Here is a 57,671-nt window from a genome sequence, read left to right on the forward strand (position 1 = left end):
TATGCCCATGATACTGATCAGCGGGTCTACAGGCGAATTTATAGCCACCCTGCCGGTAACTGTGGCCATAGCGCTGATCGCTTCCTATTTTGTAGCGTTGTTTCTGACACCGTTGTTGTGTTATACATTCATCAAAAAGGGGCTGCACTCACATGCACCGGCAGCACATAAGCGCAAGTCGCTGCTTACCTACATGCAGGATGGATATAATGTTGTGCTGGATTGGTGTATTAAACATCCCAGGCTTACTGTAATCAGCAGCTTTTTCTCCCTCGTGCTAATGGCCCTGTTATTGCAATTTGGCGTGCGGGAACTGTTCTTTCCACCGGCAGAACGTAACCAGTTTATCGTGGAACTGTGGATGCCAACAGGTACCAGGCTTGAAAAAACAAACGAAACCATACTAAAAGCAGAAAACCTTGTGAAAGGGGATAAGCGGGTAGTATCTTATGCCACCTTCACAGGTACTTCGGCCCCCAGGTTCTATTACAATTTTACACCTGAATTTCCTACCAGCAACTATGCACTCCTGTTGGTGAACACCACCTCCGGGAAAACAACCGAAGAACTGGCGGAAGAGCTGACGCACAAGGTCGGGAAACTCGCTGCTGATGGTACCTTCTTCGTAAAGCTGATGCAGCAGGGATCTTCTATGAGTGCACCTGTGGAGGTCAGGATCATTGGAGAGGATATATCTACATTAAAGCATATCAGGGATACTATCAGTAGTATCATAAAAAAGACGCGGGGCAGCCAGTTTGTAAGAGACGATTTTTCGGAAGATTATTACGGCGTTGGCCTGCAACTGAAAGAAGAAGCAAAACGCATGGGCCTTACAACTACCAGTGTGGCACAATCGGTATACACAGGTTTCACCGGTGCGCCTATCTCTACCATGTACGAGGGTAGCACGCCTGTTAACATTGTGCTAAGGTTAAATGAAGCCAACAGGAAAGATTTCTCCGATCTGGAAAATATTTACCTCACCTCGCCGGTAACCGGTGCCCAGGTGCCTCTGCGGCAGATTGCAGACCTTGTGCCTCAGTGGCAGACGGGTAAGATCATGCACCGCAATGGGGTTAGAACATTGACTGTACAGAGTGAAACAGCTGCCGGCGTATTGCCCGCAGAGCTGCTGGAAGCAGTGAAACCGCAAATAGAAAAGCTGCAACTACCTGCAGGCTACCGTATTGAATATGGTGGGGAAGAAGCTAATAAAGATGAGGTGTTTGTAGAAATGGTAACGGCACTGCTTATTAGTCTTGCACTCATATTTTTCATCCTCCTTTTCCAGTTCAGGAATATAAAAGAAACGGTGGTGGTGATGCTCACCATACCACTCAGTCTTTTCGGAGCCATCCTGGGACTTGTAGTTACCGGTAACAATTTCAGCTTTACTGCTTTCATTGGCCTCATCGCCTTGTCAGGTATCGTTGTGAGAAATGCTATCATCCTGGTAGATCATACAAATGTGTTGCTGAAGCAGGGCATGGATATTAAAACAGCGGCAATAGAAGCGGCAAAAAGAAGATTGCGTCCTATTTTCCTTACGGCCATGGCAGCTGCTATTGGTGTATTGCCTATGATCATTTCCGGCTCAGGTATGTGGGCACCGCTGGCCAGTGTATTGGCCTTTGGAGTAGTATGGAGCATGATCATGGCATTGCTCACCGTGCCCATTATGTATATAGCTATGATCAGGGAAAAGGATTTATTGAAAAACCAACACAACACTGTTACAAATGAGGCTTGATATAAAACGTTGCCTGCTGTTAGCTGTCCCGCTCATAAGCGGATCATTCCTGCAGGCACAGGACAGGAAGTATTCTTTACAACAGTTAACAGATTCGGCTATTTCCAACAGCCACCTGGTAGCTGTCAAAAACTGGCAGATAGAGGAGAAAATGAGGAAGTTAAAAGAAGACGGGATTAAAAGATATCCTGCTTCAACTTTATCTGGCAACTATCAGTATAACTTTTCCCTGCCTGATATAACTATACCGGCAGGAACCATCTCTGGTGGTACACAGGTACTACCTGCTACAGACATTAAATTACCGGTGGGACAGCGTTCCACATACAGTATTGAACTGTCAGCCTATCAGCCCATCCTGGAACAGGCTAAGATTAAGACAGGACTAGACATAGACAGGAAGGAGATAGCGTTGTCCGAAAAGGAAAAAAACAAATTGATCCAGGACCTGAGGCTGGCAGTTCAAAAGTTATATTATGGCATACTGATCGCGCAGCAACAGCAGGTAGAGGCTTCGGCCAGGCTGGAACTGGCAAAAGCTAAACTTGCGGATGCAGCAACTGCGCTGGAAGCCGGGAAGACCATCAGTGTAAGTATTGCAGGTCTGCGGGCCAGTGTAGCTGAGGAACAGCAAAATGTGCTTAAACAGGGCATCCAGGTGCAGGATTATAAAAGTGAACTGTTGAACATCACCAATATCAATGGCGGGGACATTGATGTTGAACCTATTGATGTTTCCATTAAACCGCTTGCAACATTAGATGCCTATCATGCAGGTATTTCAACTAACCCGGATATGCAAATTGCAATGCTTAACAGGGAAAAGGCAATGCTGGGAATAAAAGCTGCTAAACAGGGTTATCTGCCAAATATAGGTTTGATAGGTGGATACTATTATCAGCAAGGTAATCCGCTTTTGCCTTCCAGCAATCCTTATATCGGTATTAACCTGAAATGGGATATACAGGCTCTTTTCTCCAATCAACAGGTATTACGGCAGCGGGAAGCGCAGTTAAGGCAATCAGAACATTATATAGCTTATCAGCAGCAACAGCTCAGTACAGATATTGACAAAGCTTACCGGAAAATAAACCAGGCCTCGACGCTGATGGATGTAGCAGGGCAGGCGGTACACTATCGTAGAGAGGAACTGCAGTTGCAGCAGGATAAACATACCTCCGGGCTTGATGTGAAAACAGACATGGTGGAGGTAAAAGCCAACCTGGCCAGGGCAGAAGCTGATTACTATGCTGCCCGTTTAGCTTACCTGATAGCAGTTGCAGAACTGGAAAAACTGTCAGGTCAATGATCCTTATTCACTATCGTATAAAGCCGCATTTATGATTAAGCATTGGGTACTTATTGCATTTTCTCTGGTAGTATCATTGTCGTCCAGGGCACAGTTTGATTATAAAGAAAAAAAACTGTTGTTTTATTTCAATGGGGGAGTGGGATACTATCTCCCCCTTACCGCACAGACTACGCTTAGCGAAAGAGGTTCTGCCTCGTCATTTCAGTTCCAGGTAGATTATAAAGCACACTTGTTTGGTCGTTTTTATTTTGACCAGTATAGTATTGCCTTCCATACGAAGTATACACAGAATGGTTTTAATACACAGTTGGATGGAAAGGTACCCACTACAGCAATAGGGCTGGATGTTGGTTATGGCTGGCATTTTCACCGTTTTTCTGCTTACACTTATACTGGTGCGGGGTTAGCAATGACAGATATTCCTGTTCTCAGGAGTGAGGCTGGTTCAAGCGATGCGTATCTGAGTAGTTCATCCCGATCTTCGATGGCGTTGCGTGTGGGGTGTGGTGTTAATTTTAAAATAAACAGGTATTTCATACCTTATTTCGAGGCGCAGTATATGAGTTTTCCTGTGAGGACGCAGGTGTATAATGGTGATTTGGATGGGATTAGTTTGCAGGTGGGGTTTAAGACGCCGTTGCAATAAGGAGGGGAGTGTTAATTTCACCGGATATATCGCATTATCATTTTCTTAACAATATGAAGGTTATCTTTAGGGTATTACTTCACTGGAATACGCTTCTTATTTTCATCTATCTAACAGCATATTTGAGATTTATTATCGCGTTCTACAAGAAATCTCTAATATGGTTATTTTCATTTTTTTTATTTCAATCTGGTATCTCTCCTTGTTTTCGCAAACTTTTTTTCAGCATAGATATGCTGCACATGGTGCATTTATGATGAGTAAAGGTTGGGAACGGTTCTTTTTTATTTTAACGTATATCACGCAGGGATCCTCATACATGAGTCCCAAAGCATATGGTATAATGCACAGGCTGCATCACGCACATACTGATACACCGCTTGATCCGCATTCTCCGTCAAATTCGTCTAACATCTTTTCCATGATGTGGCATACAAGGACCGTGTATCAGAATATATTACATCGTAAAATAGCAATAGAAGAAAGGTATAGCAAAAATCTTCCGTCCTGGGATAGTTTCGATCGTTTTGCTAATGGCGGATTTTCAAGATTATTATGGGTGGCACTATATATCCTGTTTTTCGTGGCATTTGCGACAAGTCCATGGCAGTATCTGCTGTTGCCAATTGTAATTTCAATGGGGGCTTTTCATGGAGCGATTGTGAACTGGTTTGCACACAAGTATGGGTACATCAATTTCAAATTGAAAAATACATCTATGAATTTACTGTTTGTGGATGTACTGATGTTGGGAGAGTCTTATCACAATAATCACCATAAGCATCCGGCTGCTGTTAATTTTGGGCGTCGGTGGTATGAAATTGATCCTGTATATTACGTGATCCGTTTATTATCATATATTAAGATCATCAGGATCGTGAAAGGTAGCAACGTCTATATTTAAACGTATCGTACACGTTGTAAAAATTCCTGCAGATGTAGCCTGATCATGTACATCAATTTTTTCTGGAACCAGTCAATGGTGGGCAGATCTCTGTTTCTGGAGAGATATTCGAATGCTTTGCTTTCAAGGCTTTGCTTTAAACTGTCTGTATATTGCCCTACCCATAATTGAACGGTATTTTCATTTTTCCGTCTGTCAATATGTTTAATCGAAGAGCAAAATTGTGTATAAAACGAGTTGACAGAAACATATGCGGTTTCATCAAAATTGCTCAGGAGGGTTTCAGTATTGTTATGCATAGACTTTGTTTTATTTATATTGGTACATAAGTAAAAAGGAAACGAAAAACGGGAAAACGGTTCCTTTTTACTTATGTACTTTATATGTTTACCAGCGATTATTAAAGCCTGACCTGGCTGGTCTTTCCTCTTTTGGTCTGGCTTTATTGGCTGTGATTGCCTTGCCGTTTATAGAGGATCCATTCATTTCCTGAATGGCTTTTTCTGCCTCTGCATCATTGGGCATGGTGACAAATCCAAATCCTTTACTGCGATTTGTGAATTTATCCATAATTACATTTGCTGAGGTCACCACTCCGAATTTAGAGAAGTGGTTAGTTAGGTCCTCATTAACAACATAAGGACTCAGATTGGACACATAAATATCCATTTTATATAATTTTTATTGTGAAAAATGTCCGATTGAGGTAACGTAGTGGGTAAAAAAGAAGGCTGTAAGGAAAACTAACTTACTAATTCCGTAAACTCAAACTATGATCCTGATAAAGATATGTATTATCTAATCCTTTACCTAATTTATTATTTTATAATCATACGTTATTGATGAGGATGATAGCCAACATGGTCCGGACCGGTAATATATATGTGTTTCAAATGATTTTCTATTTGTACCTTACATAGATGGTATATAATGAACACGAAGAAAAAGTCATATTTGAGAGATGTATAACTTTCCTTAACAGTATAGGTATTCAGACAATATTTCGAATTATAGGCGATGATAGTTTTCTGCCAGGTTTTCTGATTGAAAATGGTACAGTCATTATTGATAAAGATACTGTGCAGTATCCGGGAGATATTTTGCATGAAGCCGGTCATATTGCAATTGTGTCTTCCGCAGATCGTGCGCAGCTGACAGAAAAGGCCATTATTAAACGAAAAGACAGAGAGGCAGAAGAGGTAATGGCCATAGCGTGGTCTTATGCAGCCTGTATGCATCTGGAAATAGATCCTGCTTTTGTTTTTCATAATGAGGGTTACAGAGGTGGTAGCAGGAGTATTATAGAGAGTTGTGATAAGAACGAATATATTGGCTTGTTTATGTTGCAGAGTATTGGTATGGCTATAGGTGGAAGTCAGGTTGTATCTAAAACGATGCCCTTTCCTTTTATGATCAGGTGGTTGCGGAATTGATTAAAGCACATTTTGGAAATTTTTTAATTAAACGACTGCCGAAACTCTAACGGCGATAATTGCGTTTTTAATTTAAATAACTTATTAAACGATTGAGGATGCTCAAAGCCCAGTTCGTAAGCAATTTCGCCTACTGAAAGATCTGTAGTTGACAACTTTTCCTTAGCTTTCTCTATCACTTTATCCTGTATGTGTTGTTGCGTACTTTGTCCTGTCAGGCTTTTTAGAACCCCACTTAAATAACCCGGCGAGATATTTAATTTTTCAGCCACATACTGAACCGTCGGCAGCCCATTCGTTACAATATCAGCGCTGTTGAAATAATCTGAAAGCACCTGTTCCAAACGGTCTAGAGTTTTATGGTTCGTTATCTTTCTTGTAATAAACTGACGCTGATAATATCTGTCTGCGTAATTGAGTAATGTTTCAATCTGAGATATAATGATATCCTGTGTAAAGCGGTCAATACTTGAGTGATATTCCTGCTGAATATTTTGCACGATGTTCTCAATGGTAGCTTCTTCTTTTTCAGAAAGAAATAATGCTTCATTAGCAGAATAGTGGAAATATTCGTACCGTTTTATATTTTTGGCCATCGGTGTGTTCCAGAAAAAATCCGGGTGGATAAGTAATACCCAGCCTTCGGGGCCAGCCGTTAAAACCTGTTCCTTTTTAATTCTCAATACCTGATTAGGTGCAAAAAAGAGCATCACACCTTCATCAAAATCATATTCCTGCTGGCCATAAATCAATTTGAATCCGACATTTCTTTTGATGGAGATAAAATAGCATCCACAAACCACACTTGTAGGAATTGATTCAGGTTTAGCCTTTGAAAAATCAATGATACTTATCAATGGATGCGCTGGCTTTGGTAATCCCCACATTTTATGAAATGCTGCTACCGTGTTAGCATTTATCTGACCTGACTGTTCCATATGATTTAATTTTTTACTTATTTACGGAAGTTACAAACGCATTTCCGGTTTTATCTCAAATTTTTGATATTCCCGGCACCGGGCAAACTATCTCCCTATATATTTTGTTTCACCTTCCTGAAGCGTAATAAATCTATCCTGAGAAATTTTCATCTTTTCCAAAGCTGCTTTCAGCTCCTTTTGAGGTTGATCATATTCTTCGGATGCAAGTTGAAAAGTTCCGAAATGCATTCCAATTCCCAGCTTTGCATCTAAATCCATATAGGCGGCCACGGCTTCTGCAGGATTCATATGCATAGGCTTCATGAACCAGTTCGGTTCGTAAACACCAATTCCTAATAGCGCAAATTCAGGGGCTCCAAGACGTTTCTTTATTTCTTTATAGTGTGTAGAATAACCTGCATCCCCGCCAAAGTAAACACTATGTTTGTTACTTTGAATAAAGTAGCTACCCCATAGGCTTCGATCTTTATCTAATAACCCACGTCTTGAGGAATGTTGTGCCGGGGTAAATGTAATTCTGGTGTCCGGATTCAATTGCACACTTTCCCACCAATCTAACTCCTGTACATCCTTAATACCAACCGATTCAACCAACGCTTTATCACCTACCGGAACCAGCACTTTGGGAGAAAAACGCTTCCCGAGCTTTTTTAAGGTTTCCAGGTCCAGGTGATCATAATGATTATGACTGATGATCACTAAATGGATGACCGGGAGTTCCTCCATTTTAATACCTGGCGTTCTTACGCGCATAGGACCAAACCAGCTTACGGGGCTGACTCTTTTTGCCCAGACAGGATCTGTAAGAATATTGATACCGGGAAGCTGGATTAAAAAAGTGGCATGGTTCACAAACGTTAGTGATATACCGTCAGTTCCCAGATCTTCATCAAGCTTATGAATTCCGTTAGTCGCCACCTTCTCTGGCCATTTAGGTCTGCCTTCCCTCATCATCCTGATTATGTCAGAGAGACCTGGCGAGAATTGTTTAGCCAATGTGGGGTTGTAAAACTTTTTACCATCATAGTGATCAGAAACTATTTGCTTGTGAACAGGGGCACAGTTATAGAATGGAAATAGACAGGTAGCCAAAAACACTATTACTCTCGTCATACCTCTTTTTTTATACCCACCATCCACTCACTTTCCCGCCACAGCATCTCCTGGGCATCACCATCCTGTGCCAGCGCTGAAGGATCTGGCCAGGTTGCTTTGCTCCTGACCAGTGAAACGTACATCCGACCTTCAGGAGGTGTAATATCCCCCATTGCTATTTCGGCCAGCGCTTTACCTGCCCGATCTGGTTTCCCCATCACGTATTCAGGACGAAACAATCCGACCAGTCGGAAAACAGTATGTATCAGCACTGTAACGATCATACGGCTGAAAGGGGAGCTATCACGCCCCAGAGATGTACCACCCGTAAAACCAGGATTGAAAGCAATGATGGTAAGATGATGGTCTGCCACTTCTTTTAACTTGCTAAGGTACTGGGCAGTCATCAGGTTACAGAGCTTCGAAGCAGCGTATGCCCTTATCCCGGTACCGAAACCCGTTTTGGTAGGATGCGCCAGCTCCTGCAAAGCAAGTTCTTTCGGAGCGATAGGAGCTATGGCGGGGTCATGTGTATCACTAGTGGTTATCACAACCCTGCCATAGTCTGCCATGCATGGCAGCAGTAATCTGACCAACAGGTAGTGTGCAAGATGGTTGACGGCAAATGTAAGCTCATAGCCGTCTTCACTTTTACGCTCATTGTTGCCATATTGCATGCCGGCATTTAATATCAGCATATCAATACGGATAGTGCCAAGCCACCGTTTTACCATTTCTGCAAATGCCCGGACACTGGCCAGCGAGGCGAGATCGAGTGGAAGTACTTCCACCCCGGAGGGTACTGTTCTTCCGCTTCCCCGGGCACCGACGATCATCTTCATATCTGACTGTGTGGCGAGATAATTCAGCGCATGTGCGCCTAACCCCGCTGTGCCGCCAGTCATCACAACAACACGCTTCCCGGTTTCAAAATCTATTGTCTGCTCGTTTCTTCTTTCCATTTTTACACGTTTGATATATCAAAGACGTTGACACAGCCAGTCGAAAATATATTCAGTCGCTGTAGCATAACCTCCTATCTGGCAATGTGACTGAGCGGTAGTGGCTTCGTCAAAAATCATATAGTGTTTAGGACAATTTAAAGCGTCATAGAACTTCTTTGCCCCATCTCTCAGCATTTCTTCCGTTCCGTCCAGCACCAGCATATTACAGGTAATTTTGTCTAAAACTGAAGTGTTATTATATGCCTGCAGGGCATTAATTACGTCTTCTATTGTATTCGGTACATTATGTTTCCAGGCATAATCTTTTACCAAATTGCGCACTTCTGCAGGCAGCGATATGGATGGCAGGGTGCTGAATTTTTTTAAAGCATTAATGATTCCTTCTCCCCAGCTAATATTGCCGGGATCTGCAATACATATTTTGATCCGCTTATCAAAGGCGGCCGCCCGTGGTACCAGGAAACCGCCAAAACTCAATCCCATCAGTGCAATTCCTGAAGGGTCTATGCCCTCAAGCGTCAGTGCAAAATCGATAACCGGTGTCACCACCTTTTCCCAATCAGGACGAAATGCCAGGTTGTTTAGCCTCAATGCAAAGCCCTGACCGGGGCCGTCATATATCAAACAATGGATGCCCCGGCGAAGGGCCCCATCATATACCCAACGGGTATCTTCTGCCCAGGTATCCCTACCGGGAGTGATGATGAGCAGGGGCGCAATCCCTTTCGCAACAGGCGATCTGTAGAAATGTCCCGGAAGAAAGCTGTTTTCATAAGGGATCTCAACATACTGACCGGGATAGCCAGACAATGCGAGGTAACGTTCGTAACACTTTGAGCTGGCATATGCATAGTTGCGCATACGCGGATCGCCTGCATCACTGAAATACATCAGCGCTGCACGCCAGTATGTGGAAGCACGCAGGTATGCAGTGGATGCTGTTACAAGGTTATTTAAACCTTCAGCAGCTGCAGCGCGGTTCTGCAGGCGTTGTGCCATAGCGCCCCAGGTGCTGACCCAGCTTTCTTCATTGTTTGGTTCAAGCTGCCCTACAACTTCGAGCACTTCTCCCAGGTCAGACATGCCGTATGTCATCAGGCTGAGAAGATGTTTGACCAAAGCATCATGCAATATATTCCTGCTATATTTTGTAGTGGTCCAATGTGTTCCTGTCGTTATACTTTCGGCAACGGAAATCTTCGCGTTATTTTCATCTTTTTCCATATGTCAGATTATTTGTGATTGCATCAATAAATTAGCATGGGTGTCTGCCCAATGAACTGAGGTGATTTGGCCTGGTTGAGTATAAAATCAGCAACATCTGAACGTGAAATCCTGCCTCCATGAATGCCATTCAGATCAATGAGTGCCCGGTAACAGCCTGTTCGCGGCCCATTATTTAAGAAACCAGGACGAACGATAATCCAGCGATTCAGCTGATTTTGGATGATGCTTTCTTCAATATCCTTATCGGCATAGATTCTTTTCAGCACAACCGGAAGAAAAAAACGGTCATATAGAATGCCACAATGGCCTTTGCTGTCGCCTGCTCCCAGACCTGTAACCGCAATCAGTAATTGTTCCGCTTTAAGCGTCCTGGACAGGTTTTCCGCACACCGGGAAAACATTGTTATTTTCTTCATTACATCGGTAGTGCCCAGGCAGCTGCACACGACATCCTGCCCCTCCACCACCTTAAAGACAGCTTTCCAATCCAGCGCATTGCCCTGAATAATGCGGAGATGGTTATCGGCAATTGGCATGCGGTCCGGATCGCGCGCAAGTATTGTTACTTCGTGTCCTTCTGCTAATGCTATCTTTACAAGTTCCAAACCGATTCCCCGGGTTGCACCAATAACTGCTATTTTCATGAGAACAATTTTTAACTATTCCACTATTTGTGTTCGTGTTTGCGTGGTATATGCGGAGAAAATGCCGAGGGCATAGTCGCCTGTTATATTATTAGGGGGATTAGTGGGTGTAGTGCCCCCACCGGGTCCTCCATCTGCAATTTGAGAAAGGGTGTAGAAATAAGTATAGCTGGGTAGATCAATGCAGCGCATTTCCAACTTAACAGAATCCTTTAGTTTTATATCTGTGTCTTGTGTGAAAAGCGATCTTTTATTGACCAATCCATTTCCTATATTGTCATTATCTACGAAGTAGGAATCATCCAGCTTTCCGTTAATAGTTAGCAGGTACCGGTAATTATTTCCCAATGTGGGGGGATCGGTAAATACCGGTAAGATTGAATACAGATCCTCTTCTCCTGGTACAGACGTGGGACTGAATTTGAGAGAGTCTAAATTGACTTTCAGCGGCATAGTAGAGGTGGCATAATATTCTTTATCTTCTATGCTAACACTTAAGGAGTAAGTATTCCCAGGAGTGCCGATTATTGTACTGGTCTGATAAATGCCTGGCGAAGTTTCAGTCAGCGTATCAGTGATTCCATTGTTATCTGAAATGATCACGGTTGCACCGCTGACACCTGGATAAACATTACTTTCACTATAATTGACGGTCTTTGTTATCCTGACATAATACGGTCCCGCGGCGTCTGTAATACTTCCATCTATTACAATTTGTGGCTCGGAAGAATTAAGGTCAACATGAATTTCCTTTTCGCAGGATGAAAGGATAAATGATGTTGAGAGAATTGACAGTATCTTTTTCATACCACTTAAAATTTAAAATTATAGGTTGCAGATGGCACCCAGCGAAATAGCGATGTTTGCAACGCTCTTGTACGTGTAGGATCATTAGGATTGTCTTCAAATGTTATAGTAAAGGCATTTTCTCTGCCATAGGCATTATACAGACTGAAGTTCCAGGATGATTCATATTTCTTGTTTTTATGTGGCCTGGTATAAGTAGCCCCTAAGTCAAGGCGATGATATGCTGGCATACGATATCCGTTCCGTTCGGTATAATAAAAAACCGTATTCCCTTCCACATTGTATTTGCCGCTTGGAAAGGTGACGGCATTTCCTGTATTGTAAACAAACAAGGCAGATAATGACCACCGGCTGTTAAGTTCATACATAGTGACAACAGACAAATCATGTGGCCTGTCCTGACGGGCTGCATACCATTTGTTGCCATTAATGCCATCAATTTTTCGTTCAGTACGGGAGAGGGTATAGCCTATCCATCCAGTGAATTTGCCAGTGTTTTTCTTCAGGAGAAACTCTGCCCCGTAGGCCCTTCCTTTTCCATACAGCAACTCGCTTTCAACATCCTGGGCAGAGATCAGGTCCGCACCATCCTTGTAATCAACCTGATTTTGCAGGTTTTTGTAATAAACTTCCACACTCATCTGGTATTTCCGGTCTTTCAAATTACGGAAGTACCCTATGCTGACCTGGTCGCTTATTTCGGGTTTTATGTTGTATGAATCACCAATCCATTGGTCCGTGGGACTTGAGCTTGTACTATTGCTCAGTAGGTGTAAGTGTTGCGTATTCCGGGCATAACCACCTTTGATACTGCTGATCTCATTGATCAGATAACTGAACTGGAAACGGGGTTCAATCCTGTAATAGGTTTTGCCAAAACTGTTTGAAGATAATACCACGCTGTCTTTTAATGTGCCATGGTCATATATATTATAAGTGTCACCACCTAGAATGCTGTAGGAAGAGAATCGTAATCCATAGTCGATTGTAAAGCGGTTGTTTAATTCGGTGGTGTTATTGAAAAAGACAGCATTTTCCAGTCCTGACCGGCTTTGCTTGGGAGCCTGCACCACACTGTCTCCGCGGAAGCGGGTAGGTGTAATGGTGTGATAAATACTGTTGAAACCAAAACGTATTGTGTTTTTTGTATCGGGTGCGTATTGAAACTCCTGCTTGAGGTTCCAGTCCCGGATTGTTGAATTTACATTAAAGTCAGAACCATCTGCATCAATGTTGATGTTAAAGTCATAATTGCTATAAATGACAGATGTATTAGAGAACAATTTTGGAGAGATGATACTATTCCAGCGTAGTGTGCCGGTAGTGTTTCCCCAGTTAGTTCCAAAAAGATCGCCAAACTGAAGCACATCTTTTCCAAAATACCCGGACAGGAAAAGCCTGTTCCTGTCATTGATCCAGATGTTCGCTTTGGCATTAAGGTCGTAGAAGTAGAGGGAATTATCTTTAAAATCTTCGGATGCTCTTAGAAATAAATCCGCATAGGTTCTTCTTCCGGAAATAATAAAAGAGGATTTATCTTTCTGGATAGGACCTTCTATACTCAGGCGGCTACTGATCAGACCAAGACCTCCTGACGCACTGTATTTTTGATTGTTCCCTTCTTTCATTTTTGCATCTAGTACGGATGATAAGCGACCGCCATATTGCGCAGGATTATTTCCTTTGATGATGGATACGTCTTTTAAAGCATCGCTATTAAAAGTGGAGAAAAAACCAAACAAATGTGAGGCGTTGTAAACAGGGGCTTCATCCAGCAGTATCAGGTTCTGATCAGCACTGCCACCGCGCACAAAAAAACCGCTATTGCCTTCTCCTGCTGCTTTTACTCCGGGTAAGAGCTGGATGGTTTTTAATATATCTTTTTCTCCGAAAATGACAGGAAGTTTTTCAATTGTTTTGATCTCTAATTTCTCGACTCCAATATTTGTAGTCCTGATATTGTCTTCCTTTTTATTTGCCCGTACTACGACTTCGTTCAGGTCTGCAGTATTTTCCTGTAAGGTATGGTCAAGTTTTATATTAGACTTCAGGTTTACAAGTACGGTATCAGTTTTATATCCCATAAAGCTAAATACTAAATGATATTGGCCTTCAGGGATGGTGAGTGAATAGAAGCCATATGTATTACAAGTAGTACCTGTTCCTTTTAGTTCTTTCACATTAATAGTTACTCCTATCATAGTTTCACCTGTCGCTTTTTCTTTCATCGTTCCGCTGATAGTAAATCGCTGTTGCGCTAATAAAAGGTCTGTAGTAAAGAGGAAAATAATATTTGTCAGGAATATTTTCTTCATTGTTGTTTTTGAATTTAAAGGTGCAAACTTGATATTAGAATGTTGCGTTATGAATCAATGTGATGCTGCGTTGTGCAGTATTTTTGGAGGCATACTTTGACTGGCTTGTTTCATTTTTTCTGATTTTGTTCCTGCAAATGTCTCAAACGGTCAAATAGGGGATGTATCTCAATCTGCTTTTGTTGTAGCTGGATGTGAAGTTGATCATTAGGTAGGTGGTTCAAATAGGATAAAAAAGAGTTCATACCTAATAAATTGGCCCAGGGTGGAGCCAGCGGCCCTAAAACAAAAAATAGGATGTGTTCAGATATGGGGTACTTAAAAATGGATTAATTTACAAAAAATACCATTTTGTGGTAATTTTTGTGAATTAGTCGTATATTTGTGTCTATACTTCTCGATATTATGCTTATAGAATTCAAATTTCGGAACTTATTTTCCTTTAAGGATGAGGCCAGATTCCTGATGACTCCAGTTAAATCTTTTAAGGAAATGGTACGAACCAATATTATTAAAACCAGTAAGGATTTAAACCTTTTAAAAGTAGCTGCAATCTATGGTGCTAACGGAAGTGGCAAAAGTAACTTTATTAAAGCTTTCGGTTATTTCAGTAACGTTATTTATAGTTCGTTCCGCGAGTCATTAAATAAAGAAACAGAACGCAGAGTTCGTACCAACCACTTCAGATTAAGCACCGAATCAGAAACTGAAACAACCATGTTTGAAGTTTCTTTCTTAATAGGACAACATATTTATCGGTATGGCTACGAACTATTAGGCAATACAATAAAGAAAGAATGGCTGTACCGAAAATTGGAGAGAGAGATTAATTTGTTTGATCGCAAAGACCAGACTTTTGAAATCAATAAAGAATCTTTTGCTGAAGGCTTAAAATACCACGAAGAGGTAAACCAAAATGTACTGTTCCTCAGTCACCTGGCTCAATACAATCAGCCTGTGACAAAGGAAGTATTCGGTTGGTTTTATCAGGCAAATGCAATTGATGGAATTGACGGTGATCTTTATTCAAGGTACACTGCAGACTTACTGAAAGAAAATAGCACATTCAAAGAATGGGCAACTACTGTACTCAAATACTTAGAAATTGCCAATATAGAAGCAGGGGAAAAAGACGGGGAAATAATAACATATCATAGAAAATATGATGAGAATAAAATAATAATTGATGCTGTACCATTTAAGCCTTATATGGAGTCTGATGGCACACGAAAGTTAATCCAGCTCCTGGGGCCAATTTATTCCACACTGGTAAGTGGTGGGGTGTTGTTCATTGATGAATTTGATTGTAAACTGCATCCCAATTTATCGAAAAAGCTACTGGCCTTATTTCAAAAGTATAACAAACGCAACGCCCAGTTTATTTTCACTGCCCAGGACACCAGTTTACTGGATAGAAAGTTGCTTAGACGTGATCAAATTTGGTTTACCAACAAAGATCAATATGGAGCGTCTTCACTTTATTCCCTGTCAGAATTCAATGCGAAGGCTGTAAGAAATACTTCAGATTTTGCTAAAAAATATTTAGATAATACATTTGGAGCCGCCGATACTTTCGTGATTACAGATAAACTTACGAATCTTTTATATGGCGGGCAGGAATAAGAAGGAAAAGGCAGGTCCGGCTTATCTTAGGGAACAGGGAAACCGGGGACCTCAAAAACCGAAGAAGCGCAAACTTACATTCTCATTAGAATATCTGCTTGATAAAACAGAAGGTCAAACATTGGCGGAATGGCAGGAATTGGGGCATCTGGCAGCAATGAATGAAATGATGCGGCATTTATGTAAATATACCTGTGAAGAGGCACTGCAGGATGGAAGTATTAAGCAATATCAAAAATGGCCTGATCATTCTAAATTCACTGAACCCAAACACTTACCGGGGGTGACATGGGGATCAATGCACATTACCAAAAAGAGCAAACAGGTTGTTGCCGGATTCTTTGATGAGAATGTATTCAATATAGTATTTCTTGACAAAGACCATTTATTCTATCCGATGGCTGAAAAATAGTTTAACTGCAGGCATCGTAAGTCTTCATATAAATTAGCCTCCTTGTAGCGGGCGATGCCCTTTCTTACGTGGAGGTTTGAAATCCGTTAATTCTCTTAAAGCATCTCCTGCTATCCATTTTGCAGTTTTATTATCCTGTAGTAAAATACGCTCTGCACATTGTATGGCTAAAGGTAACAAGGTTTGGTTACGCTTGCCAATTTGCCGTAATGCCCAGTTAACCGCTTTCTTTACAAAGTTACGTTTGTCCCATGCCTCACGTTCTATGACAGGGAAGAATTGAATAAACATCTTGTTATCGGCTTTTTTATCATGTACTGCTAATCCGGCCATCAGTACAAAACCAGCACGTTTAACAAATTCTCCATCATGTTGGCTAAGTTCCAGTGCCTTTTCAATAGCGAAGGGGGTACGGTCAAACAGGTTTCCGCATGCGTGGTCGCAAATGTCCCAGCTTGTAAAATCCTTTGCCCAGCTGTCAATTAATTGAGGCGTAACCAGCTTTGGGTCGGCAACTAATGTTGCCAGAATACGGGCCTCGTGTATGTCGGTGTCCCATAGTCGCAGGGCCAGTTCATGGTCTTTTCTTATTATTTTGGCCAGTTTCCTGACCTCGGGTATTTTAACTCCCAATGCTTTTTCATTATCAATACCGAAGCGCAGCATACCTGCGTGGTACCTGGTATTTGCTTTTTCTTTAAGCAGGTCTGTTATTTCGGAAACGTCCATAAGTTTATTAAGTGTAAAGATAAGCGAGCAGAATCAAAAAGGATGAATAAAGCCCGCCTCATTATTTTTTCCCCCGCATTGAACTATTTATTCGAGTAATCGTTATTACTGAAACATAAAATCAGTTCCCTCAACTGATTTAAACCCCCATGTGGATATTATGAAAAACTGCAATTAGTAACCCTCATCTTAATGTCTCATATATGCGCAAATCAATCTTGTGGTTTATTGCTTCATTGGCAATAGTATTCCTATTGCTGGTAACCCTATTTTTTACAGGCTTCCGCATTCACCGGCAGAGCGCCCATCGCCTTCTCAAAGCCACAGACACACTACTGATAGAAGATCCGTCTGCTCATTTAATGGACTCCGCATTGTTTACACTGAATGACGCAGAGAATAACTTCCGGCTTTATACTGTATTGTATGACCGGAAGTACCTGCAAACTTTTTCTACCGAACTGGGCGATGTATTATCCATGGTGGATACTATCAGCCATACGCTGGATGGCCCGGAGAAAAGGAAAAAATTCGGCGCACTGATAAAAGAGAAAGAAGACATAGCCGGTCGGATAGCACAGTTGAAGAAAACAACTGATTCCATGCTGACGGGTTCTCTCAGCAACGATATTATTGACAAGCTGTTGAACAGTATTCCGGCTTATAAGGTAAGCCAGATCAAAAAAGAAAAGGTAACTATTGATACGGTGGATAATGTGCAGGCGCCGGAACAAAAGAAAGCCGGGTTCTTTAAGCGATTGGGGAAGGCATGGGCCAACAAAAAGGATACTTTAAAAGCACAGATAAGTATCCTGGTGAGAACAAAGGACGGAAAGGTAATTGACAAGGAGAAATATGATGCTATGCAGTTGAAAAAAGTAGTGACCGATGTAAATGGGTACTACAAAAATCTGCTGAAGCAGCAGCTTACCAACCGCCTGAAACTGAATGCAGACGAATCGGGCATGGCAGGCACCAACCTGGCCATGATGGAGGAACTGAAAGGGCTGCTGATAGCTTTGCGCGAACATGCAACAGCGGAGGGTAGGGCAAAGAAGCAGTCTGCAAGCGCGGAAGTAAATCGCAATACCTACAAGATGATCAGCATTGTGCTAATGGGCCTGATTTCGCTGATCGCGTGTCTGGTGGCGATTGCAGCTGCCATCTGGCTGGTGCGTAAAAATAGCGCACTGCTTAGGCAACAGAAACTGCTGGCCGAAGAGAATACGCGCATCCGCACGGATTGGATGAATAATATGAGTCACGAAATGCGCACACCGCTCAACTCTGTGGCCGGCTTTACTGAACAGCTTTCCTTTACACCGCTGAGCCCGGGTCAGAAAACGCTGGTAGAATCCATTGATTCGGCTACCAATATGCTGATCCAGGTAGTGAACGATGTACTGGATTTTTCCCGGCTGGAAAAGGATTATATCTCCCTGAGTCCGCAGCCGTTTGTGCTTTACCAGGTGTTTATTGAGGTGATCAATATTATGAGGGTGCAGGCAGAGAAGAAGAAACTGGAATTTAACGTAAGCTTTGAAGGCGATAAAAACGGCCAGGTAAACGGCGATATTTTCAGATTCAGGCAAATACTACTCAACCTGCTAAGTAACGCCATAAAATACACCGATAAAGGCGGTATAACGGTAACGGCTTCACTCACACCAGAAGGTGAAAATAGGAATATGTTCCATTTTTCAGTGACCGATACCGGAGAAGGTATTAGTCCTGAAGCGCAGCAACGACTGTTTGAACGCTTTTACCAGGCTACTAAAAACAAATCACGCGGCACCGGACTGGGGCTGGCCATCACCCGGAGATTGCTCCTGTTGCAGGGGGGCGATATCTCCTTTAGCAGTGAGTTGCATAAAGGCTCCACCTTCGCCTGCTTTATTCCCTACGAAAGGGTAACAGCACCGCTGATGATCACCAATAGTCCACAGGATGTGGAGGATGCCACCGGCACATTTATGGAAGGATGCTACGTATTGGTAGTGGACGATCAGGAAATGAACCTGCTGGTGCTGAAAATGATCCTCACCAGGTGGAAATGCCGTTTTGATATGGTGGCAGACGGCGAAAGTGCATTGGAAATGTTTCGCAGTCATACTTACGACCTGGTGTTGCTCGATCAGCACCTGCCTGGCATCAGCGGTGTTGAGGTGATGGAACAGATCAGGGCTGATAAGAACCCGGAAAAGGCCGGTGTAACAGCGCTGGTGCTGACAGCTGCCATCACAGCCGAAGACGAGGCTGCTTTCAGAAAGGCCGGCTTCAATGGCTGGCTGCTGAAGCCTTTCAGGGAAAGAGATATTTACCAGGCGATTATGAAGGAGAAGGCGTCAAATCGGTCAATGGCGGTTTCCTGAACCTAAAATACACGTGAACTTAAAATACACGGCGGTTAGTCCCACGACTAACCGCTTTTTTTTCTGAAAATTCCCTCTTTCACGAATTATCCCACCCGCGCCCTCATTTTTTTTCGAACGGTAATAAGGTTTTATATAAATTTGAATAAGATCCTTTTACGAACTGATATTACATAGTTTTCCGTTGATTATAATTTCCACGTTTAAATGATCAACTTACGTACAGATAATATTCCTTCTGACGAGGAACGGCTTTTGCGCATCGCGGAAGGCGATGAGAAAGCGTTTTATTCGTTTTATAAAGAATTTGCGCCCAGGCTTCGCGCTTATGTATGGAAATCAACCCGGTCAGACGCCGATACGGAAGAGATCCTGCAGGCAACCTTTATGCGTATCTGGCTATCAAGAGACAAGATTCCCGCCATTAACAATATACAGGCATGGATGTATACCATTACTGCCAATACCTGTCTGCAACATTTTCGTAAGCAAAGAAATGACCGGAAAAAGCTGGAACAGCTGGCCCTGTCAGGAAAAAGAGACCATGATGTGAGTACTCCCATTGACCTGGTGCAGCTGGAAGAAATAAAGAGAGCCATAGGAACAGCCCTGCAGAAAATGTCTCCCCGCCGAAAACTCATCTATCGTATGAACAGGGAAGAAGGAAAAAAGCCTGCCGAGATAGCGCAGGTGCTTTCTATACCTGTGGGTACCGTAAAAAACCATCTATCCGCCTCAAATAAAGAGATCCGTGAGCTGCTCATCGCCGCCGGATACAGGGCTTTTATCCTGATTTGTGTCTTATTGAACTTTTATTGAAAAAAAAATCACTTTTACCCGTGACGTTTTCCATTTTGCAGGATCATATAATAAATGACTATTCCTGGAAAGGTGAAAAACGGGTAAGTGCAGGAATAATGTTTTATGAAACAACAACGGATATATTATTTACTGGAACGGGAACTTGACGGTACGATTACCGCCGATGAATCCATGGAACTGGAAGAATTGAAGTCCCGGGAAGGTTACGAGCCCGTGGAAAGGGCCATTGCTGCGCTGATAGAGCGGGAAGCAGGGACGCCCATGTATATAGACCCTGTTGTGGAGGATGCCGGCTTTGAAAAGATCATAAGTGTTGACGTACCAAAAGGAGATGACAACATTGTTTATTTGAAAACATACCGTAACTGGTGGCGTGCCGCTGTTGCTGTCATTTTGATCTTATGCACTGGTACTTATTTGTTGTTCCGGTGGAGCAACAAGCCGGGAGCGGAGATGGCGGATATACAACCCGGTTCCAGCAAGGCTGTACTAATGCTGGCCGATGGATCCGTAATACCACTGGACAGTGCTGGTAACCAGGTTATTCACCAGGGCGGTGTAAGTGTGCATCAACACGGAGGCCAGCTTCAATACGCCTTGCAGGGATCGGGAACGGAGCCTGGCTATAATGCCCTGACTGTTCCCCGCGGGGGCCAATACCAGCTAATACTGTCTGATGGTACAAAAGTATGGCTGAATGCGGCATCTACATTGAAATACCCAACTGCATTCACTGGCAAAGAAAGGATTGTTGAGCTGCATGGACAGGGATATTTTGAAGTGGCCGGAAATGCGGAAAGACCGTTCAAGGTGAAAGTGAATAATATGGAAATAAAGGTGTTGGGTACCCGTTTTGATGTGATGGCCTATGATGATGAAGGCAGTGTGCACACAACCCTGCTGGAAGGGGCCGTATCGGTGGTGAGCGGAACACGGGAACAACTACTGAAACCAGGGCAGCAGGCAATATTGGATCATGTTACAAACGTCATGTCTGTAGCACAGTCAGACAAGGATAGAGTAACAACATGGAGAACCGGGTATTTCGAATTTGACGATATTGATCTGTCCACTATTATGCGACAACTTTCCCGGTGGTATGATGTGGACATTATAGATAAAACGGAAGGCGCTTCGCCACAGGTATATGCCCGGATCAGCAGAAGACTGGGCCTCGCCGAGGTGTTGCATGCGCTGGAAGGGTATGGGCCCCATTTCAGGATAGAGGGGAGAACGGTGATTGTGTTGCCCTGATGTACGAACAATGGATATAATAAACAGTGTAACATAGAAAGTTTGTAACCGGCAGTACGGTTCCACGACCTGTTATTCTTTTGAACAGGGGCTGCCGGGAGCACGCGCGGCAATGGAATAAAACGCTAATCAATGAAAAAGTTATACCGGAAAGGTAACTCAGTTGAGGAACTGAGGCGATGATGCTATGCCTGTAACGTACTAAATTAAAACCACAGTTATGAAAACATAATACCTCTGAAGAACTGCCGGATAAAATAACCAGGAGCGCTTGCAACACCCCTGGTTGTAGTCTGGATGTTCATGATTAATCCATGCCTAGATTAAAGAATCACCAAACATTGTAAATGTATGAAATTTAACTTTTTGAGAAAAGTCCTGCGTGTAAAAGGGCTTTTAACCAGTAATTATTCCCCCCGGAATAAACCGGCTTTTGATGTATTTGTAAATACATTAAGGAACCAAAGGGAAATACGCCACTTTATGAAACTGACCACCTTTTTGATGCTCGTTACTTTAGCGCAGGTAAGTGCAAAAAGTTTTTCGCAGGGTATCACACTTTCTGTAAAGAATGCGCAGTTAAAGAATGTTTTTGAAGAAATATCAAAACAGGCGGATATTTCTATTGTGTGTGGCACTATGGAACTGAAAACTGCTTTGCCTGTAACTATTGACATCAGGAACGCTTCGCTTGAGCAGGTGCTGAATGAATGCCTGAAAGGGCAGCCGTTGGAATATGAGATCGATAGCGGTAAAAGAATAGTCAAGATCAAAAAAAAAGACAGTAGGGGAAATTACATACTACCCTTTTACTACGTGGCAGATACCACAACAAACCTGGCGGGGAAAATAACGGATGCGAATGGTGCACCAATACCAGGCGCTACGGTTAAAGTGAAGGAAACCGGTGCCGGAGCTGTGACTGGTACTGACGGTAGCTTTAATATCAAAGGTGTGAAGCCGGGCGACTATACGCTTGTGATCTCTTCGATGGGGTTTACGAATGAGGAAATAAGAATATCGACCACAGACGCCGGATCGCAAAATGTAAAAGTAACCTTGAAAAATGATACGAAGCAGATAGAAGAGGTAATTGTGACAGGCGTCTTTGACCAGCGAACACGGATGTCTTCGTCCATTGCCATATCGAGCATTTCTACGGCCCAGCTGGAAAAACAAACGCCGGTAAGCGCGGCAGACCTTTTGAAAAATGTTCCCGGTGTGTTTGTCAATTCATCGCTGGGCGAAATAAGGAATGTGGTTTATTCAAGGGGAGTATCTGCCAACTCTTCTGACGGCGACCGTGGATATTATTATGTGTCCATGCAGGAAGACGGTCTACCGGTGACCAATGTAACTTACGGCAATTTTGGCCCTGATTATTTTTTGCGTGCAGATGCCACCATCTCCAAAGTAGAAGCTGTGCGCGGTGGTTCTGCTTCCATCACAGGACCAAATGCGCCGGGCGGTATATTCAATTATCTCTCGAAATCCGGGGCAGAAAAATTTGGTGGAGAAGCCCGGCTGAAGCTGGGTTTAGAGGGTGACGGCAATCCATATTACAGGGCAGATCTTAGTTTCGGCGGTCCGCTTAAAGATAAATCCTGGACCTATAACATTGGCGGATTTTACCGTTATGATATGGGGGCAAGAAATCCAGGTTATCCGGTGAACTACGGCGGACAGATCAAGGCGAATATTGTGAAAAAATACAAAACAGGTTCCGTTAAATTCTATGCCAAATACCTGAACGACCATAACTCCTGGTTTGAATTTTCGCCGGCGGTGAACTTTAAGAATCCGCAGTTTGCCCCCGGTGTAAAAAATACTGACACTTATATTCCCAATAAGAATTTCAAGTTTTCCTATCCTTACAACTCTTCCAGTTATGATCAGCATTTTGATGTTACCGACCTGGCGCATGCCAAAGAAGCATCAGCCGGTATAGACTGGAACCAGCAATTAGGTAAAGGCTGGGCTATCAATAATAATATTAAATACTCCAACAAATCTACCAACTGGAACACAGGGGCTATTATAACTACTGTAGGGATTGAAAGTGTGTATCCTTATCTTTTTGCAAATACCCTGGGGCGGAATGGGACCTATACGTTCACTGATCTGACTACCGGCAGCCAGATAGCGAAGGTGATAGCGGACAATGGCACTTATACCCTGACCGGCAGCAATGCTATTCCAGGGCAGGATGTACAGGCCAATTCACTGATGCTGCAAGGGTTGTACCTTAACAGGAATAAGGTGAACGAAGTCTTTGACCAGTTTTCGATCAACAAGAAGCTGAACAATATGAGCTTTACGGCAGGCAGCTATTTTGCACGCTCAAGTGTTGATGCCACTGCCGGCCTTGCAGGGGCAGGTTATGGCACTATTGAGAACAACCCGCACCCTATTGGTATAACCCTTACAGAAAATGACGGCAATGTGTACCAGGTAACGGATCCTACAGGCGCTGCCGGTATGGGACGCACCAGCTTTACCAGGAATGTGGTAACGCAAACGCAGCTGGCGGCTTTCTTTGCGCATAACTGGCAGATCACACCAAAGCTGAACCTGGACTGGGGTGTACGTTACGATAATATGCATGTAAAAGGTACGAATACCTTCTCCGTAGCAGGCACCGCTTCGACCACAGGCGGAGTTGACGGCGATGCGCTGACACTGTATGATAATTACTATACCCAGACAGGCCCTTCTGCGAGCTATGACAAAACGGTGTCTGTGTTCTCTTATTCGGCAGCCCTCAATTATAAGTTCGCCGACCAGTATGCGCTATACACAAGGTTTTCCAATGGTAAAAAGGCCCCGGACCTTTTGTATTATAACAGTGCCACCACGCAGTTCACCGTTGAGACCCTGAACCCCAAGGCGCAGGACCTGAAGCAACTTGAAATGGGGTTCAAGGCAAACTTCGACGCGCTTCGTTTTGCACTGACACCTTTCTACAGCCTGCTCAGCAATATAGCTACGCAGACTACCGCACAGAATACAGATGGAACTTATTACAATACTCCTGTTGTGCTGAATAAGATGGAAACTTACGGGGTAGAGCTGGAAGCTGATTATTCCATTACAGCGCATTTTAACCTGAGAGGAGTGCTTACCCTTCAGAAAGCTACGGCCAAGGAATGGAAAGTATGGAAGGTAGGTAACAGTGGTCCTGATGACGATGTGACCATCGATTATTCAGGTAACAAGGCAGACAACAATCCTTCAGTGATGTTTAACCTTACGCCTTCGTATACCAACGGCAGGTTCTATGCATCTCTTAACTGGAAATATATGGGAGATCGCCCTGCAAATGTGCCCAATACATTTACGCTTCCAGGTTTCAGTCAATTTGACCTGGGCGGGGGCTATGACATCAATAAGCATTTCAAGATCAGTGCGAATATCAATAACCTGCTAAACGGAAAGGGAGTGATGGGCTGGCAGGCGCCCGGCGGGTTCCCGGCATCACTGGACCGGCAGGGTTTTCTGCCTGAAACACTGGCGGCCAATCCTAATGCAACCTTTTCTATCCTGACTATTCAGCCAAGGGCCTATTTCCTGACTGCAACGTATAAATTCTAAATTATGAAAACTATAATTTTTTGGGTAATGGTGCTGGGCTGTATGGATGTAGTCAACGGCCAGGACCTTTCAGATACCCTTTCCCGTGGTTTTCTTAACCCACCTAACAGTGCCCGTCCCAGAGTATGGTGGCACTGGATGAATGGCAATATCACTAAAGACGGTATACGAAAAGACCTGGAATGGATGAACCGTGTGGGCATTGGTGGCTTCCAGAATTTTGATGCCGGCCTTGCCACTCCACAGGTGGTGGCAAAACGCCTGGAGTATATGACGCCGGAATGGAAGGATGCGTTTCATTTCACCACACGCCTTGCAGATTCACTGGGCCTTGAAATGGCTATTGCCGGATCGCCGGGATGGAGTGAAAGTGGTGGCCCCTGGGTGCCCGCAAAAGACGGTATGAAAAAATATGTATGGTCTGAAACAAGATTAAAAGGTGGGCGGCCTTTTAAGGGAACACTCACCCATCCTCCGGTTATAAGCGGCACTTTCCAGGGAGCACCGCAGGAGGTTGAACTGGCTTTATCCTCCGGGATGCCCAAATCCCCGGAATATTATAAAGACGTTGCGGTGATCGCTTATAAGGCAGCCGATAAGGACCTGCCTCTTAAAGGTCTGAAACCGGTGATCACTTCCAGCGGTGGAAAATTCACGTTATCACAACTGACAGACGGAGATGTGGGTACCACTTCTTATCTGCCACCCAAAAAAGTGGGCGAATATGCCTGGATCCAGTTTGGCTTTGAGAATGCTGTAACAATAAGATCGCTGAATATAGCCGGTGGTGGTATAAAGCCCCAGTTCTCTATGGGCGAAACCGCAATAACACGATACCTTGAAGTAAGTAACAATGGGAAGGATTTCAGGAAAGTAATGGACCTGCCGCTGGGCAGGGTAGCGCAAACCACGTTTTCGTTTGAACCTGTTACCGGCAGGTATTTCAGGGTTAACTTTCTCACAGAAGCACCTATGCCCAATCCTATAAGCGCTTTATTAGGCATTCCTGCCCCGGTTCCTGAAGTGAAGGGCACGGATGTGGCCGAGATCAATTTCGGCACAATAGTCACGGTTGACAAGTTTGAAGAAAAGGCAGGCTTTGCAATAAATAAAGCACTGAAAAGCCTTTACAATACGCCTACCCCTCAAACCACGGATGTGATCAATACGAAGAACGTTATAGACCTGACAGCTGCAATGAAAGCAGATGGCAGCCTGGAATGGAAGGTTCCGGAGGGGAACTGGGTGATAGTACGTTTTGGGTATTCCCTGACCGGCAGGCAGAATCATCCGGCTTCTCCGGAGGCTACAGGACTGGAAGTGGATAAGCTGGACCCACATGCAGTGAAAGCATATATTGAAAATTACCTGGACCAGTATAAAGACGCCTCAGGCAACCTGATAGGGGGCGAACATGCACTGAGATATATAGTGACCGATAGTTGGGAAGCTGGTACGCAAAACTGGACAGACGCGATGATGGAAGAGTTCAGCAAACGCCGCGGGTATAGCATGGTTCCCTGGATGCCGGTGCTTACAGGCAGGATTGTACAAAGTGCGGCGGCAAGCGATAAATTCCTGTGGGATTTCAGGCTTACACTTGCCGAGATGGTGAAAGAATATCATTACGATGTATGGACAGCCGTGCTGCATGCGAGGAAAATAGGACGTTATTCCGAGTCGCACGAAGCAGACAGGGCTTTCATTGGTGATGGCATGGCGGTGAAAAGCACGGCAGATGTTCCCATGTCAGCCATGTGGACGCCAGGCGGAGTAGGCGGGCCTGAAGAAAACGGCCCGGCAATAAAATTCCAGACGGATATTATGGAGTCAGCATCCGTATCGCACCTGTACGGGCAAAAATTCGTAGCTGCAGAGTCAATGACCGCTATCGGGAATACGTGGGCGTTCTCTCCTGAAAGATTAAAGCCTACAGCAGATATGGAACTGGCCAGTGGGTTAAACCGTTTTGTTATTCATACATCGGTGCACCAGCCTGTGGATGATAAAATACCCGGGTTAGGACTGGGGCCATTTGGCCAGTGGTTTACAAGGCATGAAACCTGGGCGGAGGAAGCTGGTGCCTGGATGGATTACCTGGCCCGGAGCTGCTATTTGCTGCAACAGGGAAGGTTCATAGCAGATATATTATTTTTCTATGGAGAGGATAATAACCTGACCACGCTGTATGCAGACAGTCTGCCTGCTATTCCCCAGGGATACAAGTATGATTTTATAAATTCAGACGCCCTCACGGATTTGGTAGCTGTAAACGCAGGGAAGCTGGTAACACCTTCTGGTATGAGTTATCAGCTACTGGTATTGGGTGATAATGCCCGGTACATGAGCCTGAAGGTATTGAGAAAGATCCGGGAACTGGTAAAGGCAGGTGCAGTGGTGGTAGGTGCCAAACCGATAAATACACCGGGTCTGGCGGATCAGGAAAGCGAATTTAAAGCGATAGCAGCGGAGATATGGGATAGTAATAACCCGAATGTTGTAAGCTCGCTGGAAAAGGCGCTTACGGAAAAAAATGTGCTTCCTGACTTTAGGACCGGGGGTAGCAAAGTGGCGTTTGTGCACAGGAAGATCGGCGATGCTGACATTTATTGGATCAGTAATCAAAGTGGTAGCTATGAAGACCTCAGCGCCCAATTCCGCGTGAGTGGAAAGACGGCGGAAATATGGCGCCCGGAAACAGGGGGGATGGAAAAGGCTTCATACAGGTATGAAAATGACGTGACTACTGTTCCCCTGCATATGGAACCTCATGAAGCCTACTTTGTTGTATTCAGGCAAAGTTCAGAACAAAAGGAATTTACGGCGCCGCAGAAGAAAGAAAAAGGATCCATTCCCATTGAAGGGGATTGGCAGCTTACCTTCCAGCCGGGTAGAGGTGCAGGTAATGGTATTACGGTGAATAAACTGCAATCCTGGACAGAGCAGGGTGATCCGGGTATCAGGTATTTTTCAGGAACGGCTACTTATACCAAAAGTATAACGGTTCCGGGGGATTGGATCAATAACGGATCGGAAATATGGATAGATCTTGGAGAAGTAAAGAATATTGCCGAGGTGATCGTGAATGGGAACAGACAAAGGATATTGTGGCGGGCGCCGTTTACAGCGGAGATCAGTAAAGCGTTGCACCCGGGGGAGAATAAGCTGGAAATTAAGGTGACTAATCTTTGGGTGAATAGATTGATAGGCGATCAGCAGCCGGGAGTTACGAATAAGATCACTTATACTACCATGCCGTTTTATAAGAAAGATTCACCGTTGTTGTTGTCGGGATTGTTAGGGCCGGTGAAGTTGGTGCAGAAGAGGGAATGATGGGTGTTTGGGAAGCAATAGAAAAAGGGTGTCTCATTCATAAAATGAGATGCCCTTTTTTTATTAATGGATTGTTAATGGCCTCATATTTAATTGTTAGCATTAAAAGTTTCCCGAAATTTACAAGACTAAATGTTCATTTTTCCCGGTTCCTCACCAGAGGCGGAACCTGTCCATCCACCGGGCTAAGGCAGGTATTGGATTTTTGAATTATAGTAGATCCTCTCCGATACCTGCTTATTTTTTTCGTTAACCCTACCCACACTTCTTCCTTCCATGAAAGACCTCCAATTAGTGAATATGTAAACCAATTAAACTTTACAATATGTCACATTTCTTTCATGATCCGCGCAACTCACGTCGGGATTTTCTGGGACAATTGGCATTGGGAGCAACATCACTGGGATTGGCATCATTTGCAGGCCCCTTACATCTGGAAGCAGCATCAAGACTACCTTCAAACAAAGAAGAGCCGGAAGCCTGGCTCAAAAAGATCACGGGAAAGCACAAATTGTTATTAGATGTTCCCCGGCCAAACGAAATACTCCCATTTGCGTGGCCTAAAGTCTTCCTGCTCACCAATGCAGCTACCGGTACTCCGGCAAACGAATGTTCTGTGGTCGTCGTATTAAGGCATGAAGCCATTCCATTTGCCATGGAGAATACATTGTGGCCGAAGTATAAATTCGGGGAAGTATTCAAATTCGATGATCCGGCTACAAAAGCAGCATCATTAAGAAATCCGTTCTGGCAGCCGAAACCCAATGACTTTGTAGTACCTGGGGTAGGGCCGGTGGATATCGGCATTGATCAGCTACAACAAGACGGAGTGATATTCTGTGTATGTAATATGGCCATTACCGTGTATAGTGCAGCCGTTGCCACTAATATGGGGCTTGATCCTGCTACGGTGAAGGCTGAATGGCTGGCAGGAGTATTGCCAGGAATACATGTGGTGCCATCAGGTGTATGGGCTATAGGCCGCGCCCAGGAAAAGGGCTGCGGATACTGCTATGCGGGCTAGGAGCCATGAAAAAGAAGGAAATTTTGCTGTCGGGAATTTCCCTTGTCTTTGTATTGCTACAATATTGCAAAAGGGATAAAGAGCTATCTACTGTATTATGGATGGCTCCTGACACTTCAACATTGCCTTTCACCGCGGAAGGCATGCAGATCCGCTTTGGCCGGGAGCTAATAGCAAATACGGCACTGTATCTCGGAAAACACAGCAATGGTATGAACTGCCAGAACTGCCATCTTGCGGCTGGTACCCTGCCATGGGGCAATAACTTCGGGGCAGCATATGCTACTTATCCTAAATTCAGGGCAAGAAGCGGCACTATTGAATCTCTTGAAAAAAAGATCAATGACTGCCTGGAACGCAGCCTGAACGGTGCTGCTATAGATAGTAACAGTGGCGAAATGCGGGCTATGATCGCTTATATGCGATGGCTGGGCCAGGGGCTTCCAAGAGATAAAGCGCCTCCGGGAAGCGGCATTAAAGAGCTGCCTTTCTTAAACACGGCTGCCGATCCAAAGCAAGGAGCTATTCTTTACATGAAATATTGTGTGCAATGTCATGGGCAAAATGGAGAGGGGCAAAGAAAGAAAAATATGGTGGGTTATCAGTACCCGCCTTTATGGGGGGATGGCAGTTTCAATACGGGCGCAGGTCTTTATCGTATTACAAAAATGGCAGGTTTTATCAGGCGGAATATGCCTTTTAATAATCCGCTGCTCAGTGATAATGATGCCTGGAATGTGGCTGCTTTTATTGTGTCGCAAAAACGACCAGAGAAAAAATATCCACGGGACTGGCCCAATATTTATACAAAACCAATTGATCATCCCTTCGGTCCTTTTGCGGATACCTTTCCAGCGCTACAGCATAAATATGGCCCCTTCCAACCTATTCAGAAAGCCATTCGTAAACAATCATTTTAAAAATACGACGTATGAAAAAGATAATGCTGTTACTCTTTTTACTTGCCGGGAATGTATTTGCTTATTCCCAGAAAGTGCCTTACAGGGTAGTCTTTGATCTTACCAGCAAAGATCCGGCGAATTATACAACGGTGCTACGCCAGATCAAAGGTATCATTCAGGAAAGACCGGATGCTCAACTGGAAGTAGCAATGTATAGTGATGGGATTGAAATGGTATGTAAAGAAAACGCTGCATTTGCAAAAGAAATAGAAGAGCTGATCAATGAAAAGAAAGCTACATTCAAAGTTTGCGCTTTTACGCTGAAGAGGAAAAATATAGATCAAAGCGAATTGTTACCTGGTGTGACTGTTGTACCAGATGCTATTTATGAAATTGTTACCCGGCAGCATGAAGGTTGGGGGTATATTAAGGTGGCGCAATGATGTGGCGAAGGCACCTCATTTTATTTGTGAGGTGCCTTGATGATTTAGTCATTCCGATGGCATCCATATGCTAATTCAAACTTCGACAGATCACATTCCAATGCTTTTCGGTCCCAGTTGCCGGTATTGGCAGCTGCTTCATAAGTAGATTGAAGGAATGAAAGTAAAACTTCTTCCGGATTGTCTGATTGTTGTACAGCTTCATAAGGTAATAAGAACTCTCCCATCTCCTGACTATAAAATGCGCTTTCAGGCTGAACTTTATATTCACTGAATGCAGGAGTGGCAGGATAGCAATAGGCATAAAATACAGCATGGGGATATTGTTCGTTGCCGGGCCAGAATCCACAGGAGCTTACTTCTTTGGAATAAGCTTCCTGCATTACCACTGCTGGCATATTTGGTGCTGTTCCCTGATGTTTGGGGGCATCCCTCCCGGAGAATCTGGTGACTGCCAGATCAAAGGCGCCCCAAAAGAAATGTACGGGACTACATTTGCCTATAAAGCGGGACCTGAACCTTGTGAATACATTATGTACTTTTACAAGTGCATACCAGTACTGCTGCATGCGTTGTGCGTCATATGATTTGTGAATTTCGTCATGTTCGAAATCAACAGCATTCGTTAATTCACAAGGAGTGGTGATAATATTTACATCAATTTCCAGCGCGGCTAATTTTTCAAAGAGCGACTTGTAAAAACTGGCAACTGTTCCCGGCTGAAGTGCCTGTGATTCTTTTTTACCGGTGCTGGTAGTAATGATCAGCTGATGTTGTATAAAGTCGAAGTCTATTTGAAAAATACCATATTGATAAGGTACGCTTCCTGTGCTTAGGCCGGATGGCGTTACATACAATGTTACATGCCATGAGTGATTTAACCAGGGCATTTTTCGCAGACGTATTTTACCTACTATCTGTGTCCACAAGTGAACAGTAGCCAATGTATCTTTCCAGTTATCAAATTTAAGTACCGGCCAGTTGTTACTATTCATGATTACAGCTTTAGTATTAGATGCTTTGAGGTCTGTTAGCTTTATGCGAAAATACTAAATGTGTTCAATAATGTGACGGATTGCGATCTTTACGATATACAGACGGTACCACCCCTTTGTACTTTTTAAATATGCGATTCAAATGGCTCTGATCGGTAAAGCCAAATTCGAAGGCAATTTCATTTATTCGCATATCAGTAAGCCGCAGGCGGCTTTCAATTAATTTTATTTTATACAACATAATGTATTGTTGTAAGGTTTCACCTGTATGTTTTTTAAAATATTCACTGATATAATTGGGCGAAAGATTGAATTTTGCTGCAATTTGTTCAATTTTTAATTTCTCAGGTTGAAATATAAACTGGTGCAGATAATTTATTACCGGCATTACATTGGTTTTATTGCCGTTAAAAACCTCTATTTCCTGTAAGGTAAGGTTACGGGCCGCAAAAGTTATAATGGTATTGATAAGTTGTTGTGTAATCTGCTCCTGGTGGGGAGATGAGCTTTCTTTTTCCCTGATCAATGCTTCAACGGCAGCTCTGATGAAAGGCTTATCAGTAATAGTTTTTAGTATGCATCCCGGCAAATGATTATAGCTATTGAAAATATATTCCAAATCCTTTATGTTTTGACTCGTTTGTAGCCTTAGGTAGTCATTACTGAATCGGATAAAGAAAAACCGGCTATAAGCATCAACTTGAAAACTGTGTTGGTCCTGCGGAAAAATAAGAAACAACTTATTAGGTGCATAAGGAAGTTGATGCTCATTGATTACTTGTATACCGGTGCCATCGAGCACAAATACCATCTCGAAAAAGGTATTTTTATGTGTTCGTGCACTGTAATTGTAAGTTTCTAATAATTCCAGATCGTAGGTAGTATATAAATTCTTTGTCTCCACACCCGTAATTTTACAATTTTTTCCTGTATATATCCTTGTTTTGAAGTCTCTTTTTAGTGGAAATTTGTACCAAAATTATATTATGACTGATTTATCTTATCTCCTGTTGCGCCTGGTGGCTGGTGTAAGCCTTTTTGGGCACGGATTAGTTAGGCTACCTAAACTTGTAGGATTTAGCCAATGGATGACCGGTGCCTTTGCAAAATCAATGTTGCCTCTACACCTTGTCAGGCCCTTTAGTTATGTGTTACCAATAGCAGAATTTACAATCGGTTTGCTGTTGATGCTGGGCTTGTTTTCCGGCAAAGCTATTCTGGCGGGCATCATTGTGATGTTGCTATTAATATTTGGTACTTGTATGATTGAAAACTGGGAAGCTCTTCCGTCTCAGATCATTCATGCCCTTGTGCTCATTCTGCTGTTGCAGTTTGTGGCCAGCAACAATATTTCTCTTGATAAATTATTGAGCAAATAATAGCATTATGAATAGTAGAAGAACATTTATCCGACAAAGCGGATTACTTACAACCGCAGGTTTGCTGGCCGGGGCGGTTCCGCTTTCTGCAGTGGCACAATCACAAACAAATTCAGATGCTGCCCCCCGACCCAAAAGATCAGGATGGTCTGATGGTTCCAGGTTAGTGATTTCGGTTTCTATGCAGTTCGAAGCTGGCGGGCAACCTGAAAATGCAGAAAGTCCATTTCCTCAAAATATGCAGAAAGGTTACAGGGATCTGCCATCTGAAACCTGGTATCAATATGGATATAAAGAAGGCATTCCCCGCATGCTGGACAATTGGGACAAATTAGGTGTCAAAGTTACTTCGCATATGGTAGGTAGTGCTGTACTTAAAAATCCCGGGCTCGCAAAGGAGATTGTTGACCGGGGCCATGAAGCTGCAGCACATGGTATGAACTGGTCAACCCAATATACGATGTCGTATGAAGAAGAGAAAAAATTCATCAAAGACGGGGTAGATGCAATTAAACAGGTAACAGGATTTACTGCGGTGGGTTATAATGCAAACTGGCTTCGCCGGGGTGAAAATACGCTAAAGATTTTACAGGAATTAGGATTTATATACCATATTGACGACTTGAGCCGTGATGAGCCTTTTATACAAAAGGTAAACGGAAAGGACTTTGTAACAGTTCCTTACACGCTACGGTGTAACGATATCCTTTTAATCGAGGGGAAAAATTTTTCGACAGAACAATTCTTAAACCAGGTGAAAATGGAATTTGATCAGTTATACGAAGAAGCAGCAAATAACCGCAGACAGATGTCTATCAGTTTTCATGATCGTATCGGTGGCACTCCTCAAATGGTGCGGGCGACCAAAGAATTATTTAATTATATGAAGGGACATAGTGGTGTGAGTTTTAAACGCAAGGATGAAATTGCACGGCTATCAATGGAGGATAAGACAACTATTAGAGAGTAGGGGTTATTGCTATTTTTAACGGTTAGCGCGTTTTTGAGCCAGTTGGTACTGATCTTTAATAAGTTATGTAGCTATTTGTAAAACTACCAGGTAGTTGGTATTTTTACGACTTCGGGATTAAATGCCTTTTTAACTAAATCTTATGAAAATGTACAAACTATTATGTGGATTCCTGCTGCTTTTCTGCCTGCAAACAAAAGCACAATCCAAAGATTCATTGAATGCAAAGCTGGCTGAAGCCAAACGTGAGATATTGGCGAATGTCGCTATTAACGACAACGCGAATAAGGGGTTTGATTTCTTAGCGCAGAAAGCCACAGCCGCTTACCAGCAAGATGGATCAAGTAAAAATCTGGCGAAGATCCTTGAACGCTACCGGGCATTGTTAACAGAAATCAAAGGTGCACAGACGCCTAAAATCAACAATTCTGAAGAGTATGAAGTTAGCTATGAATCTATCAAAAAAGCTAAGTTGAAACTCTGCCCGCTTTATCCTTTTTGCGATTAGGGACCAGTCCCTGAATTGTTTTTTCCATTGACTTCAACAGTTAATGCGAGTCATTGGGTGTTTCTCCTGTATCTGATCTCTGCCAAAGTAAGATCTCATCTTATCTTTCAAATACAACCACTTATATAATTCCCGCAGCAGGTAGTCAAAGAATATTGACTACCTGCCCGTGGAGTTTTTGCACTTAACTGTAAAATTCGTTCAGTTCAGCTTCTAATTCTTAACCTTTTTCATTCCCAACCAAATCGACTACAAGAAAGACCAAACTGGAAACAGTTATAGCGCGATGCGGTTCTAACTTTGTGCTATCAACTTTTAAAGAATATTATGAAAAAGGTAACATTTAGCAATAGGGATTGGAAGGTGGCTGCCAACCTTTACTTGCCAGCAGATGTAGATATTTCAAAAAAATATGCCGCCATTGTGTGTGTACATCCGGGAAGCAGCGTTAAAGAACAGACGGCTGGTTTGTATGCAGCCAAACTTGCTAACGAAGGGTTTGTCGCCATCGCATTTGATGCTTCTTTTCAAGGAGAAAGCGGAGGTGAGCCTCGTTACCTGGAAGACCCTGCCACTCGTGTAGAAGATATTCGTTGTGCAGTAGATTATTTAACGACTTTGGATTATGTAGACAATGACCGCATTGGCGTGTTAGGTATTTGTGCCGGTGGCGGTTATGCAGCTAATGCGGCACTGACAGAAAGACGTTTCAAAGCCGTAGGAACAGTAGTTGGTACCAATGCCAGTCGCGCTTTTCGCGAAGCGCCATTTATGCAGACGCTGGAAGCTGTATCCAGGCAGCGAACAGCGGAGGCTAATGGGGCAGCTGCTTTGATTACGAACTGGACACCTGCATCGGTGGAGGCTGCGAAGTTAGCCGGTATGGATGAATTTGATATGCTGGAAGCTATAGACTATTACAGAACGTCGCGTGGGGAGTATCCTACATCATGTAATAAATTACTTTTCACAAGTTTGGCGAATCTGATCACCTTTGACGCTTTTCACCTTGCTGAGTTTTTACTTACGCAGCCATTAATGGTGATTGTTGGTGATAAAGTGGGGGCTTTCGGTTCCTATCGTGATGGTTTTGAATTGTTCAACAAAGCTGCCTCTGCCAATAAGAAAATTCACGTAGTAAAAGGGGCAAGTCATTATGATTTATACGATCAGCCTGATGCTATGGGAGAAGCACTGGCACAGTTGATCCCTTTTTATAAAGAATATCTTTTGGCGTAACTTAGTAACTATGCAGATGATTAATTCCATATCGCAGTTTCATAGGCTATTGTCTGTGCCCGATCCATTACATCCGCTGGTGAGCGTGGTGCATGTAGAAGACATACGACCAGTGAATAATGTGGTTTGGGAAGGTTACTTTTTGAATTTCTACACAATCTCTCTTAAAAGGAATGTTCAGGCCAAAGGTAAGTATGGGCAAAGCTATTATGATTTTGACAAGGGCGTAATGAGCTTCACTGCTCCCAGGCAATTGCAGTCGCACGTGATGCCGGTACAAAAAGCACCTGGAACAGGGTATGTATTATTACTGCATCCTGATTTTCTGCTACAAAATCCATTAGCACATAAGATACTTACCTTTGGGTACTTTGATTATTCTATAAACGAGGCATTGCACCTTTCTGCGCGTGAGGAACAGGATATCCTGGATCTGTTTCGTAAAATAGAACAGGAGTGTGAACATATTGATAGAATAACACAGGAGATTGTATTGGCCCAAATTGACTTAATGTCAAGCTATTGCAATCGCTTTTACGAAAGGCAATTCATTACCAGGAAACCGGCCAACAGCAACCTGTTAAATCGTTTGGATCAGTTACTCAATAACTATTTCGATGAAAAAAAAGCAATGCAGAATGGTTTGCCTGTAGTGAAAGATTTAGCAGAACAATTAAAGGTATCTCAGCGCTATTTAAGCGATATGGCCCGTACCCTAACTGGCCGGAACACCCAGCAGCTTATTCATGAAAAACTTATTGAAAAAGCGAAGGAAAGATTGATAACCACTAATCTTTCGGTTAGTGAAATTGCCTTTGAACTAGGCTTTGAGCATTCGCAAAGTTTTAATAAGTTGTTTAAGAATAAAACTAGTGTGACACCACTGGAATTTAGATCTTCGTTCAATTGATGAACTAATTATTCCAGCTGTCAGGGTAGGGGCCATAACCGCTACGTTATACTTCTTTCTCCCCGGCCAACTTTGAGTCACGGGTATTCTTTTGAACAGCAATGGATGAAAACATGCTCAGGCAGAATGCCATAGCGTAAAACCCTTTTTCGCTCAGCGCCATATTAGCATTCCAGAGACCGATTGTCAATAACAGTACTGCCGCAATGGTGGCAAACCAACTCAGGCCGTAGTATAGATCCGTAACCGCAATGCCTTCAGCCCTATCCCTGACGCTTTTTTGTACGGAGATTACAGAGAATAAGCCAAACAATAAAATAGTCAGATAGTAGCCTTTTTCGTTCAATTGCATATTGGCATTCCATAAGCCAATACAATAGCCTATGGCTCCTATCATTAAGGCAAACCAGGAAGCGCCTATAAATGCGCCAGTTGGTTTAAATGGGTTTCTGGCATTCTCACCCTGTTTTATGTTGGGTATATTTTCTTCTGTTCTGCGAAGTAGCGGTTCCATATTATTTTGGTTTAGTGTAATATGAAACAAATGTCGGCCGTAAAGCAGACCTGAAAAAGGTAGATTGTGTAAATAACTGACGATATAATTTTCAATTTGTACCTTTAAGCACATTATAAATAGTGCCTATTTCGCCTTATGGACTCGCTTTCGGAATTAATAAATTTACTCAATTCATCTGAAAAACAACTGTTTAGACAATTTTTGCATCGGAAAAACAAAAGACCTGATGTGAAAAATCTGCAATTGCTTGATTTGTTAGAAACTGACGATATAGATGGCTTAAATAGCCTCTATGAATCGGAAAAAAATAAGGATGCATACCATGCTTTACGCAAAAGGCTGCAGGATAATCTGCTGCTATTCTTATCGCAGAAAACCTTCGAAGGCACTCATTCTGACACTTATGATGCGCTGCGCCTGGTCGTGGTGAGTCGTTTTTTATTAGAAAATGATGTGGTCAAAATTGCTTTCAAATGTTTAGATAAGGCTGAACGACTGGCTGAACAGTCGGAGCAATTTAATTTGCTGAATGAGCTCTTGCTGTTAAAGCTGCAGTATGCTCATCTGCCAGGGGCAGAAGACCTTGAGGTGTTGACCACACGCTTTCTCCAAAACCAGGCGTATATGCAACGCGAGGCTAAGCTTAATATGGCCTATGCATTTTTAAGGCAGGAACTGAAGGAAATACACCTGGAGGGAAAGATCGTCAATTTAACCTCCCTGATGATAACCACCATCCGGAAGTACAAAATTGCCGTTCAGGAAATCATGACTTATAAGTCTATTTACCAGATCCTTTTCCTTGCTAATGAATATGCGGCCATTCAACAGAATTATGGATTAATAGAGCGCTATATCAACCGTACAAATCAATTTATACAAGACCGGGGACATAAAAAACAAGCCAATCTCTTTTACCATATCTCCATCTTATACCTTTTGGCTAATTTCCACCTGAGGCGAAAGGATTTTGCCAGGAGTACAGTCTATCTAAAGGAAATGAAGGAGCTGATGGTGATGGATAGCCGCTATCAGGCGTCGTTTTATTTACGTCATCAATTACTCGCTGCACTCAACCTGTTCTATACTGGCTTTGCCGACGACGCAATCTCCATCCTGCAGGAATCGCTGGCTAATATAAAACATACAGCTAAACCGGAAGATGTAGAGGATATAAGAATATGCCTGACCACGTTCTTAGCGCTGTGCGATGATCGGCGCTGTTTGAAACAGCTGACTTTATTGACGCGTACTGATGCCTGGTATGAAAAAAGAATGGGGATGTTGTGGACCATTCGAAAGAACCTGGCGGAAATTTTGGTGCATGCACAGTTCTCTAACACCGAGCTGGCAATGTCAAGACTAATCAGTTTCCGGCGGCGTTATAAAAAGTATCTGCTAAAAATTGCAGAGGAGCGGGTGCTATTATTTCTGAGGCAGGTAGAAAAGTACCTGCAAAAAAACGACGTGATTTTTGAATTGGCCTATCAAAAGACGGTTTTAAGCATGTTAGAAAGTGTGGAAAATAACGACATCTTTTCCCTGAGCTTTATTGCATGGCTAATAGCACGGTGGGAGAAAAAAACGGGTTATAAAGTGGTTTTAACACTCGTATCGTAGCAGCGTCGGGCCGCTTGCTATATCATTATTTGAATAGGAGTTGGGCAAACTCGTAAAGATTATTTCGCCATACAGGCCAGGTATGGCCGCCAGGATATTCGCTGTATTTGTATTTGATCTTCATTTCATCAAACTTCGCCAACATATTCTGGCAGTTATTATAGGCGATGTCTTCTTTGCCGCCCATAGCGATCCAGAACTGCTTCAGGTTGTTATTGATCTTACTGGCTGCCTGCTGCATAAACGCATATTGCTGCTCTGCCGCTGGTTGCCTGCCACCAAACCAGCCAGAACTGAATACGCCCAGGTAAGCAAATTGATCAGTGTTATTAATGCCTGCGTAAAGGGTTTGTATGCCACCCATAGACAGACCTGCCAGCGCCCTGTGTTCCGCGTTTGGTATTGTACGATAATTTTTTTCAATAAAAGGAACAACAACGTGCATCAGCTCATTTTCAAAAGTCTGCAGCGAATGGTCATTAAAGCCTTCTGTAGATACATTGCCATCCATCATCACTACCAGCATTGGTTTAGCTTGTTTTGCAGCAATTAGATTATCGATGATCAGGTCAGTCTTGCCCTGTGCACTCCATCCGCGTTCATCCTCCCCGCCGCCATGCAACAGGTAGAGTACCGGGTATTGCTGATTTGTAGCACTATCATAGCCAGGTGGTGTATATACAAAACAGCGACGCCAGGAACTGGTGACAGGTGAAAAGTAGCGTTTTATGCGTACATCGCCATGAGGCACATCTTTAGTAGCGTAATAGGCGCCGCCAGCAAAAGGGATCTCAATACCGGCAGCCATACGACCCATTCCATAGAAAGTTTCGCTGGCAGGATCGGCAACGGCAACACCGTCTATCAGCAGGGAATAGTAATGAAAGCCTTCGCCGATAGAATCAGTAGTACCCGTCCAATAACCTGCGGTATCCTTTGCCAGGTCATATTTTTTGACAAGATCAATTTGTACCCGTTGCGCCTGTGGCGCTTTCAAACGAAACACGACACGGTTGTCGGGCAGTACCTGTGGGAACCTGGCGTTGCGTACATTAGTACTCGCAGGCGAACCAAGTACGGTATATTGCGTAAAAGTAGACGGATCAACGGGCTTAAAGAGAAACTGGGAAAACATATAGAGGCCGTTTTTCCAGACTTTGAAGTCGTGCACTCCAGGCTCTATATAATAAACATGTGGTACCTTGTTTTCATATAGGTAGTCGTGTGTACGTTTACTAAAGCTGATCAGGTTATCATTATCGCCACAGGAAATCCAAAGTAGCTTCAGCTGCTTTTTCGCAACTTCCGGATCAGGAATCAGCAATTCAGGACTTCGGGTATTAGGTGCTGCAGAAAAACCGCCCACCCAGGCAAACCGATCAAGATTACCCAGGCCAAAGTTAAGCGATTGGCCTCCCCCCATGGATAAACCCGCAATGGCACGGTGCTCCCTGTCGGTAAACACGGGGAATTGCTTTTCAACAAAAGGAATAAGCTCCTGCAGCAAATCCTGTTCAAAAGTAGCGAATGCCTGAATTTTATCAGGCGCCATAATGTTGCCGATAGCACGATCATCCTTCATAGCCCTTCCATTTGGCATGACAACGATCATTGGTGCTAATTTACCATCGGCATACAGGTTATCGAGGATCACCTGCGGAGAGCCACCGTTGAGCCACTCTTTCTCGTCGCCACCAATGCCATGCAGTAGATACAATACAGGATATTTACCTTTTTTAGAATAACCGGGGGGCGTATAGATTAACGCTTTACGCGTAGTACCTACGGTTTTTGATGAATAACGGATAGTATCAATCTTTCCGTGGGCAATATTACTGCGCAGGATATCAAAACCTTCGGGCGCATGGGTAACAATCGCTTGTGCATACCCTGTCATATGGGCTATACACAAAACTACAGTGGCAAGGATCAGCCTTTTCATGTTTATTACTTTAGTATTTTGTTGATACGGATGTGCATTAACAACAATGGCCGGGTTATTCATTTTACGCGACAATAATAGGGTATTTCCCGGTTCTTTCAATGAATACGCTAGCCGGAAGTTATTTTCTGTCTTAAGCCAATGATTGTCAACTTCTAAAACATTCAGATAACATTTACGTTCGTTTTTTTTGACAATTTGGTAATTTTAGAGCGACACTTTTAAAATGAAAGAAATGGGGCATAAAGGAAGAAATATCTCACCCAGAAAAATAGAAATTGCCAATCGGTTTTTGTTTGAGCTTGACAAGCATTTAACCGAACTAAAAACGGGACAAGTAGAAAAGTCGATTGAACTCAATGAGATTGCGGAACGATTGTTTATAGTTCCTAATCATATGAGCGACACTGTAAGGGAAGTATTAGGCAAATCGCCTTGCGAAATCTACGAGAATAAGTTAGTAGAAATTGCCAAGGAAATGCTTGAAGATTTTAACAAGCCAGTCAACGAAATCGCGAGAACTTTAGATTACGACCCTTCTAATTTTACCAAATTCTTTAAGAGTTATACAGGATTAACCCCCTCTAAATACAGAAAATCAAAAACAGAATACCTCACCATTTAAACAGAATACCTCACCATTTATTTCTCTCAGGGCTTTCTAGTTTTGTCATCAATTAAATAATAAAATTATGACAACAAAAAAGACGGTCCTGATTACAGGTGCTAATCAGGGACTTGGATTTGAAACAGCCAGACAACTGGCTGAACTTGGTTATTACGTTTACATGGGATGTCGTGATAAATCCAAAGGAATTGCGGCACAGCAAAAATTAAATGAATCAGGGCTTAGTAATGTGGAGTTTATCGAGATAAACGTAACAGACATCAATTCAATAAAATCGGCAAAGCAGGAATTAGAAGCAAAAACACAACAATTAGATGTGCTAATCAATAATGCAGGCATTTCAGGGGGGACGCCTCAAAATATGTCTACATACGAAATGGACAATTTGCGGAAAGTATTTGAGACTAATTTTTTCGGAGCGGTGCAAACAACACAACAGTTTATTGATTTACTGAAAAAATCTGCTGAACCACGAATAGTAAATGTTTCAAGCGGGTTAGGTTCTCTCCATTTTAGTAATTCTCATGATTTTGCATTTTATGCTTATGGATGTTCCAAAACAGCATTAAATGCCTTTACCGTAAGTTTAGCGAAGGAATTTCGGAATACAAATTTCAAGATAAATAGTGTTGAGCCGGGTTATACAGCGACAAACCTCAATCAATATCAGGGTACACAAACAGTGGAAGAGGCAGTTGGTATAATTGTAAAATCTGCGACACTGGGTCATGATGCACCGACAGGAAAGTTTTTCTGGAAGGAAGGGGAGTTTGCGTGGTAAAGGTTATCGGCAGGGGGGAGTGCAATTGCGATTTGTTTTAAATCGTATTTGAAGAAGTTAAATTTTACTGAACAGGGCTGTCTCAAACATACAGGTGACAGCCCTTTTATTTCGATTAGCATAAGGTATCCCAATATTTCTACTCTTACTTCCGATTGAGCACTTTTTTTAATTGTATCAGATTTTCTTCTCCCCATTTACCCATCACATCAATTACCTGCATTAAAGATTCGCCCAGCTCGGTTAGACTATATTCCACATGTTGAACCTTTTCTTTGTCATACACTGTTTTAGTAATTATCTGATGTTTTACCATTTCCGTCAGTTGTACATCTAATACTCTTCTTGTGGCTTGTGGTAAACTACGCGCCAGCTCGCCTGGTCGGTTATTCCCATTGGCAATGCGCAATAACAGTGCTATTTTCCAACGGCCATTTAACACCTGGCGAATGTATTCATGCCCGCAATCTAACATGGGTATCTTTCTTTCATACGCTGTAGCCATAGTACAAAAGTAAGCATTATTGAAAGCCAATAGGGATAGATTAATTTATCCACTCTTGTGCAAAATATTTGTGGGATGGAAATTTGTGAGCTAAAAAAATGAATATGGTACCAGATACTATGAGGAGTTGGCGGATGGATGGAATAGGAAAAGATTTGTTGAGATTGGAAAAGGTGGCCGTGCCCAATCCAGGTAAGAATGAAATATTGATTAAAGTGAAAGCTGTGTCACTCAACTACCGTGATAAAATGGTAATTGAAAGTGGAAGAGGGTTACCGCTTGTATTCCCTTTTACACCGTGCTCCGATTTATCAGGAGAAGTAGTAGCTATTGGTGTTGGTGTGAGCCGTTTTATTCCTGGTGACCGGGTTATCTCAACATTTACGCCTGATTGGGTTGATGGCATTCGACCAGGTAATGCACGTACACCCTTTTATCGTACTCTGGGAGGTTTTTATCCTGGTGTGCTTTCTGAATATGTAGTTCTGTCAGAAGAATGGTTAGTTCGCGCTCCAGCCAGTTTAACATACATGCAAGCCAGTACTTTGCCATGTGCAGGTTTAACTGCCTGGTTCGCTCTTGTTGAGAGGGCCAATGTAGGCGCTGATGATATTGTGCTGATACCTGGAACAGGTGGTGTCGCTCTATTTGGTCTACAGATAGCCAAAGTACGGGGGGCACGGGTGATCGTCTCCGGACGTCAGGAAAACAGAGAACGGGTAATAGCGGCAGGGGCTGATTATTTTATAGACAAGGCCAATGATAACCTGTTAGAATCAGTTTATACCATAACTGACAATTATGGGGCGGATGTTGTACTGGAGGTTATTGGCGGAGGCCACCTTAGTAAAGCTGTTCAATCAGCTGCCGTAGGGGGCCGTATTTGTCAGATAGGCGCGTTAGATGGATTTGAACTGAGCACGCCAGCAATGCCACTTATGCTAAAGGATGTTACAATTCATGGAATTGGCACTGGAAGCCGGAAAGCCTTAGAGAATTTAGTTAGCGCTGTGGATGATTCGGAATTAAAGCCAATTATTGATTCACAGTACACGATGGAAGAGTTTTTAACTGCACTAGAGCACCTTGATAGAGGGCCATTTGGAAAAATTGTTATTTTATGCCAATAAAAGCGGCGGAATATTTTTTAGGTTTCATCCCTGTATGTTGTTCGAAGACCCGCGAAAAATGGCTAAGGTTCGTAAACCCTAATTGGTAGCCTACTTCCGATACGGTTAATTTTTTATCCTTCAATAACCTGGCAGCTGTTTCCATCCGCAAAAATTGGTAATATTCAAAAACGCTTCTCCCAAATGTGCGCTTAAACAACTGGCGTAATTTCGGCTCACTCATTTTTGCCTGTTTGGCCAGTTCGGCAATATGGGGCGGTTCACTAAGATGCGCCTGCAAATGTGCTTTGATAGCATAGATCGCTTTAATGTCGTTGATATGGGCGCCGATGGCCGGCAGCTCTTCCCGTTTTAAAAGCAGGGCGAAGGTATGGCAAAGCAATTCTTCACATTTCAGCCTGTAATAATGACTTTCCAAACTTTCAGGCACGGGCTGTCCCAACATTTCGCTGGCGGTGGCAATAATGGCCGGTGATATGTCCATTTCAACCACAAAATTCTCCTTCGCTGCTAAAACATTAGCCACTATGGGATGATCTATATGTCCGAATAACTGATGCAGATACTTGCGCGAAGTAACTATCGTAACGCTGCCAAAACTGGTATGCGATGGCATCTCTGCAATGGCGGACACCGCATGCCTGCAAATCATAATGTGGGGGCTTTCCGGCAAGAGCTGTTCCTGCTCATGCAACAAGGGCGGAAATACCCCACTCAATAGTACCACGATGTCTTCCTGTCCCTCAGCCAATTCGTTTGTCCGCTCCAATAGCACAGGTTCCTGCAAATAGTAATTGCGGATCATCATCCGCAGATCTCCCCATGAAAAGCCCGTAATGTATCCATCTCCTTTGCTTTTGGGTACGTAGATAAACCGTCCACTCGTTTTTGCCCCTATTGCCCGTGCAAATTGCTGGGCGATGCCTGAACCCTTGTCAACAACCGATATTTTCATTTAGGACTATTTTAATAACAATTCAGACTATTTTGTCCCTAAATGTAAGGTTAATTTTGCGTTGTAAACGAAGAACATGATACTCAACAACAAAAAAATCGCCATTATAGGCGGCGGGCCTGGCGGACTGACTTTAGCACGGCTGCTTCAATATAAAGGAATAGATGTAAAAGTTTATGAAAGGGATCTGAACAGGGATGTTCGGAGCCAGGGTGCAACGCTTGACCTGCATGAGCAGTCAGGGTTAAAAGCACTTAAAGCGGCATATCTGCTTAATGAATTCAAAAGGACGTATCGACCCGGAGCAGAAAAAGGCCGTGTGTTGGATAAGGACGGCAATATTCTTTTTGACGAACATGAACAGGCCCCGGTTGAAATTGATTTTGACAGTCCCAACGCAAGGCCGGAGATCGACAGAACTGACCTACGCAATCTTTTATTGAACTCCCTGGCGCCGGAAACGGTAGTATGGAACCGTCATTTCGTGGATATGACAGCCGCCGGCATGCAATGGGAAATAAAATTTAAGGATGGCACAACTGCTTTGGCAGATGTTGTTATCGGAGCGGATGGCGGCGGCTCTAAAATCCGCCCGTTCGTTACACCCATTAAACCATCTTATGCAGGTATTACCATCCTGCAGGGAAATGTCGGGAACGCAAATACAACAGCACCCGGAATAGATGAATTGTTGCAGGGCGGTAAGATATATGTTCATCACGCCGGAAAATACCTGCACATTTCGGCAAAGGGCGATGGCAGCATCGACTTCTATGTCAGCAGCAGGATGGAGGAAACCTGGGCAAGTCGTAGCGGCATTGATTTTTCAGACAAGGTACAGGTCATACAATGCTTCAAAACAATGTTTGCAGACTGGGGCAGCCTATGGTTTGAGTTATTCGAAAATGTGGATCTGCCGCTATTGGTAAGACCACAATATGCCATTCCTGCGGACCAAACATGGGAAGCCAAATCGAATCTGACTTTACTGGGAGATGCGGCCCACATCATGGCACCTTCCGGTGAAGGGGTCAACCTGGCCATGCTGGATGCGCTTGAATTAAGCGAATACCTGACGGATGATCGTTTTAATGATACACAAACGGCTATTGCAGCTTATGAAGCATCCATGCGTAAACGGGCTGCGCAGGAAGCGGCCGGATCGTTTGAAATGATCGAATGGATGCATGGCGATGATGCGCAGGACAGGATCGTTGCCTTTTTCAAAACAGCAACAGCATAAAATTGAAATAACATGTCAGACAAAACAACCGAACTAACGAATCTGCACCCGGATATCGTCAAATTTCAAAATGATATCCGTAACCGGTATGCCGCAGACAATCAAACTGCAAAAAAAGGGCAGATTGTTTTTGTTGGTTCATCATCTACGGAAATTTTCCCGATTGATAAACTACAGCAAAATCTTCACCTCGATAAAATGATTTATAACCGGGGGGTGCGGGCAACGACGACAGCAGACTTGCTTCACCATATGGACACGTTAATCTTTGATCTGGCGCCAGGCAAAATTTTTATCAATATCGGTTCCAATGACATTGGCTTTAATGTTCCGGAAGAAGTTTTTCTCGCGAACTATGACGAAATTCTGCGCCGGATCAAAGGTAGACTGCCTGATACCAAAGTGTATGTGATGGCCTTTTACCCGATCAATGCAGTGGATGGCTTCGGTGAAGAAGAGCTGTATGCGCACCGTTCCAACAAGTTGCTGAAAGCCGCAAATGCCAAAGTTGAACAAATTGCACATCAGAACGGGTATGAATTCATTAATGTCAATGCCGGTTTAACCGATGCGAACGGCAATTTGAAGAAAGAACTCACCTTCGATGGCGCTCATATGCTTCCTGCTGGTTATGAAATCGTGCTGGGGAACATGAAAAAATATTTTTAATAATTGCATCACAGTTTATGAAGAAACTTGCACTCGTCACAGGTGGCTCATCAGGTTTAGGGTTTGAATTAGCTATTCGACTGGGCAGGTCGGGCTACGCTGTTTACTTGCTGGCAAGAGACCGGGATAGACTGTCGCAGGCAACTGGTCAACTCCTGGCGGAAGGTATTGAAGCCAGGGGTTTTCCGGTGGATGTGCTCGATGAATCGGGGCTGCTGAAAGTCCGGGAAGAAATTGCTAAGCATTATTCAAAATTAGATTTTCTGGTGCTTAACGCGGGGATCGTAAAAAGTAAGCTTTTCTCCTCTTATGATAGCTCGGACGAATTACGGCAGCAAGTTGATGTCAACCTGTGGGGCACCATTCTCCCGACACACGTGATGCTGCCTCTCTTATCTTCGGGAGCCAGGATATTGATGGTATCTTCAGGCGGCGGATTAATGGGCATAGCCGGATATGCGGTTTATTGTGCATCGAAAGCTGGGGTTATAAATTTTGCAGAAGCATTAAGGCGGGAATTACTTAATAAAAAAATCCCGGTATATGTGGCTTGTCCTGGTGATTTCGCTTCCCCAATGGCTCATCGGGCGGAGAAAGAAGCGCCACTGTGGATGAAAAAGCAAAGTACTGAGAAATTAATGACTGCCGGGGATGTTGCTGAGAGACCTTTGCGTAAGGTCATGGGCACAGGCAGGTTCCTTATTTTTCCTGCGCGCGAAATTTGGATGCTGACGCTTATCAAGCGACTTCCGCGAATTTTATCTGATAGGATTTTAGATGCTATGCTTCCTCGGCCTGCTGCCAATGATAAGTAGAATAAGTATTTTGTTATCCGGTTACCCCGGCGCCCGCCTTTGCCACCTCTGGTATCAATGAAGTAATATATCTTATCGCCTTTGCTGTTGGGGCGTTGTTATATGGTTTCAAGGAACATGCCTTTAGGGCAGGAATTAGCAGGTGTAGTAAGTCAGGCACTGCACTATTTTACCTGGCAAAAAGCGGTTATGTATCTGCAGTAAGGATTGTACAACTGACAAATTGCACATTATTAATGTTTCTCTGTCATGTGGGCTGCGTGACTATAAAATTCTTTTTGTTTCACTTTTGCTGAAAATAAAAGAAGGTGCCTCAATTACTTTTGAGACACCTTCTCTTTGTCATTTTTTGAGCGGACAGTAGATTCCTGAGCAGGGATTTCTTAGTTAACTACCGGAAAATTTCCTCCATCAATGACGAGATTCGCGCCGGTGATATAGGAAGCGGCGGGTGAAACAAGGAAATAAATCAGTTCGGCTGTTTCTTCCGGAGCGGCCATTCTTCGTAATGGTACGCCGCCAACTCTTTCGAAAAGCTTTTCCCTCATTTCCTCTACCGTAATACCTGCCTGTTTTGCGTAATCTTCCAAAAACGCGGTCATAGCTTCCGTTTTATTTAAACCAGGAGATACGGTTACTACTCTTATGCCCTTATCGGCTACCTCTGTAGCTAATGCTTTACTATACGTGTTCAATGCTGATTTTGCGGCGCTATAAGCCATCGTGGATTCCCAGAGGGGAAACTTACTACTGGTAGAAGATATGTGAATGATCACACCGCTTTTTTGCTCCAGCATTTTTGGTAGTAATGCCCTATCCAGGCGAACGGAGGAAAGTAGGTTAACCTGCAGGGCCTGACTCCAGTGTTCATCAGTCAGGGTACTAAATCCGCCACCCGGATATGTGTTTGCTCCCATGTTATTGATCAGTATGTCTATGTGACCGAATTGTGTATTAATGATGCTGGCCACTTTATTTACCTCTTCTACCCGTGATAAGTCGGCAGCAATGAAGGTATCTGTAGCATTCTGATCATCCGGTTGATTTCGGGCAGTGACAATAACAGTTGCACCTGCCTGCTCCAGTCTTTTAACAATAGCTTTACCGATTCCCTTTGTTCCCCCTGTTACCAGGGCGATTTTACCTTGTAATACTTTACTTTCCATGCCTGATGTTTTTTAATTACATAATGTTCGTTTCCAAAAAAATAGATCTACTTTAGTTTCATAAAGTAACTAAAACTGTTGCTTGTGATTATTCTCACATCACTAATTGGCAGTAACGTTTATGTAACTAAAAGCCGAAAAGTGGTAACGTTTATGTAACCAATGAAGAAATTCAAAGCACATACATCCACCTGCCCGATCGTCCATATAATGACCTATATAGGAGGGAAGTGGAAACCCATTATCCTGGGGCGGCTGTTAAATGGAGCCGTTCGGTTTGGAAAGCTGGCGGTACAAATTCCGGATATATCGCGTAAGATATTGACCGAACAACTGAAGGAGTTAGAAGAGGATGGATTGATCATCCGGCATAGTTATAACGAGAAGCCGCCACGTGTTGAATATGAACTAAGCGAGATCGGTCAGACGGTTATCCCTGTTTTGATGGCTATGACAGAGTTGGGGAGCAAAATGCACGAAGCTATCACTGAATATAAGCGTAGTGTTATAAGGGGGCATTGATGAATAGTGGCTAAATAATAAAAATAGTAAGACCCGCTCATAGAGCGGATCTTACTATTTTTGTGCCCAGTAGCGTATTATTTTCGAACCAACTTGACTTGATTATCCGTAGACTGGAAATACTCAATCAAATAGTTTACCAGGGCATGACACCTTGTTCACCAAAGTACTGACCGGTGGGACCAGTTTCATCGAGCATTGCATACTTCGCCAGGTTGATGCAATTTTCGGCCGGCGATTTGCCCCCGCTATGCCCATTGAAATCGGTGGAAGTCCATCCGGGAGTTACGCAGTTAATCTTAAACCCTTTATCCTTGTATTGAAATGCTAATGCCACGGTGTACGCATTCAGTGCAGTTTTAGACGGACCGTATGAGATAGACTTGGCTTTATAGAGCAGCCAATTTTCGTCCTGGTGCCTGGTAAGTGAAGCAAGATCACTGGTGATATTTTCGATCACTGCCAGTTTGCTTTTTTCCAGGAAAGGGAGAAACGCCTCCGTGGTTCTAATGGCTCCGAAAAAGTTGGTTTCAAATACGAAGCGTACATCCTCCAGATTCAAGGGGTTCGTAACATCAGGGCGACGTCCCAAAATACCGGCATTATTAATAAGGATATCCAGCACAATTTCTTTGGACCCATATGTTTTTGCTGCAAGCGTGACTGAATCCTGGCTGGATACATCTATTTCTATCAACTCACAATTTACAAAACCGTCTGCTTTCAATGCTTTCTCAGTACTTTGTCCGGAGGCTGTATTACGACAACCCAGATACACAAAATATCCCTGCTGTAATAAATACTTAGCAAGCTCGAATCCCAGGCCCTTATTGGCGCCAGTAATTAATACTTTTCTCATATTATATTGCTCTATTTAGAAATTATATGTCTTGGTTGCAGATGGTGGGTAGCCAAATGCTTTTTTGAAAGCAAACGAAAAATGTGTATAGTCTTTGAAACCTACCTCCTCAAAAACGTCGAGGGCAGAAAGGCCTTTCTTCTGCAACATTTCATGTGCTTTCTGTAAACGTTGCTGCATAAGCCACGCGTGGGGTGGCATGCCAAATGTCTTTTGGAAATCGCGCTTAAATGTAGCAAGGCTGCGACCCGTGAGATAAGCAAATCTGTCAATATTGACATTGTAATAGTAGTTACGCAGCATAAACGCTTTGAGACTCATTTTATCCGGCTTTCGAAAATCGAACAACAAATTCTGTAGGACTGGATTTACTTCAAGCAATATCATAATGGCTTCACGGATTTTTATATTCACCAGTGCTTCGTTAACGGGTGGTATGCCGTCGTAATATGGCTTCAATGATTGAAAAAAATTGATTAATAAAGGATCACGTGGTAGTTGTAATACAGGTGGCCCGGTGTAATTATCCCTGGCACTTAGTTGTAGTTCTGCGCTCATATCCAGCAGTGTATCGCGGTCTAGCCGGACTGTAATGACAACAAATTGTTCGCCAGTTGGTGGTATTTTTACAAAGCGTCCCAGCTGGTCTTTAGCGAATAGCCGAATATCGCCTGTTTTGAAAAGGTATTTGTAACTGTCTGAATAAAACTCTTGTGAGCCGGCTAATAAATAACTGAGTGCATGTTCCATAATGAAGTGCTCCCCTTCTTTATTAGTAGTATTATAACAGTAATGAACAATTTTTGAACGGTGTACGTTTGGCTTTTCATGACTTCCCTGCATTGTTACTTTTTTCAACAATACAAAATTAGTGTAGCGGGATGTTATGGTGATTTGTTAGTTGGCTCAATTTGGTTTGTTGTTTGGCTCATTTGAGCAAATAGATGTTAAATGATGCCCATTAAAGTAGCTGCATGACAGGCTTCTGTAGAGTTTTTGACGCGTAATTTTTCTATTATATTTTGCCTGTGGCGGTCGACGGTATTCTTGCTTATATATAGTTTTTCAGATATCTCTTTACTTGCATTGCCTCTTGCAATTTCTTTCAGTATCTCAATTTCCCGTTTGGATAGGATATTCTTAATTTGAAAATCAACACTCGAAAATGTTTCACCATTGCTCGAATTAATTATAGTACCATGTGTGTTTTGATCTGCGTGATTAGCAGAAGTAAAGCTATATATGTATAACGCAAGTTGGATACTATCTGCTGACGATGCATAAAATATTTTCAACTCAAGAGGGATATAGAAATGATTTTTCTCCCTCACCCTTACTTTCATTACGAGATAATAATTTAAGCGTTCTTCTGGAGGTTTGTTTTTAATATAATGGAACAGTTGCAGTTCCATCTCGTGTTTTGATTTGAGATCATCAGGATGTATGCAATTTAAAATACTTTCCTCCCAAATTGATTCTGATATTTCGGAGGTCATTCTCTTTCCAATCCCAATATGTTCCGAAATAGCCCCATGATAAATGTAGTTTTTCCTCGATTTTAAATCTGTAAGGATCGCTAATGAGTTTTGTAAAACAGAGAAAATGAAAGCAACATGTCTGTATTTTTCAAGAGACATCTTTGGATCAAGTTCGCCGGCAAATGCCTGATTTAATATTTCGTCACTATATGGATTTGCTGGTTTCATAAAAATGGTCATTTTTTACTATTTCCTCTTTTTTTCTCACTAAATACCTTTGCGAAGGTAATAGATCGGATGGCTATTTAGCAAGTAAAATAAATTAAAACAGCTTGTAAATCAATTACAACAATAGCCGAAATATATTTATACAGAAAAATGAAACAAAAAATCAAGAACATTTCTTTGAAGACCCACATCTGGGTATGTATTGTGCCAATGGTCATTCTCTTTATGCTGATGACCTTTATTCTTATTCCTGGTTTGCAGCAATTATCAGGTAATATGCAGCTTCTGGATACAATGTTTAAAGGTTATGATGGAGCATATGTTCACCAACTGTTTGAGAAGTTGCAGAACAATGGGAAGAGGGCTTATTTGTCACTTGAACTGTATGCTGACGTGCCATTTATTTTTTTATATATGATTACTTTTACAATTTCAATTGCAAAATTGCTTGTAAGAAATGGCCTTTGGAACAGTGTAATATACTACAGTTTATTCTTTCCTATTTGCGCTGGTGTGTTTGATCTTGGAGAAAATATTGGCATAATTACAATGCTGAGCTTAAAAAAGAATATTCCGGAAAGTGTTGTAAAATTAGCATCCTATAATACTATTCTTAAAGGATACTTTCTTCCGCTTACGTTAATCACGTTATTTTCCCAGTTGGTAATTATCGGGTATAGAAGGTTAATATCACGAAGTAAAAATATGTAAACGAAGCTGGATAAGCCTGCAATTTAAATAATAGCTTGCTGTGATACATTGCTTTAAAAGCATACGACCTAATTGGATTCATGAGATTGCATAGGCAAAACACCAGAGACAATATCTCCGGTGTTTTGTAATTCTTTATAGTACTCAACGCCGACACACGAACAGAGACAAAGAGCGGAGCTATTGTTTACAAGATATTCCATCATCCATAAAGGGTATCAGTTGTCATTACGTTTAGGAGAAGTTTTTCGCCATTGTACGAGTAAAGAACAGGCCTTCAAGAAACTGGCTTTATGGTACAATGATGTGGAAGAGGCAGGCCTGCCGTCGTTTAAAACCCTTGCCAGAACTATTCAGCATCACTACCTGGGCATCCTTAACTTTTTCAATAACAGGGCCACCAATGCTGCTGCAGAGTCGTTTAATGCTAAGATTAAAGTATTTAGAAATGCGATGAGAGGGGTAAGAGACGTAGAATTCTTTCTGTTTAGATTGTCTAAAATTTATGCTTAACGAACAAATCCCCCAGATATTCAACTTGATCCATTTAATGTAGGCAGATTGTATTGGGGGGCAAAGAGGAATGATTCTTCTAAAACAAGAAAGCCGGAGAGAATTCTCTCCGGCTTTCGCCAAGTGCCCAGAACTGGATTCGAACCAGCACACCCTTGCGAGCGCTGCGACCTGAACACAGTGCGTCTACCAATTTCGCCATCTGGGCAACTGTTTACCGTGTTAAGGGGATGCAAATGTAAGCACTTTTTCTTTACCTCCAAATTTTTCCTCAAATATTTTCTGGAATCAACAACGCCACCGGAAACTTTTTCAACACCACATCCGCTCCCAAACTGCCTTTCGCCTTAATCACCTCCTCCGAAAAAATATTTTTCCAACGAACCGGTGCTCCCATAGGTAACAAAATCGAACCAAACATCGGCTGCTGATCGGGGAGAGGAATTATCACAATCGCCCATTCCTGACGGTACACTCTCGCAAATGCCAATACATTCGGTGCACTAACCTGCAAAGGCAAATAATCCCCCTCCAAAAAGAGATTTGGGAAATACTTTCTGCAATGCAGCGCTTTGTAGATAAGATACAACTTCTCCACACCCTGTTTCCGATGCCCGGCCAGGTATTCAAACAATGCCGGACCCGAAAGGGCCGTGACCTCATCCAAAAGCTTTGTACGAAGTCCATAATCCACCGGCCGACGGTTATCAGGATCTACATAACTGTAATCCCACAGCTCAGTCCCCTGATAGATATCCGGTATGCCCGGCGCAGCAATTTTTAGCAGCGTCTGCGCTAATGAACTGGTATAAGCATAGCTATCCAGCTTTTCTATAAAAGGTACCAGGGTACCCAAAAACGCCTTATTACCCAGGATCCGCTCTATAAAGTCAGTCGCATTCTGCTCATATCCCTCATCCGGCGATGCCCAGCTCGTATTTACCTTACCTTCCCGAAGGGCCTTGACAATATATTGCTGCAGCCTTTCAACCGCAATGCCTCCGTTATACCCGCTGATAATACTCTGATAAATAAAATACTCATCATTCAATAACGGCGCCGGCTGATTGATTTCCCGCCACTGGGTGATCAGTTCCTCCCATTCCCTGGGAAATAACGACAGCATGTTCAGTCTGATTCTGCCATCTTCCCCTCTCTTGGTATCATGCGTAGCCGTTGTATTCAGCGCATGGGGCGTCTGCTGCTGGCGGACAATCATTAATTGGTGGAAGTTGACAGGCGTAGTCACCGGACTATCCCCCACCTCATTATGGGAAATTAACGCATTGAATACATAAAAAGCCGTATCCTCCACACCCTTTGCCGTCAATGGCCCGGTAAACTGCATCAGCCGCATTAAAAACGGCAGCTTATCCTGCTCCCACCACTGCTCTAACAACAATATAGCCGATTCTGCAGACCTGTTCAACGACCGCATCCGCGTAAAAGTTGAGGCTACCTGCTCCTCAAGAGATACATCCCCCGAACCCGGATATAATCTGTACACCGGCAGGCAAATCATAAACAACCCAATCGCCTCTTTCAATAAATCCCTGTTAACACGTGCATCAGCCAATTTAAGCGTATAACACAGCCTGACCAGGTTCTGGTGTTCACCACCCATATATCGCTCCAAAATGAGCCGTTTCTTTTGCAATACGACGTCCTCATACTTATCCATATCTGGCAACAGCCGCTGATAATAATTATGCAGCTCCTGCTCACCCTCCGTTTTGCAAAGCAAATGATTCGTAAATGACAAAAACTCATACCCGCTGGTACCCTGTAATGCCCACTCCCGTGGCAAACTCTCATTCGCCTCTAATATCTTCTCCGCTATGATATAGCAATGACTGCCAAACAATTGCCTTAGCCGCTCAATGTAAGTGCCCGGATCCTGCAATCCATCAATATGATCTATCCTTAACCCCTGCACCAGGTTCTCTCTATATAAGCTATGCAGGAAAGTATGATACTCATTAAACACCTCCTGCGTCTCCATCCGCAACGTAATCAACTCATTCACCGTAAAGAACCGCCGGTAATTGATCGCCTGATCCGCATCACTCCAGCATGTGAGCTGGTAATATTGTTTTTCGGAAATTTTACTCAATAACTCAGTGTCATTATTCACCTTTTCCACCAATGCCCGCAGCATGCTCATATCCTTTACCCCCGCCATCAGTTGCATTTTCTGATTACTCCAGTCTTCCAGCGATGTACCCGCAGTTGCCCGCTGGTACAAAGCAGAAAGTAAATTTAATAATGGCAGGGCATCACTGTCAGAAAGCTGCTCACTAATCAGATCATATGCAGCTACCGAAAGCGGAAATACCTGCTGATAATAATTCAATGTAAACCCCGCTGGTGTCACCGCCAGCTTAATTTCATGATCAACAATACAAGCTTCCAGCGGCTTCCCCAGAAAAGGTGCCATCAGCTTCCCCGCAAAATCAGGATGATGCCAGTCAATATCAAAATAAGCATAGTAAGGTGACAACGGTCCCCTTTCCAGTACATCATACAACCTCGTATTATCCGCATGATAAGCCATATGATTCGGCACGATATCCTGTAGCCAGGTCATATCGTGCTGTTCCAGCAGCTGATGAATCTCCCGCAGTTCCTCAATCGTTCCTATCTCAGGGTTGATGACATGTGGATTTGTTACATCATAACCATGCAGACTACCCGGCGTCGCTTTAAAGATGGGCGATGCATAAATAGTAGAGATACCTGATTTATGCAGATAAGGTATCAGCTCTTTCAGTTGCTTAAAGGTAAACCCCGCGTGAAACTGAATACGATATGTAGCGGTCGGCGGATTATATGATCTCATAAATTATGGCTGAATATGGTTGTAAAGTAATTGCAGTATCGGCTGTAACTTTGTCCGGTGCTGTAGGACCCGGCCCCTGCCAGATAGCTACCGATGAATCGAACTTTTTATGTAACAAGTGAGGACGGTTGTGCATAAACACCGCCTGCCGATCACTGCAATTGAACAGGAGCAACAAACGATCATCATTGCCGGCACGTTCTACCGACAATATAACATCTCCGGGTTGCGGCATGTTCACCCAGATATTATCTCTTTCTGTATTCAACAGCGCTCTCCTCGTTTTGCGCAACGCAATCAGGTAACGATAATATTCCAGCAAAGGTCCCGGTGCCGGCCATGAAAGTATCGATTGCTCAAATGTGCTCTCTGCCTGGGGATCAGGTACATTTTCCGTCCATGAAAATGTTTTAAATTCATGCTTACGTCCTTCACTCACCCTTTTCGAAAGCGCTTTATCTTCAAAACTCGTGAAATATAAAAACGGTTTTTTCTCTCCATATTCCTCACCCATAAATAACATGGGAACATGCGGAGATAACAGCAGGAGCGCCGCCGCCAGTTTATTTGCTTCCAGTGGCAACTGTGCCATCAGCCGGTCTCCCAGCACCCGGTTACCTACCTGGTCATGGTTTTGGGTAAACACAATAAACCTGTCATACGGAATACCCTGTGGTATTACACCAAACTTTCGCTTTCTGTGCCGGGAATACTGTCCGGTATACACGTAACTATCCCGCCACGACCTGGCGAGTGCCGGCAATCCGTCAAAGTCTTCATAGTAGCCATCCTGCTCTTTCGTTAGCACCACATGCAGGGCATGATGAAACTCATCCACCCATTGTCCATGCATACCATACCCACCTTTATCAGGTTGTGTGATATACCTGGGATTGTTGAAATCTATTTCTGCTATGAGGATTTTTTTTCGCCCTGTGGTATGCGACAATGCATTCACTGCTTCAGCCAGTTCTTCCGTAAAATGCTTTGCACTACTATCCCAGATCGCATGCACTGCATCCAGCCGCAAACCATCTATCCGATACTCTTCCAGCCACATCAGTGCATTGCGTATATAGTAAGCTCTCGCCCCATCTGAATGCTGATCATCAAAGTTGATCGCAGCTCCCCAGGGTGTTCTGTACTTCTCTGTATACCACGGACCAAAATCAGAAAAGTACGCCCCCTCCGGTCCCAGGTGATTATATACGACATCGAGTATCATTGCGATACCATATTGGTGTGCTGCATTTACCAGCGCCTTCAGTTCATTTGGTGTACCATACGTATTGTGCACTGCATAAGGAAATACACCATCATATCCCCAGTTGCGATGACCGGGGAACTGAGCAATGGGCATGATTTCGATGGCATTAATCCCCAATGATCGCAGGTAGCTGAGTTTGGAAAGTATGCCCTTGAAGTTCTGCAATGGTGTGAAAGTACCTGTATGCAATTCGTAGATAATCATCTTGTTCAGGTCGAGTCCTTGCCATCCTTCGTCAGACCAGTTGAAATTATTTGCTACCAATGCAGATGGCCCATGTACACCTTCGGGCTGGTAACGTGATGCCGGATCAGGGCGTTGTATCTTTCCATCCAGTAAATATTTGTAAGTCATACCCGGTGTGGCGTCGGGTACAATTACCTGCCAGTAGCCTTCGTCATTTTTCTGCATGGGAATAGTAGCAGGCTCCGGTGTTAATACAGACAATGCAACAGATTCTCTGAGGGGCGCCCAAACACTAAACAGCCCGGCTCCGTTGTCAAGAATGGCAGACCCGGTGAATGTATATGATGTTCTCAATTAAACCAGTTTTGACATTTTACCGAAAATAATATGCCAGTGGGTTTACGGCCGCTTTCGGTGTTTTATTTCTACAGTATGACCGGCTTAAAAATTGCACTTTGCAAACAAAGATATTTTATGTGGTGGAAAGAAAGTATCATTTACCAAATATATCCCCGCAGTTTTAAAGACAGCAATGGAGACGGAATCGGA

The 57,671-nt window shown here is 43.2% G+C and carries 52 protein-coding genes, 1 tRNA gene and 1 pseudogene (1 of these 54 running past the window's edge); 31 read left to right on the forward strand and 23 right to left on the reverse strand.

Annotated elements, in window-relative coordinates:
* The 4 genes from ABDW16_RS20780 to ABDW16_RS20795 all read left to right on the forward strand — a co-directional run.
* Positions 1 to 1,753: efflux RND transporter permease subunit (locus ABDW16_RS20780; RefSeq protein WP_343672386.1), on the forward strand; the 1,753-nt coding region annotated here is incomplete at its 5' end.
* Positions 1,743 to 3,062, forward strand: coding sequence for a TolC family protein (locus tag ABDW16_RS20785; RefSeq protein ID WP_343672388.1), 1,320 nt, complete (start codon positions 1,743 to 1,745; stop codon positions 3,060 to 3,062). The genes ABDW16_RS20780 and ABDW16_RS20785, both read left to right, overlap by 11 nt.
* A gap of 31 nt (positions 3,063 to 3,093) precedes the next feature.
* A complete protein-coding gene (locus tag ABDW16_RS20790; protein WP_343672390.1) occupies positions 3,094 to 3,711 on the forward strand; it encodes a hypothetical protein in 618 nt (205 codons plus the stop codon).
* A 160-nt stretch (positions 3,712 to 3,871) separates the two neighbouring features.
* The gene (locus ABDW16_RS20795; protein WP_343672392.1) at positions 3,872 to 4,615 is read left to right on the forward strand and encodes an acyl-CoA desaturase; all 744 of its coding nucleotides are present in this window, start codon (positions 3,872 to 3,874) and stop codon (positions 4,613 to 4,615) included.
* On the opposite strand, the gene ABDW16_RS20800 is transcribed toward ABDW16_RS20795, so the two are convergent.
* A complete protein-coding gene (locus tag ABDW16_RS20800) occupies positions 4,612 to 4,914 on the reverse strand; it encodes a hypothetical protein (RefSeq protein WP_343672393.1) in 303 nt (100 codons plus the stop codon). The two genes, ABDW16_RS20795 and ABDW16_RS20800, sit on opposite strands and share 4 nt — an antisense overlap.
* A gap of 88 nt (positions 4,915 to 5,002) precedes the next feature.
* The gene (locus tag ABDW16_RS20805; protein ID WP_343672395.1) at positions 5,003 to 5,284 is read right to left on the reverse strand and encodes an RNA-binding protein; all 282 of its coding nucleotides are present in this window, start codon (positions 5,282 to 5,284) and stop codon (positions 5,003 to 5,005) included.
* A 251-nt stretch (positions 5,285 to 5,535) separates the two neighbouring features.
* Here ABDW16_RS20805 and ABDW16_RS20810 point away from each other — a divergent pair, with 251 nt between their 5' ends.
* Complete coding sequence (locus ABDW16_RS20810) at positions 5,536 to 6,048, forward strand: hypothetical protein (RefSeq protein ID WP_343672396.1); 513 nt, start codon at positions 5,536 to 5,538, stop codon at positions 6,046 to 6,048.
* Between the two features lie 23 nt (positions 6,049 to 6,071).
* On the opposite strand, the gene ABDW16_RS20815 is transcribed toward ABDW16_RS20810, so the two are convergent.
* The 7 genes from ABDW16_RS20815 to ABDW16_RS20845 form a co-directional block, all read right to left on the reverse strand.
* Complete coding sequence (locus tag ABDW16_RS20815; RefSeq protein ID WP_343672397.1) at positions 6,072 to 6,986, reverse strand: helix-turn-helix transcriptional regulator; 915 nt, start codon at positions 6,984 to 6,986, stop codon at positions 6,072 to 6,074.
* A gap of 87 nt (positions 6,987 to 7,073) precedes the next feature.
* Positions 7,074 to 8,102: an MBL fold metallo-hydrolase gene (locus tag ABDW16_RS20820; RefSeq protein WP_343672398.1), complete on the reverse strand. Its 1,029-nt coding sequence runs from the start codon at positions 8,100 to 8,102 to the stop codon at positions 7,074 to 7,076.
* Entirely contained in the window at positions 8,099 to 9,046 is a 948-nt protein-coding gene (locus ABDW16_RS20825) for an SDR family NAD(P)-dependent oxidoreductase (protein WP_343672399.1), read from the reverse strand. Before ABDW16_RS20825 ends, ABDW16_RS20820 begins: the two co-directional genes overlap by 4 nt.
* Before the next feature lie 18 nt (positions 9,047 to 9,064).
* The gene (locus ABDW16_RS20830) at positions 9,065 to 10,273 is read right to left on the reverse strand and encodes an alpha/beta fold hydrolase (RefSeq protein ID WP_343672401.1); all 1,209 of its coding nucleotides are present in this window, start codon (positions 10,271 to 10,273) and stop codon (positions 9,065 to 9,067) included.
* A gap of 23 nt (positions 10,274 to 10,296) precedes the next feature.
* Entirely contained in the window at positions 10,297 to 10,920 is a 624-nt protein-coding gene (locus tag ABDW16_RS20835; protein ID WP_343672402.1) for an SDR family oxidoreductase, read from the reverse strand.
* Between the two features lie 15 nt (positions 10,921 to 10,935).
* Positions 10,936 to 11,727, reverse strand: a complete 792-nt coding sequence (locus ABDW16_RS20840) for a DUF4249 domain-containing protein (RefSeq protein ID WP_343672403.1) — start codon at positions 11,725 to 11,727, stop codon at positions 10,936 to 10,938.
* A gap of 5 nt (positions 11,728 to 11,732) precedes the next feature.
* Positions 11,733 to 14,042, reverse strand: a complete 2,310-nt coding sequence (locus tag ABDW16_RS20845) for a TonB-dependent receptor (RefSeq protein WP_343672404.1) — start codon at positions 14,040 to 14,042, stop codon at positions 11,733 to 11,735.
* A 492-nt stretch (positions 14,043 to 14,534) separates the two neighbouring features.
* Between ABDW16_RS20845 and ABDW16_RS20850 the strand changes: the two genes are divergently transcribed.
* Complete coding sequence (locus ABDW16_RS20850; RefSeq protein WP_343672406.1) at positions 14,535 to 15,665, forward strand: ATP-binding protein; 1,131 nt, start codon at positions 14,535 to 14,537, stop codon at positions 15,663 to 15,665.
* Entirely contained in the window at positions 15,649 to 16,077 is a 429-nt protein-coding gene (locus tag ABDW16_RS20855; RefSeq protein WP_343672407.1) for a hypothetical protein, read from the forward strand. Before ABDW16_RS20850 ends, ABDW16_RS20855 begins: the two co-directional genes overlap by 17 nt.
* 33 nt (positions 16,078 to 16,110) lie before the next feature.
* On the opposite strand, the gene ABDW16_RS20860 is transcribed toward ABDW16_RS20855, so the two are convergent.
* Entirely contained in the window at positions 16,111 to 16,806 is a 696-nt protein-coding gene (locus tag ABDW16_RS20860) for a DNA alkylation repair protein (protein ID WP_343672408.1), read from the reverse strand.
* Positions 16,807 to 17,009: 203 nt separating this feature from the next.
* Between ABDW16_RS20860 and ABDW16_RS20865 the strand changes: the two genes are divergently transcribed.
* From ABDW16_RS20865 to ABDW16_RS20900, 8 genes are all read left to right on the forward strand, one after another.
* Positions 17,010 to 19,178 (forward strand): ATP-binding protein, encoded by a 2,169-nt coding sequence (locus ABDW16_RS20865; RefSeq protein ID WP_343672409.1) that lies wholly within the window; start codon positions 17,010 to 17,012, stop codon positions 19,176 to 19,178.
* 207 nt (positions 19,179 to 19,385) lie between these two features.
* Entirely contained in the window at positions 19,386 to 19,997 is a 612-nt protein-coding gene (locus tag ABDW16_RS20870; protein ID WP_343672410.1) for a sigma-70 family RNA polymerase sigma factor, read from the forward strand.
* Between the two features lie 105 nt (positions 19,998 to 20,102).
* Positions 20,103 to 21,254 carry a FecR domain-containing protein gene (locus tag ABDW16_RS20875; RefSeq protein WP_343672411.1) on the forward strand — a complete coding sequence of 384 codons (1,152 nt, stop codon included), beginning with the start codon at positions 20,103 to 20,105 and terminating at the stop codon, positions 21,252 to 21,254.
* Between the two features lie 483 nt (positions 21,255 to 21,737).
* A complete protein-coding gene (locus tag ABDW16_RS20880) occupies positions 21,738 to 24,845 on the forward strand; it encodes a TonB-dependent receptor (protein ID WP_343672412.1) in 3,108 nt (1,035 codons plus the stop codon).
* A gap of 3 nt (positions 24,846 to 24,848) precedes the next feature.
* Complete coding sequence (locus ABDW16_RS20885; RefSeq protein WP_343672414.1) at positions 24,849 to 28,178, forward strand: glycosyl hydrolase; 3,330 nt, start codon at positions 24,849 to 24,851, stop codon at positions 28,176 to 28,178.
* 325 nt (positions 28,179 to 28,503) lie between these two features.
* Positions 28,504 to 29,202, forward strand: coding sequence for a twin-arginine translocation signal domain-containing protein (locus ABDW16_RS20890; RefSeq protein ID WP_343672415.1), 699 nt, complete (start codon positions 28,504 to 28,506; stop codon positions 29,200 to 29,202).
* A 5-nt stretch (positions 29,203 to 29,207) separates the two neighbouring features.
* Positions 29,208 to 30,122: a c-type cytochrome gene (locus ABDW16_RS20895; protein ID WP_343672416.1), complete on the forward strand. Its 915-nt coding sequence runs from the start codon at positions 29,208 to 29,210 to the stop codon at positions 30,120 to 30,122.
* A gap of 11 nt (positions 30,123 to 30,133) precedes the next feature.
* Positions 30,134 to 30,547 (forward strand): DsrE family protein, encoded by a 414-nt coding sequence (locus ABDW16_RS20900; RefSeq protein ID WP_343672418.1) that lies wholly within the window; start codon positions 30,134 to 30,136, stop codon positions 30,545 to 30,547.
* 44 nt (positions 30,548 to 30,591) lie between these two features.
* Here the strand turns inward: ABDW16_RS20900 and ABDW16_RS20905 are convergent, their stop codons facing one another.
* Together ABDW16_RS20905 and ABDW16_RS20910 are read right to left on the reverse strand one after the other, a co-directional pair.
* On the reverse strand, positions 30,592 to 31,542 hold the full coding sequence (locus ABDW16_RS20905; protein WP_343672419.1) for a DUF5996 family protein: 951 nt from the start codon (positions 31,540 to 31,542) through the stop codon (positions 30,592 to 30,594).
* A 64-nt stretch (positions 31,543 to 31,606) separates the two neighbouring features.
* The gene (locus ABDW16_RS20910; RefSeq protein WP_343672420.1) at positions 31,607 to 32,446 is read right to left on the reverse strand and encodes an AraC family transcriptional regulator; all 840 of its coding nucleotides are present in this window, start codon (positions 32,444 to 32,446) and stop codon (positions 31,607 to 31,609) included.
* 82 nt (positions 32,447 to 32,528) lie between these two features.
* Between ABDW16_RS20910 and ABDW16_RS20915 the strand changes: the two genes are divergently transcribed.
* The 5 genes from ABDW16_RS20915 to ABDW16_RS20935 all read left to right on the forward strand — a co-directional run bounded on the left by ABDW16_RS20915 (position 32,529) and on the right by ABDW16_RS20935 (position 36,548).
* Complete coding sequence (locus ABDW16_RS20915; protein ID WP_343672421.1) at positions 32,529 to 32,921, forward strand: DoxX family membrane protein; 393 nt, start codon at positions 32,529 to 32,531, stop codon at positions 32,919 to 32,921.
* Positions 32,922 to 32,928: 7 nt separating this feature from the next.
* On the forward strand, positions 32,929 to 33,891 hold the full coding sequence (locus ABDW16_RS20920; RefSeq protein ID WP_343672423.1) for a polysaccharide deacetylase family protein: 963 nt from the start codon (positions 32,929 to 32,931) through the stop codon (positions 33,889 to 33,891).
* Positions 33,892 to 34,039: 148 nt separating this feature from the next.
* Positions 34,040 to 34,399: a hypothetical protein gene (locus ABDW16_RS20925; protein WP_343672425.1), complete on the forward strand. Its 360-nt coding sequence runs from the start codon at positions 34,040 to 34,042 to the stop codon at positions 34,397 to 34,399.
* Between the two features lie 327 nt (positions 34,400 to 34,726).
* Positions 34,727 to 35,638, forward strand: coding sequence for an alpha/beta hydrolase (locus tag ABDW16_RS20930; protein WP_343672426.1), 912 nt, complete (start codon positions 34,727 to 34,729; stop codon positions 35,636 to 35,638).
* Between the two features lie 10 nt (positions 35,639 to 35,648).
* Positions 35,649 to 36,548, forward strand: coding sequence for a helix-turn-helix transcriptional regulator (locus ABDW16_RS20935; RefSeq protein WP_343672427.1), 900 nt, complete (start codon positions 35,649 to 35,651; stop codon positions 36,546 to 36,548).
* Between the two features lie 46 nt (positions 36,549 to 36,594).
* On the opposite strand, the gene yiaA is transcribed toward ABDW16_RS20935, so the two are convergent.
* Positions 36,595 to 37,062 carry an inner membrane protein YiaA gene (yiaA, locus tag ABDW16_RS20940; RefSeq protein WP_343672428.1) on the reverse strand — a complete coding sequence of 156 codons (468 nt, stop codon included), beginning with the start codon at positions 37,060 to 37,062 and terminating at the stop codon, positions 36,595 to 36,597.
* Positions 37,063 to 37,293: 231 nt separating this feature from the next.
* On the opposite strand from yiaA, the gene ABDW16_RS20945 reads away from it, so the two are divergent.
* Entirely contained in the window at positions 37,294 to 38,685 is a 1,392-nt protein-coding gene (locus ABDW16_RS20945) for a hypothetical protein (protein ID WP_343672430.1), read from the forward strand.
* 25 nt (positions 38,686 to 38,710) lie between these two features.
* Here ABDW16_RS20945 and ABDW16_RS20950 read toward each other — a convergent pair whose 3' ends face one another.
* Positions 38,711 to 40,627, reverse strand: a complete 1,917-nt coding sequence (locus ABDW16_RS20950) for an alpha/beta hydrolase-fold protein (protein WP_343672431.1) — start codon at positions 40,625 to 40,627, stop codon at positions 38,711 to 38,713.
* 235 nt (positions 40,628 to 40,862) lie between these two features.
* Here ABDW16_RS20950 and ABDW16_RS20955 point away from each other — a divergent pair, with 235 nt between their 5' ends.
* Positions 40,863 to 41,252: a helix-turn-helix transcriptional regulator gene (locus tag ABDW16_RS20955; RefSeq protein WP_343672432.1), complete on the forward strand. Its 390-nt coding sequence runs from the start codon at positions 40,863 to 40,865 to the stop codon at positions 41,250 to 41,252.
* A gap of 67 nt (positions 41,253 to 41,319) precedes the next feature.
* Positions 41,320 to 42,036 (forward strand): SDR family oxidoreductase, encoded by a 717-nt coding sequence (locus tag ABDW16_RS20960; RefSeq protein ID WP_343672434.1) that lies wholly within the window; start codon positions 41,320 to 41,322, stop codon positions 42,034 to 42,036.
* Between the two features lie 145 nt (positions 42,037 to 42,181).
* Here ABDW16_RS20960 and ABDW16_RS20965 read toward each other — a convergent pair whose 3' ends face one another.
* Positions 42,182 to 42,541, reverse strand: a complete 360-nt coding sequence (locus ABDW16_RS20965; RefSeq protein WP_343672436.1) for a helix-turn-helix domain-containing protein — start codon at positions 42,539 to 42,541, stop codon at positions 42,182 to 42,184.
* A gap of 104 nt (positions 42,542 to 42,645) precedes the next feature.
* Between ABDW16_RS20965 and ABDW16_RS20970 the strand changes: the two genes are divergently transcribed.
* Complete coding sequence (locus ABDW16_RS20970) at positions 42,646 to 43,671, forward strand: NAD(P)-dependent alcohol dehydrogenase (protein WP_343672437.1); 1,026 nt, start codon at positions 42,646 to 42,648, stop codon at positions 43,669 to 43,671.
* Here ABDW16_RS20970 and ABDW16_RS20975 read toward each other — a convergent pair.
* Positions 43,655 to 44,626 carry an AraC family transcriptional regulator gene (locus ABDW16_RS20975; RefSeq protein WP_343672438.1) on the reverse strand — a complete coding sequence of 324 codons (972 nt, stop codon included), beginning with the start codon at positions 44,624 to 44,626 and terminating at the stop codon, positions 43,655 to 43,657. The two genes, ABDW16_RS20970 and ABDW16_RS20975, sit on opposite strands and share 17 nt — an antisense overlap.
* A gap of 76 nt (positions 44,627 to 44,702) precedes the next feature.
* Between ABDW16_RS20975 and ABDW16_RS20980 the strand changes: the two genes are divergently transcribed.
* From ABDW16_RS20980 to ABDW16_RS20990, 3 genes are read left to right on the forward strand one after another with little or no spacing between them, the layout of a single operon-like run.
* Entirely contained in the window at positions 44,703 to 45,869 is a 1,167-nt protein-coding gene (locus tag ABDW16_RS20980; protein ID WP_343672439.1) for an FAD-dependent monooxygenase, read from the forward strand.
* 12 nt (positions 45,870 to 45,881) lie between these two features.
* Entirely contained in the window at positions 45,882 to 46,538 is a 657-nt protein-coding gene (locus tag ABDW16_RS20985; protein WP_343672441.1) for a GDSL-type esterase/lipase family protein, read from the forward strand.
* 17 nt (positions 46,539 to 46,555) lie between these two features.
* The gene (locus tag ABDW16_RS20990) at positions 46,556 to 47,353 is read left to right on the forward strand and encodes an SDR family oxidoreductase (RefSeq protein WP_343672443.1); all 798 of its coding nucleotides are present in this window, start codon (positions 46,556 to 46,558) and stop codon (positions 47,351 to 47,353) included.
* A gap of 383 nt (positions 47,354 to 47,736) precedes the next feature.
* Here the strand turns inward: ABDW16_RS20990 and ABDW16_RS20995 are convergent, their stop codons facing one another.
* Positions 47,737 to 48,519, reverse strand: coding sequence for an SDR family oxidoreductase (locus ABDW16_RS20995; RefSeq protein ID WP_343672444.1), 783 nt, complete (start codon positions 48,517 to 48,519; stop codon positions 47,737 to 47,739).
* 162 nt (positions 48,520 to 48,681) lie between these two features.
* Here ABDW16_RS20995 and ABDW16_RS21000 point away from each other — a divergent pair, with 162 nt between their 5' ends.
* Positions 48,682 to 49,041, forward strand: a complete 360-nt coding sequence (locus ABDW16_RS21000) for a helix-turn-helix domain-containing protein (RefSeq protein ID WP_343672445.1) — start codon at positions 48,682 to 48,684, stop codon at positions 49,039 to 49,041.
* Positions 49,042 to 49,177: 136 nt separating this feature from the next.
* Here ABDW16_RS21000 and ABDW16_RS21005 read toward each other — a convergent pair whose 3' ends face one another.
* From ABDW16_RS21005 to ABDW16_RS21015, 3 genes are all read right to left on the reverse strand, one after another.
* On the reverse strand, positions 49,178 to 49,900 hold the full coding sequence (locus tag ABDW16_RS21005; protein ID WP_343672446.1) for an SDR family NAD(P)-dependent oxidoreductase: 723 nt from the start codon (positions 49,898 to 49,900) through the stop codon (positions 49,178 to 49,180).
* A gap of 15 nt (positions 49,901 to 49,915) precedes the next feature.
* Positions 49,916 to 50,758: an AraC family transcriptional regulator gene (locus tag ABDW16_RS21010; protein WP_343672447.1), complete on the reverse strand. Its 843-nt coding sequence runs from the start codon at positions 50,756 to 50,758 to the stop codon at positions 49,916 to 49,918.
* A gap of 89 nt (positions 50,759 to 50,847) precedes the next feature.
* Positions 50,848 to 51,606 (reverse strand): LuxR C-terminal-related transcriptional regulator, encoded by a 759-nt coding sequence (locus tag ABDW16_RS21015; RefSeq protein WP_343672448.1) that lies wholly within the window; start codon positions 51,604 to 51,606, stop codon positions 50,848 to 50,850.
* Positions 51,607 to 51,756: 150 nt separating this feature from the next.
* Here ABDW16_RS21015 and ABDW16_RS21020 point away from each other — a divergent pair, with 150 nt between their 5' ends.
* Both ABDW16_RS21020 and ABDW16_RS21025 read left to right on the forward strand, forming a co-directional pair.
* A complete protein-coding gene (locus tag ABDW16_RS21020) occupies positions 51,757 to 52,317 on the forward strand; it encodes a hypothetical protein (protein WP_343672449.1) in 561 nt (186 codons plus the stop codon).
* Positions 52,318 to 52,482: 165 nt separating this feature from the next.
* Positions 52,483 to 52,830 (forward strand): annotated as a pseudogene (locus tag ABDW16_RS21025) (transposase); the annotation flags it as partial.
* Between the two features lie 124 nt (positions 52,831 to 52,954).
* On the opposite strand, the gene ABDW16_RS21030 reads toward ABDW16_RS21025, so the two are convergent.
* From ABDW16_RS21030 to treZ, 3 genes are all read right to left on the reverse strand, one after another.
* Positions 52,955 to 53,038, reverse strand: a tRNA-Leu gene (locus ABDW16_RS21030).
* Between the two features lie 63 nt (positions 53,039 to 53,101).
* Positions 53,102 to 55,669, reverse strand: coding sequence for a malto-oligosyltrehalose synthase (treY, locus tag ABDW16_RS21035; RefSeq protein WP_343672450.1), 2,568 nt, complete (start codon positions 55,667 to 55,669; stop codon positions 53,102 to 53,104).
* On the reverse strand, positions 55,656 to 57,476 hold the full coding sequence (gene treZ, locus ABDW16_RS21040; RefSeq protein WP_343672452.1) for a malto-oligosyltrehalose trehalohydrolase: 1,821 nt from the start codon (positions 57,474 to 57,476) through the stop codon (positions 55,656 to 55,658). Before treZ ends, treY begins: the two co-directional genes overlap by 14 nt.
* Positions 57,477 to 57,596: 120 nt before the next feature.
* On the opposite strand from treZ, the gene ABDW16_RS21045 reads away from it, so the two are divergent.
* Positions 57,597 to 57,671, forward strand: partial view of an alpha-glucosidase gene (locus tag ABDW16_RS21045; RefSeq protein ID WP_343672454.1) — the beginning only. 1,665 nt of this gene lie beyond the right edge of the window; the window shows 75 of its 1,740 coding nt (coding positions 1–75); it begins with the start codon at positions 57,597 to 57,599; its stop codon lies beyond the right edge, outside the window.

It is taken from the genome of Chitinophaga sp. (assembly GCF_039596135.1).
Lineage (GTDB): Bacteria > Bacteroidota > Bacteroidia > Chitinophagales > Chitinophagaceae > Chitinophaga.

Coding starts and splice junctions, on each gene's coding strand:
- ABDW16_RS20785 (WP_343672388.1), top strand. CDS start 1,743: ATGAGGCTTGATATAAAACGTTGCCTGCTGTTAGCTGTCCCGCTCATA.
- ABDW16_RS20790 (WP_343672390.1), top strand. CDS start 3,094: ATGATTAAGCATTGGGTACTTATTGCATTTTCTCTGGTAGTATCATTG.
- ABDW16_RS20795 (WP_343672392.1), top strand. CDS start 3,872: ATGGTTATTTTCATTTTTTTTATTTCAATCTGGTATCTCTCCTTGTTT.
- ABDW16_RS20800 (WP_343672393.1), bottom strand. CDS start 4,914: ATGCATAACAATACTGAAACCCTCCTGAGCAATTTTGATGAAACCGCA.
- ABDW16_RS20805 (WP_343672395.1), bottom strand. CDS start 5,284: ATGGATATTTATGTGTCCAATCTGAGTCCTTATGTTGTTAATGAGGAC.
- ABDW16_RS20810 (WP_343672396.1), top strand. CDS start 5,536: ATGGTATATAATGAACACGAAGAAAAAGTCATATTTGAGAGATGTATA.
- ABDW16_RS20815 (WP_343672397.1), bottom strand. CDS start 6,986: ATGGAACAGTCAGGTCAGATAAATGCTAACACGGTAGCAGCATTTCAT.
- ABDW16_RS20820 (WP_343672398.1), bottom strand. CDS start 8,102: ATGACGAGAGTAATAGTGTTTTTGGCTACCTGTCTATTTCCATTCTAT.
- ABDW16_RS20825 (WP_343672399.1), bottom strand. CDS start 9,046: ATGGAAAGAAGAAACGAGCAGACAATAGATTTTGAAACCGGGAAGCGT.
- ABDW16_RS20830 (WP_343672401.1), bottom strand. CDS start 10,273: ATGGAAAAAGATGAAAATAACGCGAAGATTTCCGTTGCCGAAAGTATA.
- ABDW16_RS20835 (WP_343672402.1), bottom strand. CDS start 10,920: ATGAAAATAGCAGTTATTGGTGCAACCCGGGGAATCGGTTTGGAACTT.
- ABDW16_RS20840 (WP_343672403.1), bottom strand. CDS start 11,727: ATGAAAAAGATACTGTCAATTCTCTCAACATCATTTATCCTTTCATCC.
- ABDW16_RS20845 (WP_343672404.1), bottom strand. CDS start 14,042: ATGAAGAAAATATTCCTGACAAATATTATTTTCCTCTTTACTACAGAC.
- ABDW16_RS20850 (WP_343672406.1), top strand. CDS start 14,535: ATGGTACGAACCAATATTATTAAAACCAGTAAGGATTTAAACCTTTTA.
- ABDW16_RS20855 (WP_343672407.1), top strand. CDS start 15,649: ATGGCGGGCAGGAATAAGAAGGAAAAGGCAGGTCCGGCTTATCTTAGG.
- ABDW16_RS20860 (WP_343672408.1), bottom strand. CDS start 16,806: ATGGACGTTTCCGAAATAACAGACCTGCTTAAAGAAAAAGCAAATACC.
- ABDW16_RS20865 (WP_343672409.1), top strand. CDS start 17,010: ATGCGCAAATCAATCTTGTGGTTTATTGCTTCATTGGCAATAGTATTC.
- ABDW16_RS20870 (WP_343672410.1), top strand. CDS start 19,386: ATGATCAACTTACGTACAGATAATATTCCTTCTGACGAGGAACGGCTT.
- ABDW16_RS20875 (WP_343672411.1), top strand. CDS start 20,103: ATGAAACAACAACGGATATATTATTTACTGGAACGGGAACTTGACGGT.
- ABDW16_RS20880 (WP_343672412.1), top strand. CDS start 21,738: ATGAAACTGACCACCTTTTTGATGCTCGTTACTTTAGCGCAGGTAAGT.
- ABDW16_RS20885 (WP_343672414.1), top strand. CDS start 24,849: ATGAAAACTATAATTTTTTGGGTAATGGTGCTGGGCTGTATGGATGTA.
- ABDW16_RS20890 (WP_343672415.1), top strand. CDS start 28,504: ATGTCACATTTCTTTCATGATCCGCGCAACTCACGTCGGGATTTTCTG.
- ABDW16_RS20895 (WP_343672416.1), top strand. CDS start 29,208: ATGAAAAAGAAGGAAATTTTGCTGTCGGGAATTTCCCTTGTCTTTGTA.
- ABDW16_RS20900 (WP_343672418.1), top strand. CDS start 30,134: ATGAAAAAGATAATGCTGTTACTCTTTTTACTTGCCGGGAATGTATTT.
- ABDW16_RS20905 (WP_343672419.1), bottom strand. CDS start 31,542: ATGAATAGTAACAACTGGCCGGTACTTAAATTTGATAACTGGAAAGAT.
- ABDW16_RS20915 (WP_343672421.1), top strand. CDS start 32,529: ATGACTGATTTATCTTATCTCCTGTTGCGCCTGGTGGCTGGTGTAAGC.
- ABDW16_RS20920 (WP_343672423.1), top strand. CDS start 32,929: ATGAATAGTAGAAGAACATTTATCCGACAAAGCGGATTACTTACAACC.
- ABDW16_RS20925 (WP_343672425.1), top strand. CDS start 34,040: ATGTACAAACTATTATGTGGATTCCTGCTGCTTTTCTGCCTGCAAACA.
- ABDW16_RS20930 (WP_343672426.1), top strand. CDS start 34,727: ATGAAAAAGGTAACATTTAGCAATAGGGATTGGAAGGTGGCTGCCAAC.
- ABDW16_RS20935 (WP_343672427.1), top strand. CDS start 35,649: ATGCAGATGATTAATTCCATATCGCAGTTTCATAGGCTATTGTCTGTG.
- yiaA (WP_343672428.1), bottom strand. CDS start 37,062: ATGGAACCGCTACTTCGCAGAACAGAAGAAAATATACCCAACATAAAA.
- ABDW16_RS20950 (WP_343672431.1), bottom strand. CDS start 40,627: ATGAAAAGGCTGATCCTTGCCACTGTAGTTTTGTGTATAGCCCATATG.
- ABDW16_RS20955 (WP_343672432.1), top strand. CDS start 40,863: ATGGGGCATAAAGGAAGAAATATCTCACCCAGAAAAATAGAAATTGCC.
- ABDW16_RS20960 (WP_343672434.1), top strand. CDS start 41,320: ATGACAACAAAAAAGACGGTCCTGATTACAGGTGCTAATCAGGGACTT.
- ABDW16_RS20965 (WP_343672436.1), bottom strand. CDS start 42,541: ATGGCTACAGCGTATGAAAGAAAGATACCCATGTTAGATTGCGGGCAT.
- ABDW16_RS20970 (WP_343672437.1), top strand. CDS start 42,646: ATGGTACCAGATACTATGAGGAGTTGGCGGATGGATGGAATAGGAAAA.
- ABDW16_RS20975 (WP_343672438.1), bottom strand. CDS start 44,626: ATGAAAATATCGGTTGTTGACAAGGGTTCAGGCATCGCCCAGCAATTT.
- ABDW16_RS20980 (WP_343672439.1), top strand. CDS start 44,703: ATGATACTCAACAACAAAAAAATCGCCATTATAGGCGGCGGGCCTGGC.
- ABDW16_RS20985 (WP_343672441.1), top strand. CDS start 45,882: ATGTCAGACAAAACAACCGAACTAACGAATCTGCACCCGGATATCGTC.
- ABDW16_RS20990 (WP_343672443.1), top strand. CDS start 46,556: ATGAAGAAACTTGCACTCGTCACAGGTGGCTCATCAGGTTTAGGGTTT.
- ABDW16_RS20995 (WP_343672444.1), bottom strand. CDS start 48,519: ATGGAAAGTAAAGTATTACAAGGTAAAATCGCCCTGGTAACAGGGGGA.
- ABDW16_RS21000 (WP_343672445.1), top strand. CDS start 48,682: ATGAAGAAATTCAAAGCACATACATCCACCTGCCCGATCGTCCATATA.
- ABDW16_RS21005 (WP_343672446.1), bottom strand. CDS start 49,900: ATGAGAAAAGTATTAATTACTGGCGCCAATAAGGGCCTGGGATTCGAG.
- ABDW16_RS21015 (WP_343672448.1), bottom strand. CDS start 51,606: ATGAAACCAGCAAATCCATATAGTGACGAAATATTAAATCAGGCATTT.
- ABDW16_RS21020 (WP_343672449.1), top strand. CDS start 51,757: ATGAAACAAAAAATCAAGAACATTTCTTTGAAGACCCACATCTGGGTA.
- treY (WP_343672450.1), bottom strand. CDS start 55,669: ATGAGATCATATAATCCGCCGACCGCTACATATCGTATTCAGTTTCAC.